This is a genomic window from Rhodococcus sp. PAE-6 (assembly GCF_025290685.1).
Lineage (GTDB): Bacteria > Actinomycetota > Actinomycetes > Mycobacteriales > Mycobacteriaceae > Rhodococcus > Rhodococcus pyridinivorans.
This window is the reverse complement of record NZ_JAOCLZ010000013.1, coordinates 1-55,315: the sequence shown is the minus strand read 5'-3', so window position 1 is coordinate 55,315 and position 55,315 is coordinate 1. Positions and strand designations below refer to the sequence as shown.

Annotated in this window: 59 protein-coding genes (1 of these 59 cut by a window edge); 24 read left to right on the top strand and 35 right to left on the bottom strand. The window is 67.5% G+C overall.

The genetic code is table 11. From position 1 onward, the window contains the following. A protein-coding gene (locus tag NVV99_RS21580; RefSeq protein WP_024102468.1) for a WD40 repeat domain-containing protein crosses the window boundary here: on the top strand, positions 1-33 show its final stretch. 702 nt of this gene lie to the left of the window's left edge; the window shows 33 of its 735 coding nt (coding positions 703-735); its start codon lies beyond the left edge, outside the window; it ends in the stop codon at positions 31-33. Positions 34-693: 660 nt separating this feature from the next. Here the strand turns inward: NVV99_RS21580 and NVV99_RS21575 are convergent. The 3 genes from NVV99_RS21575 to NVV99_RS21565 are packed head-to-tail and all read right to left on the bottom strand — an operon-like array spanning position 694 to position 3,028. Further along, a complete protein-coding gene (locus tag NVV99_RS21575; RefSeq protein WP_006550806.1) occupies positions 694-1,074 on the bottom strand; it encodes a DUF2752 domain-containing protein in 381 nt (126 codons plus the stop codon). 26 nt (positions 1,075-1,100) lie between these two features. Then, entirely contained in the window at positions 1,101-1,688 is a 588-nt protein-coding gene (locus NVV99_RS21570; protein ID WP_024102465.1) for a GNAT family N-acetyltransferase, read from the bottom strand. Then, the gene (locus NVV99_RS21565) at positions 1,685-3,028 is read right to left on the bottom strand and encodes a glycosyltransferase 87 family protein (RefSeq protein ID WP_024102464.1); all 1,344 of its coding nucleotides are present in this window, start codon (positions 3,026-3,028) and stop codon (positions 1,685-1,687) included. The genes NVV99_RS21570 and NVV99_RS21565 overlap by 4 nt, the downstream gene beginning before the upstream one ends. 154 nt (positions 3,029-3,182) lie before the next feature. Here NVV99_RS21565 and rpsF point away from each other — a divergent pair, with 154 nt between their 5' ends. The 5 genes from rpsF to dnaB all read left to right on the top strand — a co-directional run bounded on the left by rpsF (position 3,183) and on the right by dnaB (position 8,505). After that, positions 3,183-3,470, top strand: a complete 288-nt coding sequence (gene rpsF / locus NVV99_RS21560) for a 30S ribosomal protein S6 (protein ID WP_006550802.1) — start codon at positions 3,183-3,185, stop codon at positions 3,468-3,470. Between the two features lie 64 nt (positions 3,471-3,534). Beyond that, positions 3,535-4,053, top strand: coding sequence for a single-stranded DNA-binding protein (locus NVV99_RS21555; RefSeq protein ID WP_006550801.1), 519 nt, complete (start codon positions 3,535-3,537; stop codon positions 4,051-4,053). A 41-nt stretch (positions 4,054-4,094) separates the two neighbouring features. Continuing rightward, positions 4,095-4,337, top strand: a complete 243-nt coding sequence (rpsR, locus tag NVV99_RS21550; RefSeq protein ID WP_006550800.1) for a 30S ribosomal protein S18 — start codon at positions 4,095-4,097, stop codon at positions 4,335-4,337. A gap of 17 nt (positions 4,338-4,354) precedes the next feature. After that, positions 4,355-4,810: a 50S ribosomal protein L9 gene (gene rplI / locus NVV99_RS21545; protein ID WP_006550799.1), complete on the top strand. Its 456-nt coding sequence runs from the start codon at positions 4,355-4,357 to the stop codon at positions 4,808-4,810. Between the two features lie 470 nt (positions 4,811-5,280). Then, positions 5,281-8,505: a replicative DNA helicase gene (gene dnaB, locus NVV99_RS21540; protein WP_080678510.1), complete on the top strand. Its 3,225-nt coding sequence runs from the start codon at positions 5,281-5,283 to the stop codon at positions 8,503-8,505. Between the two features lie 75 nt (positions 8,506-8,580). On the opposite strand, the gene NVV99_RS21535 is transcribed toward dnaB, so the two are convergent. Then, positions 8,581-9,081, bottom strand: a complete 501-nt coding sequence (locus tag NVV99_RS21535; RefSeq protein WP_006550796.1) for an ArsI/CadI family heavy metal resistance metalloenzyme — start codon at positions 9,079-9,081, stop codon at positions 8,581-8,583. Positions 9,082-9,174: 93 nt separating this feature from the next. Here NVV99_RS21535 and NVV99_RS21530 point away from each other — a divergent pair, with 93 nt between their 5' ends. Both NVV99_RS21530 and NVV99_RS21525 read left to right on the top strand, forming a co-directional pair. Continuing rightward, complete coding sequence (locus NVV99_RS21530) at positions 9,175-9,534, top strand: Rv2640c family ArsR-like transcriptional regulator (protein ID WP_006550795.1); 360 nt, start codon at positions 9,175-9,177, stop codon at positions 9,532-9,534. Positions 9,535-9,582: 48 nt separating this feature from the next. Then, positions 9,583-10,188 carry a phosphoribosylanthranilate isomerase gene (locus tag NVV99_RS21525; protein WP_024102462.1) on the top strand — a complete coding sequence of 202 codons (606 nt, stop codon included), beginning with the start codon at positions 9,583-9,585 and terminating at the stop codon, positions 10,186-10,188. 34 nt (positions 10,189-10,222) lie between these two features. On the opposite strand, the gene NVV99_RS21520 is transcribed toward NVV99_RS21525, so the two are convergent. The 4 genes from NVV99_RS21520 to NVV99_RS21505 all read right to left on the bottom strand — a co-directional run bounded on the left by NVV99_RS21520 (position 10,223) and on the right by NVV99_RS21505 (position 13,218). Next, complete coding sequence (locus tag NVV99_RS21520; RefSeq protein WP_024102461.1) at positions 10,223-11,173, bottom strand: DUF808 domain-containing protein; 951 nt, start codon at positions 11,171-11,173, stop codon at positions 10,223-10,225. 205 nt (positions 11,174-11,378) lie between these two features. After that, entirely contained in the window at positions 11,379-11,786 is a 408-nt protein-coding gene (locus NVV99_RS21515) for an arsenate reductase ArsC (RefSeq protein WP_024102460.1), read from the bottom strand. Beyond that, positions 11,783-12,862 (bottom strand): ACR3 family arsenite efflux transporter, encoded by a 1,080-nt coding sequence (gene arsB / locus NVV99_RS21510; RefSeq protein WP_024102459.1) that lies wholly within the window; start codon positions 12,860-12,862, stop codon positions 11,783-11,785. The genes NVV99_RS21515 and arsB overlap by 4 nt, the downstream gene beginning before the upstream one ends. Beyond that, positions 12,859-13,218, bottom strand: coding sequence for a helix-turn-helix transcriptional regulator (locus NVV99_RS21505; protein WP_024102458.1), 360 nt, complete (start codon positions 13,216-13,218; stop codon positions 12,859-12,861). Before NVV99_RS21505 ends, arsB begins: the two co-directional genes overlap by 4 nt. An 81-nt stretch (positions 13,219-13,299) precedes the next feature. Between NVV99_RS21505 and NVV99_RS21500 the strand changes: the two genes are divergently transcribed. Both NVV99_RS21500 and NVV99_RS21495 read left to right on the top strand, forming a co-directional pair. Next, positions 13,300-14,058, top strand: a complete 759-nt coding sequence (locus NVV99_RS21500) for an IclR family transcriptional regulator (protein WP_024102457.1) — start codon at positions 13,300-13,302, stop codon at positions 14,056-14,058. 103 nt (positions 14,059-14,161) lie between these two features. Further along, positions 14,162-15,358, top strand: a complete 1,197-nt coding sequence (locus NVV99_RS21495) for a 4-hydroxybenzoate 3-monooxygenase (RefSeq protein WP_024102456.1) — start codon at positions 14,162-14,164, stop codon at positions 15,356-15,358. A gap of 3 nt (positions 15,359-15,361) precedes the next feature. On the opposite strand, the gene NVV99_RS21490 is transcribed toward NVV99_RS21495, so the two are convergent. The 3 genes from NVV99_RS21490 to NVV99_RS21480 all read right to left on the bottom strand — a co-directional run bounded on the left by NVV99_RS21490 (position 15,362) and on the right by NVV99_RS21480 (position 17,923). Next, a complete protein-coding gene (locus NVV99_RS21490; protein WP_024102455.1) occupies positions 15,362-16,579 on the bottom strand; it encodes an alpha/beta fold hydrolase in 1,218 nt (405 codons plus the stop codon). 82 nt (positions 16,580-16,661) lie between these two features. After that, positions 16,662-16,850, bottom strand: a complete 189-nt coding sequence (locus NVV99_RS21485; protein ID WP_024102454.1) for a hypothetical protein — start codon at positions 16,848-16,850, stop codon at positions 16,662-16,664. A gap of 83 nt (positions 16,851-16,933) precedes the next feature. After that, entirely contained in the window at positions 16,934-17,923 is a 990-nt protein-coding gene (locus tag NVV99_RS21480) for a bile acid:sodium symporter family protein (RefSeq protein WP_024102453.1), read from the bottom strand. Between the two features lie 81 nt (positions 17,924-18,004). Here NVV99_RS21480 and NVV99_RS21475 point away from each other — a divergent pair, with 81 nt between their 5' ends. Next, positions 18,005-18,865 (top strand): LysR family transcriptional regulator, encoded by an 861-nt coding sequence (locus tag NVV99_RS21475; RefSeq protein WP_019290565.1) that lies wholly within the window; start codon positions 18,005-18,007, stop codon positions 18,863-18,865. A gap of 70 nt (positions 18,866-18,935) precedes the next feature. Beyond that, the gene (locus tag NVV99_RS21470; RefSeq protein ID WP_006550785.1) at positions 18,936-19,430 is read left to right on the top strand and encodes a hemerythrin domain-containing protein; all 495 of its coding nucleotides are present in this window, start codon (positions 18,936-18,938) and stop codon (positions 19,428-19,430) included. Here NVV99_RS21470 and NVV99_RS21465 read toward each other — a convergent pair. Beyond that, positions 19,423-20,106 (bottom strand): hypothetical protein, encoded by a 684-nt coding sequence (locus tag NVV99_RS21465; protein WP_024102451.1) that lies wholly within the window; start codon positions 20,104-20,106, stop codon positions 19,423-19,425. The two genes, NVV99_RS21470 and NVV99_RS21465, sit on opposite strands and share 8 nt — an antisense overlap. Positions 20,107-20,191: 85 nt before the next feature. Here NVV99_RS21465 and NVV99_RS21460 point away from each other — a divergent pair, with 85 nt between their 5' ends. Both NVV99_RS21460 and NVV99_RS21455 read left to right on the top strand, forming a co-directional pair. Further along, the gene (locus NVV99_RS21460) at positions 20,192-21,466 is read left to right on the top strand and encodes a glutaminase (protein WP_024102450.1); all 1,275 of its coding nucleotides are present in this window, start codon (positions 20,192-20,194) and stop codon (positions 21,464-21,466) included. Positions 21,467-21,674: 208 nt separating this feature from the next. Then, positions 21,675-22,547 (top strand): alpha/beta fold hydrolase, encoded by an 873-nt coding sequence (locus tag NVV99_RS21455; protein ID WP_041803497.1) that lies wholly within the window; start codon positions 21,675-21,677, stop codon positions 22,545-22,547. Between the two features lie 301 nt (positions 22,548-22,848). Here the strand turns inward: NVV99_RS21455 and NVV99_RS21450 are convergent, their stop codons facing one another. From NVV99_RS21450 to NVV99_RS21415, 8 genes are all read right to left on the bottom strand, one after another. Continuing rightward, positions 22,849-23,322 (bottom strand): hypothetical protein, encoded by a 474-nt coding sequence (locus tag NVV99_RS21450; protein WP_019290568.1) that lies wholly within the window; start codon positions 23,320-23,322, stop codon positions 22,849-22,851. Positions 23,323-23,418: 96 nt separating this feature from the next. Then, on the bottom strand, positions 23,419-24,093 hold the full coding sequence (locus NVV99_RS21445; protein WP_006550780.1) for an ABC transporter permease: 675 nt from the start codon (positions 24,091-24,093) through the stop codon (positions 23,419-23,421). Then, positions 24,090-24,734, bottom strand: a complete 645-nt coding sequence (locus NVV99_RS21440; RefSeq protein WP_006550779.1) for an ABC transporter permease — start codon at positions 24,732-24,734, stop codon at positions 24,090-24,092. Before NVV99_RS21440 ends, NVV99_RS21445 begins: the two co-directional genes overlap by 4 nt. Further along, a complete protein-coding gene (locus NVV99_RS21435) occupies positions 24,731-25,840 on the bottom strand; it encodes an ABC transporter ATP-binding protein (protein WP_024102447.1) in 1,110 nt (369 codons plus the stop codon). Before NVV99_RS21435 ends, NVV99_RS21440 begins: the two co-directional genes overlap by 4 nt. 16 nt (positions 25,841-25,856) lie before the next feature. Next, positions 25,857-26,768 (bottom strand): ABC transporter substrate-binding protein, encoded by a 912-nt coding sequence (locus NVV99_RS21430; protein ID WP_024102446.1) that lies wholly within the window; start codon positions 26,766-26,768, stop codon positions 25,857-25,859. A gap of 83 nt (positions 26,769-26,851) precedes the next feature. Beyond that, the gene (locus NVV99_RS21425; protein WP_041803496.1) at positions 26,852-27,352 is read right to left on the bottom strand and encodes a cysteine dioxygenase family protein; all 501 of its coding nucleotides are present in this window, start codon (positions 27,350-27,352) and stop codon (positions 26,852-26,854) included. A 206-nt stretch (positions 27,353-27,558) separates the two neighbouring features. Continuing rightward, positions 27,559-28,452, bottom strand: a complete 894-nt coding sequence (locus tag NVV99_RS21420; protein ID WP_024102444.1) for an amidohydrolase family protein — start codon at positions 28,450-28,452, stop codon at positions 27,559-27,561. A gap of 48 nt (positions 28,453-28,500) precedes the next feature. Then, positions 28,501-30,576 carry an ATP-binding protein gene (locus tag NVV99_RS21415; RefSeq protein WP_051424869.1) on the bottom strand — a complete coding sequence of 692 codons (2,076 nt, stop codon included), beginning with the start codon at positions 30,574-30,576 and terminating at the stop codon, positions 28,501-28,503. Between the two features lie 287 nt (positions 30,577-30,863). Here NVV99_RS21415 and NVV99_RS21410 point away from each other — a divergent pair, with 287 nt between their 5' ends. Beyond that, a complete protein-coding gene (locus tag NVV99_RS21410) occupies positions 30,864-31,787 on the top strand; it encodes a LysR family transcriptional regulator (protein ID WP_006550773.1) in 924 nt (307 codons plus the stop codon). A gap of 71 nt (positions 31,788-31,858) precedes the next feature. On the opposite strand, the gene NVV99_RS21405 is transcribed toward NVV99_RS21410, so the two are convergent. Genes NVV99_RS21405 through NVV99_RS21390 form a run of 4 tightly spaced genes read right to left on the bottom strand, consistent with a single transcriptional unit; the run spans position 31,859 to position 36,513 of the window. Continuing rightward, positions 31,859-32,716: an SRPBCC family protein gene (locus tag NVV99_RS21405; protein ID WP_019290573.1), complete on the bottom strand. Its 858-nt coding sequence runs from the start codon at positions 32,714-32,716 to the stop codon at positions 31,859-31,861. Positions 32,717-32,771: 55 nt separating this feature from the next. Further along, positions 32,772-33,626, bottom strand: a complete 855-nt coding sequence (locus NVV99_RS21400; protein ID WP_019290574.1) for a xanthine dehydrogenase family protein subunit M — start codon at positions 33,624-33,626, stop codon at positions 32,772-32,774. After that, on the bottom strand, positions 33,623-36,022 hold the full coding sequence (locus tag NVV99_RS21395) for a xanthine dehydrogenase family protein molybdopterin-binding subunit (protein ID WP_024102442.1): 2,400 nt from the start codon (positions 36,020-36,022) through the stop codon (positions 33,623-33,625). The genes NVV99_RS21400 and NVV99_RS21395 overlap by 4 nt, the downstream gene beginning before the upstream one ends. Before the next feature lie 2 nt (positions 36,023-36,024). Continuing rightward, positions 36,025-36,513 carry a (2Fe-2S)-binding protein gene (locus tag NVV99_RS21390; RefSeq protein WP_006550769.1) on the bottom strand — a complete coding sequence of 163 codons (489 nt, stop codon included), beginning with the start codon at positions 36,511-36,513 and terminating at the stop codon, positions 36,025-36,027. A gap of 175 nt (positions 36,514-36,688) precedes the next feature. Between NVV99_RS21390 and NVV99_RS21385 the strand changes: the two genes are divergently transcribed. After that, complete coding sequence (locus NVV99_RS21385; RefSeq protein ID WP_242411665.1) at positions 36,689-37,090, top strand: SDR family oxidoreductase; 402 nt, start codon at positions 36,689-36,691, stop codon at positions 37,088-37,090. Here the strand turns inward: NVV99_RS21385 and NVV99_RS21380 are convergent. The 5 genes from NVV99_RS21380 to NVV99_RS21360 form a co-directional block, all read right to left on the bottom strand. Beyond that, positions 36,993-38,135: an XdhC/CoxI family protein gene (locus NVV99_RS21380; protein WP_024102440.1), complete on the bottom strand. Its 1,143-nt coding sequence runs from the start codon at positions 38,133-38,135 to the stop codon at positions 36,993-36,995. The two genes, NVV99_RS21385 and NVV99_RS21380, sit on opposite strands and share 98 nt — an antisense overlap. After that, positions 38,128-39,240 (bottom strand): VWA domain-containing protein, encoded by a 1,113-nt coding sequence (locus NVV99_RS21375; RefSeq protein ID WP_006550766.1) that lies wholly within the window; start codon positions 39,238-39,240, stop codon positions 38,128-38,130. Before NVV99_RS21375 ends, NVV99_RS21380 begins: the two co-directional genes overlap by 8 nt. Next, positions 39,237-40,130 carry a MoxR family ATPase gene (locus tag NVV99_RS21370; protein WP_006550765.1) on the bottom strand — a complete coding sequence of 298 codons (894 nt, stop codon included), beginning with the start codon at positions 40,128-40,130 and terminating at the stop codon, positions 39,237-39,239. Before NVV99_RS21370 ends, NVV99_RS21375 begins: the two co-directional genes overlap by 4 nt. Positions 40,131-40,186: 56 nt before the next feature. After that, positions 40,187-40,399 (bottom strand): hypothetical protein, encoded by a 213-nt coding sequence (locus NVV99_RS21365; RefSeq protein ID WP_019290577.1) that lies wholly within the window; start codon positions 40,397-40,399, stop codon positions 40,187-40,189. 362 nt (positions 40,400-40,761) lie between these two features. Continuing rightward, positions 40,762-41,091 carry a helix-turn-helix transcriptional regulator gene (locus tag NVV99_RS21360; RefSeq protein WP_006550764.1) on the bottom strand — a complete coding sequence of 110 codons (330 nt, stop codon included), beginning with the start codon at positions 41,089-41,091 and terminating at the stop codon, positions 40,762-40,764. 157 nt (positions 41,092-41,248) lie between these two features. On the opposite strand from NVV99_RS21360, the gene NVV99_RS21355 reads away from it, so the two are divergent. Then, a complete protein-coding gene (locus NVV99_RS21355) occupies positions 41,249-41,674 on the top strand; it encodes an Hsp20/alpha crystallin family protein (RefSeq protein WP_019290579.1) in 426 nt (141 codons plus the stop codon). Positions 41,675-41,730: 56 nt separating this feature from the next. On the opposite strand, the gene NVV99_RS21350 is transcribed toward NVV99_RS21355, so the two are convergent. After that, positions 41,731-42,912: a zinc-dependent alcohol dehydrogenase gene (locus NVV99_RS21350; RefSeq protein WP_006550762.1), complete on the bottom strand. Its 1,182-nt coding sequence runs from the start codon at positions 42,910-42,912 to the stop codon at positions 41,731-41,733. A 227-nt stretch (positions 42,913-43,139) separates the two neighbouring features. On the opposite strand from NVV99_RS21350, the gene NVV99_RS21345 reads away from it, so the two are divergent. Continuing rightward, positions 43,140-43,385 carry a DUF6480 family protein gene (locus NVV99_RS21345; RefSeq protein ID WP_024102438.1) on the top strand — a complete coding sequence of 82 codons (246 nt, stop codon included), beginning with the start codon at positions 43,140-43,142 and terminating at the stop codon, positions 43,383-43,385. 34 nt (positions 43,386-43,419) lie between these two features. Here NVV99_RS21345 and NVV99_RS21340 read toward each other — a convergent pair whose 3' ends face one another. After that, the gene (locus NVV99_RS21340; protein WP_174479677.1) at positions 43,420-43,884 is read right to left on the bottom strand and encodes a response regulator; all 465 of its coding nucleotides are present in this window, start codon (positions 43,882-43,884) and stop codon (positions 43,420-43,422) included. Beyond that, positions 43,881-45,521, bottom strand: coding sequence for a CHASE3 domain-containing protein (locus NVV99_RS21335; protein WP_024102436.1), 1,641 nt, complete (start codon positions 45,519-45,521; stop codon positions 43,881-43,883). The genes NVV99_RS21340 and NVV99_RS21335 overlap by 4 nt, the downstream gene beginning before the upstream one ends. A gap of 264 nt (positions 45,522-45,785) precedes the next feature. Between NVV99_RS21335 and NVV99_RS21330 the strand changes: the two genes are divergently transcribed. Beyond that, entirely contained in the window at positions 45,786-46,658 is an 873-nt protein-coding gene (locus NVV99_RS21330; protein ID WP_197539101.1) for an LLM class F420-dependent oxidoreductase, read from the top strand. Positions 46,659-46,697: 39 nt separating this feature from the next. Here the strand turns inward: NVV99_RS21330 and NVV99_RS21325 are convergent, their stop codons facing one another. Continuing rightward, positions 46,698-47,468 (bottom strand): thioesterase family protein, encoded by a 771-nt coding sequence (locus NVV99_RS21325; RefSeq protein ID WP_006550757.1) that lies wholly within the window; start codon positions 47,466-47,468, stop codon positions 46,698-46,700. After that, positions 47,465-48,124, bottom strand: a complete 660-nt coding sequence (locus NVV99_RS21320) for a TetR/AcrR family transcriptional regulator (RefSeq protein WP_006550756.1) — start codon at positions 48,122-48,124, stop codon at positions 47,465-47,467. Before NVV99_RS21320 ends, NVV99_RS21325 begins: the two co-directional genes overlap by 4 nt. 89 nt (positions 48,125-48,213) lie before the next feature. On the opposite strand from NVV99_RS21320, the gene NVV99_RS21315 reads away from it, so the two are divergent. From NVV99_RS21315 to NVV99_RS21295, 5 genes are read left to right on the top strand one after another with little or no spacing between them, the layout of a single operon-like run. Further along, positions 48,214-49,833, top strand: coding sequence for a carboxyl transferase domain-containing protein (locus NVV99_RS21315; RefSeq protein WP_019290586.1), 1,620 nt, complete (start codon positions 48,214-48,216; stop codon positions 49,831-49,833). A gap of 8 nt (positions 49,834-49,841) precedes the next feature. After that, positions 49,842-51,875: an acetyl/propionyl/methylcrotonyl-CoA carboxylase subunit alpha gene (locus NVV99_RS21310; protein WP_024102434.1), complete on the top strand. Its 2,034-nt coding sequence runs from the start codon at positions 49,842-49,844 to the stop codon at positions 51,873-51,875. Beyond that, on the top strand, positions 51,875-53,038 hold the full coding sequence (locus NVV99_RS21305; RefSeq protein WP_024102433.1) for an acyl-CoA dehydrogenase family protein: 1,164 nt from the start codon (positions 51,875-51,877) through the stop codon (positions 53,036-53,038). Before NVV99_RS21310 ends, NVV99_RS21305 begins: the two co-directional genes overlap by 1 nt. Continuing rightward, a complete protein-coding gene (locus tag NVV99_RS21300) occupies positions 53,035-53,529 on the top strand; it encodes a MaoC family dehydratase (RefSeq protein WP_024102432.1) in 495 nt (164 codons plus the stop codon). Before NVV99_RS21305 ends, NVV99_RS21300 begins: the two co-directional genes overlap by 4 nt. Next, positions 53,526-54,347, top strand: a complete 822-nt coding sequence (locus tag NVV99_RS21295) for a CoA ester lyase (protein WP_024102431.1) — start codon at positions 53,526-53,528, stop codon at positions 54,345-54,347. The genes NVV99_RS21300 and NVV99_RS21295 overlap by 4 nt, the downstream gene beginning before the upstream one ends. 7 nt (positions 54,348-54,354) lie before the next feature. Here NVV99_RS21295 and NVV99_RS21290 read toward each other — a convergent pair whose 3' ends face one another. Then, on the bottom strand, positions 54,355-55,128 hold the full coding sequence (locus tag NVV99_RS21290; RefSeq protein ID WP_019290591.1) for an IclR family transcriptional regulator: 774 nt from the start codon (positions 55,126-55,128) through the stop codon (positions 54,355-54,357). Positions 55,129-55,315: the final 187 nt, after the last annotated feature.

The following is a 55,315-nucleotide window of genomic DNA, read 5'->3' as shown; positions in this document are numbered from 1 at the left end:
CCCTTCCGGCCGCCGTGCGGCGACACGGCGTGAATCGGAATGGCCGGAAGATGTTCCGACCGAGACAGATTCATCCGATTGCAGGATACGCACAGGCCTCGCGGTGTGGGAACGTCCTGGTGGGGGATTCAACGCATCGATCATCGGAGGAAGCATGTCTCGTATTCGCAGGTCGGGTCTGCGCGCGGTTCTGACGGCGGTCACGGTGGCGGCGGTCGCATTCGGTGCGCCCGTTGCCGCTTCGGCCGCTCCCACCGGCAGCGCCGGCAGCAACGACCTGCCCGGCAGCGTGTCCGAACTGCCCGGCAGCGTGGTGGATCTGGGTGGACGGGCGATCGATCTGGGCAGTGCGATTCTGGGCAACGGATCATCGCTGCCGACGACCCAGCAGTGCAACCAGTCGCGGCAGTCGGGAGGGGAAGGTGTCACCGGCACCTACCACGAGTTGGGTCGAGTGGTCCCACGTCGTTCCTGCTCGAATGGGAGACCTACGACGTTCCTGACCGGATCCAGGTGTTTTACGGGGGTTCCCAGATCTACGACACCGGCCGTATCGGTGACAGCATCAACGAAGGCACCGGATCGGCAGTGGTGAATGTGCCGGCAGGTAGCGCATCCTCGATTCTCGTCCGAGTGACCGGGGATCCCGGGACGGACTGGGACTACCTGGTCAACTGCCCGATCCCCTGACGGTCAGATCCGTAGGGCGGTGAACGGCGCGACCGGGATGTTGCGCACGACGAACCACATCGCCGTCAGGATCAGCACGAGGTGCGGGGGCCACCGGTATCGCGTCCACCGCGGCATCGGTGTGCCCCGCGCCCTGCTCCACGTCCACAGACCGAAGGACACGGTGAGCACGGCCAGCGCGACGAGACCGAGGGCGTTGTAGTGCAATGCTGCCGGCACGTCGAGATGGACGAGCGAATACAACATCCGCGACGAACCGCAGCCGGGACACAGGATTCCGAACAGTGAGTAGGTGGGGCACGGCGGAATGACCCCGCCCGGCGTGGTCGGGTCGGCCCACGCCACCGCGGCGCACACCGCGACCGCACCCACGGCGATCGCCATGGGGGCTGCGAGCGCGCGCCTCGTCCTCATCGCACCGTGCGCTCCTCGAGCCGGGCGCGTACCCCGGGCCACTCGTCGTCGGTGAGGGAGAACAGCGCGGTGGTCCGCCAGCTGCCGTCGCGGCGCCTGCGGTGCTTGCGGAGCAGGCCCTCCTCGGTGGCGCCGAGCCGGCGCAGGGCGTCGCGCGAACGGGTGTTGCGTTCGTCGGCGTGCCAGGTCACGCGCACGGCCCCGAGGTCGTCGAAGGCGCGCTGCAGCAGAAGCAGTTTCGACTCGCTGTTCACGTGGGTCCGCTGCACCCGGGTCGACAGCCAGGTGTAGCCGATCACCAGTGTGCGGTGGGCCGGTTCGAGGAGGTAGTAGGACGTCGACCCCAGCACCTCGCCGGTCGCCCTGTCGACGATTGCGTAGGGCAGCCGGGACGGATCGGCCACGGCCTCGCGCACGAACGTGCGCGCGTCGTCGAGGTCGCGGATCACAAGGTGTGCCCAGACGAAGATCGTGTCGGGATCGTCGGCGGCCTTCAGCAGACCTTCGACGTGCGCGTCGGCGAGGGGCTCGAGTCGGATACGAGGGCCCTCGAGGACGGGATGTTCCATCCAGTTGTCGTTCATTGCGCTCTCCCGGTCGTCGTCGGACGGCGAGCGTAGCCCGTCCGTTCCGTCTGCTGCCACGGAGTTCTGGGCGGGACGCGCAGGAAGACGAAGAACAGCACGACCAGCAGGACCGCGCGTCCCCACACTCCGATGTGGACGAGCGTGAGCGGCAGGGCCATGTCCGTTTCGCCGGCGGTCGCGGCGAACCACCGGAAGATGCCGATGCCGATGGCGAGATCGGCGAGCAGATAGGCGGCGACGAGACCCCATGGCACGCGCAGCAGAATCAACATCGGCAGCAGCCACAGCGTGTACTGCGGTGAGTGCACTTTGTGGAAGAGCATGAACCCGCACAGCATCGCGGCCCCGGTACCGAGCCACGGATAGACGCCGTCGCGGAGGTATCGGCGCCATCCGAGCCACAGGGCGAGCGCGAACGACAGCGCGATCAGCGTCGGCGACAACTGGGCCACCAGCTCGTTGTACTGGGGGGTGTTCTCGTATTCCTGGTAGCCGCCCATCAGCGGCCGCAGACCCCAGTACCAGATGGAGTTGCTGGTCCCGTCCGCTTCCCGGTTCTGCTGGAAGGCGAACGACGCCCGCCAGCCCTCGTAGCCGAGGATCGCGAAGGGCAGGTTGATCGCGGCGACCGTCGCTGCCGCCGTGCCCGCGACGGCGAGGGCGCCGGGGACGTCCCGCTTCCGATCGGGTGAGCTCCCGCCGGTGAGAACATAGGCCATGAGCGGCAGAACGAAGATGCCCGGATAGAGCTTGAGACAGAAGCCCACGCCCAGCAGCACTGCCGCGACCACTCCGCGAGTCCGCAGCGACCAGCGTTCGATCGTCAGCACCGCGACGGCGGTGACAGTGACCGCCACGACCGGCAGGTCCCAGTTGAGGAAGGCGTAGAGCACGAGCGGCGGCGTGAGCGACCACAACAGCGCGGCCCATCCGGCCATCCGGGCGAGCAACCACGCGGTGACCAGCCCGAAGGGGGCGAGCAACAACGCCGACTGCAGGAGGAACTCCGCATCGGTGTGGGCACCGATGGCCCCGATCCACATGAGCACCCCGCTGAGCACGGGGTACTCGACGGTGCCCCCGGTCAACGCTCCCGACGAGGTGATGCCCCCGTCGACGAAGGGGAAGACGTGGAGGTTGATGCCGCGGCCGATCCACAACTGCTGGATGTCGGAATAGCAGACGTCGGCGTCCTTGATGTCCTCGAACCGCAGCGTGCGGCCCTCCGCGTCGAAGGTGGGGCCGGCGCACCGGGCCTTGTTCAGGTAGCCGAACCACATCATCACCGCGCACGTCAGGACGGCGACGAGCGAGACGGTCCCGGAGCTCGTGCGCATGTTCTCACCCTAGGACAAATCCCCCGCCCCCGACGGTCGGCGATTTCGCTGGTCGCCGGGCCGTCGTGTACCCTTCATGGGTTGCTGACGCAACGACCCTCCTGTCACGGAACGTCCGTGACCGTTCACAGTCCATAGGAGGTGATGAGGTCTTATGCGTCATTACGAATTGATGATCATCCTGGACCCCAGCCTGGACGAGCGCACTGTCGCTCCCTCGCTGGAGACGTTCCTCAACGTCATTCGCCAGGAAGGCGGCAAGGTCGACAAGGTCGACGTGTGGGGTAAGCGCCGTCTCGCCTACGAGATCGCCAAGAACAGCGAAGGCATCTACGCGGTGATCGACATCAGCGCGACGCCTGCTGCCGTTGCAGAGCTGGATCGCCAGCTCGGCCTGAACGAGTCGGTGCTCCGCACCAAGGTTCTGCGCCACGGCAAGTGAGCCTGTCGGCGCCGGGCCGTAGGCTCTGGCGCATCAGGACTCCCCACACTGCAGGAGGAACCACATGGCAGGCGACACCGTCATCACCGTGGTCGGCAATCTGACCGCCGACCCCGAACTGCGTTTCACCCCCGCGGGTGCTGCGGTTGCGAACTTCACCGTTGCATCCACGCCCCGCGTGTTCGACCGTCAGTCCAACGAATGGAAGGACGGCGAGGCTCTGTTCCTGCGCTGCAACATCTGGCGTGAGGCAGCGGAGAACGTGGCCGAGAGCTTGACTCGCGGCTCGCGTGTGATCGTGCAGGGCCGGCTCAAGCAGCGCAGCTACGAGACGCGTGAAGGCGAGAAGCGCACTGTCGTGGAGCTCGAGGTCGACGAGATCGGCCCCTCGCTCCGTTACGCCACGGCCAAGGTCACCAAGGCCGGTCGCGGTGGCGGTGGCGGAGGCTTCGGTGGTTCCTCCGGTGGATCGGGCGGTGGCCGTCCCGCTCAGAACACGAACGTCGGCGGAGACGACCCGTGGGGCGACGCCCCGCAGTCGGGTTCCTTCGGTGGTTCCGGGGACGACGAGCCTCCGTTCTGATCCGACCTCGATCGGAACATCCAAAATTACGGAGAACGACCATGCCTAAGTCGCCCGCGCGCGAGAAGGTTTTGAAGAAGAAGGTCTGCACCTTCTGCAAGGAAAAGAACGTGCAGATCGATTACAAGGACACGACGCTGCTGCGCAAGTACGTCAGCGATCGCGGCAAGATCCGCGCTCGCCGCGTCACCGGCAACTGCGTGCAGCACCAGCGCGACGTCGCTGTTGCTGTCAAGAACTCTCGTGAGGTGGCTCTGCTCCCTTACGTCTCGACGACTCGCTGAGGAAAGGGAGGGACACGATGAAGCTCATCCTTACTGCTGACGTGGACAACCTCGGTGCGCCTGGCGACACCGTTGAGGTCAAGGACGGCTACGGCCGCAACTACCTGCTGCCCCGCGGCCTGGCGATCGTCGCCACCCGTGGTGCCCAGAAGCAGGTCGAGGGCATCCGCCGTGCCCAGGAGGCTCGCGCCGTGCGCGGCCTCGAGCACGCTCAGGAGCTCAAGGCCGCCATCGAGGGCCTCGAGGACGTTTCGCTGAGCGTCAAGACCTCGAGCGACTCGGGCAAGCTGTTCGGCTCGGTCACCGCTGCCGATGTCGCCGGTGCTCTCAAGGCTGCCGGTGGCCCGGTTGTCGACAAGCGCATCATCGAGCTGCCCAAGGCCCACATCAAGGCGACCGGCAAGCACCAGATCGTCGTGAAGCTGCACCCGGATGTCACCGCGAAGTTCACGCTGAACGTCGTGGCTGCCTGATTCCGGCCCCTCGAGGAGCCCCGCGCCTGGTCGGCGTGGGGCTCCTCGTCGTCTGTGCACAGCCTGTGGATAAACCGGGGGGTAAACCACACCGTTGTGACTCCTCGGAATGTCGTTCGGGGAACGAATGGGTGAACACGCCCGGCCCTTCCGACACGCCGAAATTCTTCTTCTCCACACGTGTGAACAGACATTTTTCTGCTCCTACCTGCAGTTATGAGAGATGTGAGATGTGTTGTCCCCAGGTTGTGCACATCCGGTACACAAGGCTGTCCTCCTCTTTCCACAATTCATCCCCAACTGTGTGCACAACCCGAGTTGTGGAGGGTCATCCGGATCCCTAACGTCGGGCGCACGACTCCACACACAGGATGTCGGTAGGGGCGAGTAGAACCGGACACGAAACCCCGGGTACCGACACCGGGAGTGCGTGCAGGTATCCGCCGGAGCACAGCGCGCCGGACGGGGACATGTGGAGGAAGGCAGGCACTGCAGTGGCCGTCGTTGACGATCGTGGAAATCCCGAATATTCGGGACCTCCCGAGGAACCGAGTGGAGACTTCGGTCGACAGCCCCCTCAGGATCTCGTGGCCGAGCAGTCCGTGCTCGGTGGCATGCTGCTGAGCAAGGACGCCATCGCCGACGTCCTCGAAGTGCTGAGACCCGGCGACTTCTACCGTCCGGCCCACCAGGCCGTGTACGACGCGATCCTCGATCTCTACAGCCGTGGCGAACCCGCCGACCCGGTCACCGTGTCGGCCGAGCTCGACCGGCGCGGCGAACTCAAGCGTCTCGGCGGAGCCGCCTATCTCGTCACGCTCACCCAGACCGTCCCCACCGCGGCCAATGCCGGCTACTACGCCGAGATCGTCGCCGAGAAGGCCGTCCTGCGTCGTCTCGTCGAGGCGGGCACGCGGATCGTCCAGTACGGCTACGCCGGCGCCGACGGCCAGGACGTCGCCGAGATCGTCGACCGCGCGCAGGCGGAGGTCTTCGAGGTCGCCGAACGACGCACCACCGAAGACTTCGTGCCGCTCGAAGAACTCCTGCAGCCCACGATGGACGAGATCGACTCCATCGCCAGCCGTGGCGGTATCTCCCTCGGCGTGCCCACCGGCTTCGCCGAACTCGACGAGCTCACCAACGGGCTGCACGCCGGCCAGATGATCATCGTCGCCGCGCGTCCCGGTGTGGGTAAGGCCCTCGCGCTCGACACTCCCCTGCCCACCCCCACCGGCTGGACCACGATGGGCGAGGTCGGTGTGGGCGACGAACTCCTCGGCGCCGACGGCCGCCCCACCCGCGTCCTCGCCGCCACCGAGGTCATGCACGGCCGGCCGTGCTTCGACGTCGTGTTCTCCGACGGCACCGTGATCGTCGCCGACGAGCAGCACCAGTGGCGCACCGGCGACGGCGCGATCCGCACCACGGGCGAACTCGCCGCCACCGCCGACGCCGGGCACACCGTCGCGAACACCGAGGCACTGTCGTTCCCGGCAACCGAGCTGCCCGTCTCCCCCTTCACGCTCGGTGCGTGGCTCGGCGGCCCGTCGTCCGATCCCGAACTGCACATGCGTATCGACGGCGAAGGTGGTTTCACGAGCGCCCTCGTCGCGCTCGGCGCCCACATCCCCGCCGAATACCAGCGGGCATCCGAACCGCAGCGTCGCGAACTCCTCGCGGGTCTGCTCGACGCCGGTGGAGAGATCGACGACGACGGCACCATCCGGTTCGTCGGCTCGTCCGAGCGTCTGGTGCAGGGCGTCGCCGAACTCCTGTCGGGCCTCGGTTACGCGCCGGTGCTCGACGGCACCGATATCTCCTTCGCCACCGCCGACGACGTCTTCGTCCTGCCCAGCAAGGCCGTGCGGCACAAGGAATGCCGCGCCACCGTGCCGCGCGAGCGCCGCATCGTCGCCGTCCGCCCGGTTTCCTCGGTCCCGGTGCGGTGCGTCGAGGTCGACGGCGACCACATGTACCTCGCGGGTCGCGCGATGGTGCCCACACACAACTCCACGCTGAGCATGGACTTCATGCGGTCGTGCTCTATCAAGCACGGCATGGCGTCGGTCATCTTCTCGCTCGAGATGGGCAAGACCGAGATCGTCATGCGCCTGCTGTCCGCGGAGGCGAAGATCAAACTCGGCGACATGCGATCCGGACGCATGACCGACGACGACTGGACGCGTCTCGCCCGCCGCATGAGCGAGATCAGCGAAGCGCCGTTGTTCATCGACGACTCACCGAACCTCACGATGATGGAGATCCGCGCAAAAGCGCGGCGGCTCAAGCAGAAACACGACATCCGTCTCATCGTCATCGACTACCTGCAGCTCATGTCGTCCGGCAAGAAGGTCGAGTCGCGTCAGCAGGAGGTCTCCGAGTTCTCGCGTAGCCTCAAGCTTCTCGCGAAGGAACTCGAGGTTCCGGTCGTCGCGGTGTGTCAGCTCAACCGTGGTCCCGAGCAGCGCACCGACAAGCGGCCGCAGGTCTCCGACCTCCGTGAGTCGGGCTGCCTGCCGGCGTCCACACGCATCATGCGCGCCGACACCGGTGCCGAAGTCACGCTCGGCGAGTTGCTCGAGTCGGGCGAACAGCCCCTCGTGTGGTCGCTCGATGAACGCATGCGGATGGTCGTCCGGCCGATGGTGAAGGTCTTCCCCAGCGGCCGTAAGGAAGTCTTCCGGTTGGAGCTGGCCTCGGGACGTCGTGTCGAAGCCACCGCGAACCATCCCTTCCTCACCATCGACGGCTGGATGCCGTTGGGCGAGTTGGTCGCCGGTGAGCGTGTCGCAGTGCCGCGTGCGGTGCCCGCACCCCTCGACGTGATACCCGCATCCGACGACGAGGTGGCCGCTCTCGCGGACACTGCCGTGGCCGGCCGACTGATCCCCACCCGCGCGTTCTCACTCCCCAAGGAGCAGGTCGCCGAGCTCGTCTGCCACATCTGGGAAGACAGCGGTGAGGTCGCATGGGACGCAGGCGCTGCCCGCGCCGTCGTCCGCTACCGGTCGGTGGAGCGTCGTCTGGCCGACGACCTCGCGCGCCTGCTCCTGCGCATCGGTGTGTTCGCGCGGATCACCGATACCGGCGAGGGCTGGGACCTCACGGTCACCGGGGCGGAGAACCAGGCGGTCTTCCTCCACGACGTGGGCAAGCACGGAACCGCGGCGCAGTGGGTCCTGGCGCAGCTCGGACCGAAGCTCGTCAAGCACAGCCCCGACACCGTCACCCCCGAGATCGAAGCCGAGCTCGGCGAATTGCTCGCCGTCGAACAGCTCGCTCCGATCGGACCGGTCGCGTCCGCCACCCCGCGCACCACCGAGGGTGCACGCTCGCGCCTCGCCCGGGTCGCCGATGTCCTCGACACGGCCGACATCGACATGGTCGCCACCAACAATGTGTTCTGGGACGAGATCGTCTCCGTCACGAGTCTCGGCGAGCAGGACGTCTACGACGGAACGGTGCCCGGCACACACAATTTCGTCGCCGACGGCATCGCGGTGCACAACAGCCTCGAGCAGGACGCCGACATGGTCATCCTGTTGCACCGCCCCGACGCCTTCGAGCGCGACGACCCGCGTGGTGGCGAGGCCGACCTCATCGTCGGCAAGCACCGTAACGGCCCGACCGCGACCATCACCGTTGCCCACCAGCTGCACCTGTCGCGGTTCGTGGACATGGCGCGAGGCTGATACGAGTCGTCGCCCCGCCCGGCGGCGAGGCGACAGATCTCGTTCCGGTTCCGTGATATTCGTAGCGAAAGGCGGTCAGCAGCAGGAGGTTACGCCGGTTTTCGGCGTGGAGTTGTCGTCCTGCTGCTCGTCCGGGGCACCGGTCGTGCAGCATGTTCCGCCGCTGGCTTCCTGCGTGCCGTCGAGATGCTGCGGGCTCGACCCGAAGGTGGCCGAATCCGCCAGGACGGTGTACACCTCCCACTTCTCCCCTGCCGGACCCGTCACCCACGCCTTGTCTTGCGTGGCGTAGCAACAGGTCGTGCCCATCTCCTCGTCGGCGAACAGGCCCGCCTCGGTCAATCGGGCGATCTCGGTGTGCACCTTCTCGGACGAGTCGACCTCGACCCCGAGATGGTTGATCGTGCCGCCCTTGCCCGGGTTCTCGAACAGCACCAGCTTCAACGGCGGATCGGCGATCGCGAAGTTGGCGTAGCCCGGTTCGAGCTTGGCCGGTTCGGTGCCGAACAGTGTCGAGTAGAAGGCGACCGCTTCGGGCAGGTCGTCGACGTCGAGGGCGAACTGGATGCGTGACATGACTGCCTCCACCTGTGTGACATATATCGAATTACCGCCCACAGGATGCTCCTGTATTTCGACATATGTCAAGAAGGTGGTTAGGCTCGAATCATGCCGAAAGCGCTGCCCGTGATCGATGTCCGCGCCCCGATCTGCTGCGCGCCGGTATCGGCTGCGCCGATGCGCGACGACGCCGCCCTCGAGGTCGCGTTGCGGTTGAAGGCCCTGGCCGATCCGGTGCGCATCAAACTCGTGTCGATCCTGCTCACCGCCGACGAAGGTGCGGTGTGCACGTGCGATCTTGCCGCCGGTGTGGATCTGGCTGAATCCACGGTGAGTCATCACCTCGGACAACTGCGCAAGGCGGGCATGGTCGAATCCGAGCGACGCGGGATGAACGTCTATCACCGTGCCCGCGCCGAGTCCCTCGAGGCGCTCAGGGTCGTCCTGGATCCGAACTGCTGCCGCTGACGGTCGCACACATATCCTCGAGATGGAGAAGCGGCGAGGAAGGTAGTGATGACGTTCATCAAGATGTGCGGACTGCAGGACGAGGCGACCGTCGATCTCGCCGTCGAACTGGGCGTCGACGCGGTCGGTTTCGTCCTCGTGAAGAGCCCTCGTCGCATCTCCCCGGATCGGGCCGCGACGCTCCGCACCCGCGTGCCGGCGGGAACACTCGCCGTCGGCGTCTATGTGAATGCGTCCCTCGACGAGATCGTCACGACGGCCCGAGCCGCGAATCTCGATCACGTCCAGGTGCACGACCTGCGGTCGGCCGACGACGTGCGCGTGCTGCACGACGCGGGATTCACGGTGATCCGCGCGATCAACACCGGAGGAGCCGAGGCGCTGTCCGAGGACTTCGGCGCCGACCTGTTGCTCGTCGACGGTGCCGTCGCCGGTGCCGGGAAGACGTGGGACTGGCAGGACCGCAGTGCCCTGCCGTCCGGCCGGTGGGTCCTCGCGGGCGGGCTGAACCCCGACAATGTCGAGAGGGCGCTTGCCACGTCCGGGGCGTGGGGTGTCGACGTCTCCAGCGGCATCGAGGCCGAACGCGGCGTCAAGGATCCGGGTCTCATGCGGGCGTTCGCGCAGGCGGTCCGGAGAAACGCCCCTGAGTGACCCATCCGGGGGGGGGGGGGGGGATCCGGCGGCGTCAGTGCGCGGCGTCGGCCTTCTTCCGCCGCGGGATCAGGTGCATGATCAGCACGACGATCGCACCCACGATCAGGCCCACCAGAGCGGATGTCACGGTCCCCGCGGTCCACGACAGCACGCCGCCGAATCCGCCGTGCACGAGCTCGCCGAACCAGTGCTCGAGGTCGTGCAGACGATCGGCAGGCCAATGGAATCCGGCCTCGCCGACATTGACGAGCAGGATGTGCCCACCGACCCACAGCATGGCGGCGATCCCGACCACGGTGAGAACGGTCATCAGCTTCGGCATCGCCTTCACGAGACCGCGACCGACGCGCTGAGCGAAAGTGGACTTCCGTTTCGCGAGCGCCAGGCCGACGTCGTCCATCTTCACGATCAGGGCGACCACGCCGTACACCAGGACGGTGATGAGGACGGCGACGACGATGAGGACGAGCAGGCGAGTCAGGAAGGGTTCGTCCTCGACCGAGGCCAGCGAGATCACCATGATCTCGGCGGACAGGATCAGGTCGGTGCGGATCGCGCCGCCGATCATGGCCTTCTCGAACTCGGGGCCCTTCTCCGCTGCGGTGGCCTCTTCTTCGTGGTGGCCGCCGGTGAGCGCTTCGTAGACCTTCTCGGCGCCCTCGTAGCAGAGGAACAGACCGCCGGCGATGAGCAGATACGGCAGGGCCTGCGGGAGGAACTGACTCAGGATCATCGCGACCGGCAGGATGATCAGAAGCTTGTTGCGGATCGACCCGATCGCGATCTTGCGGATGATCGGCAGTTCGCGATCGGGGGTGAACCCGTGCACGTAGCGGGGGGTGACGGCCGTGTCGTCGACGACCACGCCCGCTGCCTTGACGCTCGCCCTGCCGGCTGCGGCGCCGATGTCGTCTATGGATGCCGCGGCTGCCTTCGCAAGTACCGCGACGTCGTCCAGAAGGGCGACGAGACCACCAGCCACGGGAACCTCCCACAGTTCGGCTGCACCGAGCCGATCGACCGACACGCGATTACGAGTCGTCTCAGAACGCTACCGGACCTGCGATGACGTGCAACGCGGTGTCCGGAGCAGGTCGGGGACGACGTGCGTCCACACCGAGTGCCCTACATGGGCGCCCAGCGTGACAGACCTGTGGGTACCCGGTGGATGCGGTTACCGAACTCGATCATGTCGGCGATGTCAGTTCGGCGATCAATGCCTCGACCTTCGCCCGGATCTCGTCACGGATCGGACGCACGGCGTCGAGCCCTCGTCCGGCCGGGTCGTCGAGCACCCAGTCCCGGTAGGACGTACCGGGGAATACCGGGCAGGTGTCGCCGCACCCCATCGTGATCACGACGTCGGAGGTCTGCACGGCGTCGGCGGTGAGGATCTTCGGGTTCTCGCCGGAGATGTCGATTCCGACCTCGGCCATCGCCGCGACCGCAGCAGGGTTCACCTCCTCGGCGGGTGCGGACCCGGCGGAACGGACTGTGATGCGATCCCCTGCGAGGCGACTCAGGAACCCGGCGGCCATCTGGGACCGGCCGGCATTGTGCACGCACACGAACAACACGGACGGAACGGCGGTCACGACGCACCTCCGGCACGGGCGACGAAACGTGTGCGCAGGGCCAGAGCGACGTACACGAGTGCGACGAGGACGGGCACTTCGATGAGGGGGCCGACGACTCCCGCCAGTGCCTGCCCGGACGCGACCCCGAACGTGCCGATCGCGACGGCGATGGCGAGTTCGAAGTTGTTGCCCGCGGCGGTGAAGGCGAGTGTGGTGGTGCGTTCGTAGCCGAGTCCTACTGCAGCGCCGAAGAGATACCCGCTCCCCCACATGATCGCGAAGTACGCCAGCAGGGGCAGCGCGATGCGTACGACGTCGAGTGGTCGCGAGGTGATCTGTTCACCCTGCAGCGCGAACAGGACCACGATGGTGAACAGCAGTCCGTACAGCGCCCACGGTCCGATGCGCGGCAGGAAGGTCTGCTCGTACCAGCTGCGGCCCTTCGCCTTCTCGCCGAATCGACGAGTGAGGAAACCGGCGACGAGCGGGATCCCGAGGAAGATCAGCACGGACTTCGCGATCTCCCACGGGGAGACGTCGAGACCGGTCTGCTCGAGGCCGAGCCATCCGGGCAGCACCGACAGGTAGAACCAGCCGAGAGCGGCGAACATGATCACCTGGAAGACCGAGTTGATCGCGACCAGCACGGCTGCGGCTTCCCGGTCGCCGCACGCGAGGTCGTTCCAGATGATCACCATCGCGATGCAGCGCGCGAGGCCGACGATGATCAGACCGGTGCGGTATTCGGGCAGATCCGGCAACATCAGCCACGCGAGCGCGAACATCAGTGCGGGACCGACGATCCAGTTGAGGATCAGCGACGAGATCAACAGGGTGCGGTCGCCGGTGACCGTGTCGAGACGGTCGTAGCGCACCTTCGCCAGCACCGGGTACATCATGATCAGCAAGCCGAGGGCGATCGGCAGCGAGATCCCGTCGATCTCGATGAAACCCAGGGCTTCTCCGAGTCCGGGAATCATGCGGCCGAGCAGCAGGCCGACGACGATGGCGGTGCCGATCCACACGGGAAGGAAGCGGTCGAGTGTCGACATCCTGCCCATCACGGGAGTGTCCACCGCAGTTCGCTCACTCATGCGGGTACCTCGGTCGGCTCGATCCCGAGTACATCGGAGAGTTGCCTTAGTGCAGCCGGAACCACCCAGTAGTACACCCAGGTGCCGCGACGCTCGCACTCGAGCAGGGCTGCCTCGCGCAGAACTCTGAGGTGGTGCGAGATCGTCGGTTGGGACAGATCGAACGATCCCGAGATGTCGCATACGCACGCCTCACCGCCGGCATGGCTCGCGACGAGCGACAGCAACCGCAGACGCACCGGATCGCCGAGGGCCTTGAACATCCGGGCGAGGTCGACGGCGCGATCGCCCGTCAGGGGTTGGCGCACGAGCGGAGAGCAGCAGGCGTCGTCACCCGCGAGATCTTGATTCGACACACGTCTATATTGACAGATGTCGAATCTACGGACGGATCCGGATGGTGAAGCTGCCCGGATCGGACACGGAACAATGGCGGCATGGCCAACTCGCCGTCCGGTGACTCGATGCTCGACCGCGTCGTCCGCATCCTCGAGTCGTTCGACGACACCCAACCCCGCCTGACGGTCGGGAGTCTCGCCCGCAGGTCCGGCATCCCGCAGGCCACGACCTACCGGCTCGTCGGCGAGCTGGTGCAACACGGTCTGCTCACCCGGGACGACGACGGCCGGGTACGGCTCGGTCTGCGCCTGTGGGAACTCGTCGCGCGCAGTGCACCCGCGCGCGATCTGCGGGAGTCGGCGCTGCCCTTTCTGCAGGACGTGCAGTCGGTGGTGCACCAGCACACCCAGCTCGCGGTCCTGCAGGACGACGAGGTCCTCGTCCTCGAACGGCTGTCGGCGTCCGATTCGGTGGTCAACCAGGCCTCGGTCGCCCGTCGGCTCCCCGTCCACGACACGTCGCTGGGCATGTCGATGCTCGCGTTCTCACCTGCGGAGGTGCAGGAAACCTATAGGCGACGACATCCCGAGGTGGAGAAGCGTTTCGCTGCGACGACGAGAGATTTCCGTCGCGCGCTCGCGGAGGTCCGCCGGCGGGGTTATGCGCGCTTCGACGGTGTGCTCGACGAGGGCACCACAGGCATCGCGGTGCCCGTCCTCGCGCGGTCGGGTCATGCCCTGGCGGCGCTCGGCGTGGTGGTGCCCACCGGTGCGTCCCGGCGACAGGCCGTCGTGCCCGTCCTCATGGCCGCTGCCCGCGGCATCGCGCGCGGAGTCGGCGAGCGTCCCCCGGACTGACCCGATCGTTTTCTCATTGAACGAGAAGTCAGCGTATGCGGTGGGAGAGGCGCACGACACTCGACGGGACGCGAATCGGATACGCGCAGCAAAGGACGAACACATGAATGCAACCCGCACGGTCGTCACCACCGAAGTCGGCATCGTCGGCGGCGGCCCGGCAGGTCTCATGCTCTCCCACCTCCTCGCGAAGGCGGGGATCGACAACATCGTCGTCGAAAAACGTGATCACGAGACCATCCGGACCACCCACCGTGCGGGGATCCTCGAGCACGGCTCGGTGTCGCTGCTCACCGAGAGCGGAGTCGACACCCGTGTCCTGAACGAAGGGCACCGCCACGACGGCATCGATCTGCGCTTCGGAGGCGAGAGCCACCGCATCGATTTCCGGGACCTCGTGGGTGAGTCGGTGTGGTTGTATCCGCAGAACGAGGTCTTCGTCGATCTGGCCGCCTCGCGCGAACGCGACGGTGGCGATGTGCGCTACAGCGTCTGCGACACAGAGGTTCTCGACATCACCACCGACACACCGAAAATCCGGTTCGCCGAATCCGACGGCAGGCCGGTCGAGATCCGGTGCCGCATCCTCGTCGGAGCCGACGGATCACAGAGCATCTGCCGCAAGGCGATTCCGGGCGACGTCCGCACCGACCACTTCATCGAGTACCCCTTCGCATGGTTCGGGATCCTCACCGAAGCTCCACCGAGTGCACCCGAATTGATCTATGCGCGTTCCGATCACGGATTCGCCCTCATCAGTCAACGCAACGAGTCGGTGCAGCGGATGTACTTCCAGTGCGATCCGGCCGAGGACGCGTCGACGTGGAGCGAGGATCGGATCTGGGACGAGCTTCAGAGGCGTGTCGACGGCCCCGACGGTTTCGAACTGAAGCGCGGCCCCATCTTCGAACAGATGGTCCTGCCGTTCCGCTCGTACGTGTGCGAACCGATGCGGCACGGAAACCTCTTCCTGGCAGGCGATGCCGGCCATACCGTTCCGCCGACCGGAGCCAAGGGACTCAACCTCGCCCTGGCCGACGTCCGGGTGCTCTTCCGCGCGCTCGACTCGTTCTTCTCCACCGGCTCGTCCGACCTGCTCGACGCCTACAGCGACACGGCGCTGCAGCGCGTGTGGAAGGCGCAGAACTTCTCGTACTGGATGACCTCGATGCTTCACACCCGTGAGGACGCAACGCCGTTCGAGAACAAACGGGCACTGGGCGAACTCGCCGCGGTCGTCGGCTCCCGGTACGGACAGCAGTATCTCGCGGAGGCGTACACGGGCCGGCCCGACCGCTGATCGTCAGAGCGTGCGGGCCAGGAGTTCGTCGAGCCGATCGAGAACCCGCCTGTTGAGGAGGGTGCGGTTGCCCATCTCGCAATGCCCACCCGCACCCTCGGCGTCGGTAAACGGGATGAGGGTCACCTTGTCGCCCAATCGATCGCCGAACGTTCCTGCACCGCGCGCGAGGGCATCGCTCTCGGCGGCGGTCACCACGACCGGGCACGAGATACGCTCCCCGACCTCGTCGAGCGTGTACGCGTTCATCTCCGCGAACAGTTCCCGGATGTCCGAGACTCCGTTGACCCAGAATCCCCGGGCGACGATCTTCCAGCGTAGTGACGGATCCGACTGCACCGCAGCCATGATCGTGTCGGCGTCCTGTGCGCTCATCGAGAGAGGATCGTCGAGGACCTCGGGGGAGAGGCCGAATGCTGCCCCGAGGGCCCGGGTGCCGGCCGCGACGCTCCACTGACCGGGATCGGCGACCACCGCGGCCAGACGATGCTCACCGGATGCTGCGCGCGGCGCGAGATACCCACCGAGACTCCATCCGCTCAGGACGATGCGTTCGGGGTCGACGATGGGGGAGGCCGTCGCATGATCGATCACCGCGCGCACGACCACTTCCCAGTCCGGACGCATCGGCATCTTCTGCTTGTAGAGCATCTCGCCCTGGCCCGGTCCGTCGAACAGGAGACAGTGGTAGCCGCGTCGCAGCGCTGCCACGGCCGATGCGAAGTACATGTCGGTGATCGTGGCGTCGTATCCGTTGGTGAAGACGATGAGCGGCCGCACGCTGTTCTCGTGGCCGGGTGCGGGAATCAGGTAGCCCGGAAGCGTGGTGTCCTCGAATGGAATCCTGGCAGCCTTGACGGGTGTGTCCCCGATCGCCAGCCCGGCATCGAAGGCCGCGACCTGCTTGTCGAAGGCGGCGATCAGACGTGGGTCGACGGGAGATCCGTACAGCGGGTGGTAGGCGGTCGCGTAGTAGGCGCTCGCCCGCAGGAACAGTTCGCGTGCCGAGTCGTCGTGCCCGGCGGTCGCGCAGGACTCCGCTTCGGCGACGAGACGGTCCCCGGTCTCGACCCATGCCCGACAGAAGTCCCCGTCGTCACCGTCGCCCACCTGCCGGGCCACTGCGGCGATCTCGCCGAAGTCGGCGCCGCCGTAGGGGATGTAGGCCAGCGGCCAGGTTCCGAACTCGTCGTGCAGATGATCGTGGAACAGCAGACCCATGTCGGTGCTCCTTCGAGCCGAGGTTCGCGAATCGGGGTTCTCCCTGCACGGTGACGGCACGATGACGTCACCGCTACCGGAATCAGCGGATTTCACCCTCGGTTTCGTCGAACAGGAGACCGAGCACCGTGTGCACGGCCGGATTGGGATCGTTCCGCCGCCATGCGGCGCGGAGATCGACGTCGGGTGTCGGCTCGTCGACCGGGACGAAGGCGACGTGTGGGTCGTCGACGTTCGCGGCGACGGACGCCGATGTGAGGTGGCGCTGCAATCGCAGAGGACCAGGCCCCGGAGCGGTGGCAGGGCCGCTGTGGTTGCTCTGTCAGACGGCTACTCTGTCAGACGGCTACTCTGTCAGACGGTTACGAGGGTCTCCGGTGCCTTCTTCGCCAACCGCCCGGCGAGAGCCGCACACACCAGGAGCTGCATCTGGTGGAACAGCATGAGCGGCAGCACGATCAGGCCGATGGGCTGGCCGGGGAACAGCACGATCGCCATGGGCAGACCGGTGGCGAGGGACTTCGTGGAGCCGCAGAAGAGGATCGCGACACGGTCCTGATATTCGAAACCGAGTCCGCGCGACGAGTACCAGGTGAGCGCGAGCACGATCGCGAGCAGCACCGCGCACACACCGATGAGGGCGAGCAGGCGGCCGACCGAGATCATCGACCAGATACCCTCGTTCATGCCGCGGCTGAACGCCACGTACACGACCAGCATGATCGATCCGCGGTCGACGAGTTTGAGCGGCTTGCCGTGGGCCTTCACCCAGCCGCCGATCCAGCGCCGCAGGAGCTGACCTGCGACGAACGGCACGAGCAACATCAGCACGATGTCGAGCACGGCCGACCCGCTGAAGGTGACGCCCTGGGTGGACATCGTCAGCGCGACCAGCAGTGGAGTCGCGAAGATTCCGATGAGACTCGAGGCGCTGGCCGAGACGATCGAGCCGGGGATGTTGCCGCGCGCCACCGAGACGAGCGCGATGGCGGACTGCACCGTGGACGGCAGCAGGCACAGGTACAGGACGCCGAGATAGAGCGGGTCGCTCAGGATCGACGGCACGAGCACCTTGGCGGCCAGACCGAGCAGCGGGAAGACGACGAAGGTCGTGGCGAGGATCGTCAGGTGCAGACGCCAGTGCTCGAGACCCTCGATGGTCTCCTCCGTGGACAAGCGCGCGCCGTACAGGAAGAACAGCAGCCCGATGGCGATCTTGGCGGCCCAGTTCACGCCGTCGAGTACGACCCCGTCGGCGGGCAGCAGAGCAGCGACGGCGACGGTGGCGAGGATGGCGAGCAGGAACGGGTCGAGCCGTCCGAGCACGGGGATCTTGGAGAGCACGAATCGACGGTACGGCAGCCGGATGTCATTACAGAAGACGGTCGCCACGTTTTCTGTAATCGCGATTCGTGATGAAATGGGATGGTGTTCGATCCGGTGCACCTACGGAGCTTCCTGGCCGTCGAGCGGGAGCGCAGCTTCACCGCGGCCGCCCAGCGGCTCGGCCTGCGGCAGTCGACGGTCAGTCAGCACGTCGCGCGACTCGAGAAGGAGATCGGGCGCCGCCTGTTCGTACGCGACACGCACAACGTCGAGCTCACGGCGGACGGCGCCGACATGGTCGCCTTCGCCCGCGAGATCCTCGATCGCCACGATGCCGCCCGCAGGCACTTCTCGGAGTCGCCGCTCAGCGGCCGGCTGCGTTTCGGGGTCTCCGAGGACCTGGTGCTCTACGAGCTGCCGTCGATCCTCGCCGAGTTCCGGCGTAGTCATCCCCGCATCGATCTCGAACTCACGGTGGATCTGAGCGAGGATCTGCAGCGCCGTCTCGACGACAACGAGCTCGATCTGGTCTTCGGCAAGCGTCGACCGGGCAGCCGCCACGGTGAAATGATCTTCAGCGAGCGTCTCGTCTTCCTGTCCGCCCCCGATTACGTCCTCGATCCGGACGAGCCGACACCGCTGGTGTCCTATCCGTCGCCGGCCCTGACCCGCGACATCGCGCTCGAGGTCCTCCAGCGCAGTGGGCGCGGTGTCCGCGTTGCGTGCACGACCGACAGTCTCAACGGTCTGCGCGCTGCAGCGCTCGCGGGACTGGGCGTGGTGCTGCACGCCGAGCGGCTTCCACCACCCGGTCTCGTCCCGGTGCGCGATCCCCAACGATTGCTTCCCGGTGCGGGTGAGATCGAGTTCGTGCTCATGGCGCGTCGTTCCGTACTCAACGGCCCGGAGGCGGCACTGCGGGCGGCCATCCTCGCGAATGCGGATCGTGTGCGCGTGTGACGGTGTCGCGGACGGGTATTCCTGTGCCACGCCCGCTGGGGGCGGCAATGTTCACGCCGCAGGAGGAACCGTGTCCACGGACGCGATCGTGTTGCTGAAGGAAGACCACAAGGAGATCAAGAAACTCTTCCGCGACTTCCGGAAGGCCGAGGGGGAGAAGGAGAAGGGCAAGATCGTCGACAAGATCATCGAAGCCCTCACCGTGCACACCTATCTCGAGAACGAGTGCATGTACCCCGAGGTGCGTTCCCTGCTCCCCGATCTCGAGGACGACATTCTCGAATCGTACGAGGAGCACCACGTCGCCGACGTGCTCGTCATCGAACTTGCCGGGATGAAGCCCGACGCAGAGCGTTTCGACGCGAAGACGACGGTCCTCATCGAGAACGTCGAGCATCACATCGACGAGGAGGAGGACGAGTGGTTCCCCAAGGTGCGCGAGGCGCTCGGCCGTAAACAGTTGCAGGACATCGGTGCCCGCATGCTCGAGATGAAGGAGGGCGCCCCGCGGTCACCGGCGCAGCCGTCCGCGCTGAAGAAGACGATCGACGCGGTGATCAGCTGACGGTGTGCTGCGGCCGGGCGAGGAAGGCGCCTCGTCCGGCCCGGCTCGCCCGGTAGGCGTCGCGCCGCGTCTCGACGAGCCATCCCGGCCACGGATCGACGGATCCGGGGCAGTGGACGGTCGGATCGAATGACGGCTGCTCCGAATCCTTCTCGGGCAGGTGGCGAGTCAGCGTCAGACGTCCCGCCGCTTCCAGAGGCCCGCGGGCGGAACCCACCAGGAGAGAGAACTCGAGCGGTATCTCGAGTGCCTGCACGGAGGTCGTCGAGGACGGTTGTCGTCCGCGCGGAACGGCGGTGATCCACCGCGGCGCGGGGTCGCTGTCGGTCCGATAGGCCATGAGCGTGCTGTAGCGGGCACTCGACCACGAACGGGCCGGCAGCAGCGCCACCCGGGCCGGCAGATGAGCCGATGCGAGCAGGACGTCCCACGGGCCGGTCTTCGTGGCGAAGCGCACCGCGAGACCGAGCACGTCCGGCATGCCGTCCGGTGTGCCGATGGCCCGCGACACCCGGGCGACGACAGGAGTAGGGCGGGGAATCTGCCGCGGCCACCAGGACGACTCGAGTTCGGCAACCCCTTCGAAGGTCGCACCGCGCGGGTGGAACACGCGCGCTCCGCGCAGCGCGGATCCCACTCGGAACGGCACGGACAGCGCCGACGACAGAGCAGTCATGGGGATGGCATACCCGCGATCCGCCGGTTCAATCGCCTTCGTCACTCCTCACCCCGGCAGCGTCCGATTCGGTCACGATGAATACATGCGTTCACCGTTGCCGGATTATCTGACCGAAGTGCTCCGAGGATGCGCCGACAGTTCGGGCGCCCTCGCCGACTACATCCCGGAACTGGCGAGGGCCGACCCGGACCGGTTCGCCCTCACCCTCGTGACCGCCGAAGGTGCGGTGTACTCCGTGGGCGACGACCACACCGAGTTCACGATCCAGTCGATCTCGAAGCCCTTCGTCTACGGTCTTGCGCTGCAACAGAGAGGCTTCGACGCCGTGCTCGACGTGATCGATGTCGAACCCTCCGGGGAGGCGTTCAACGAGGTCTCGCTCGAACGCAACACGGGCCGTCCGCTCAACCCGATGATCAATGCCGGTGCGCTCGCCGCACACGCCCTGGTGCTCGACGGACGGCAACCCGAGGCCTCGGTGGAGGACATCCGTTCTCTGCTGTCGTCCCTGGCCGGTCGCGAGCTGACGATCGACGAGAAGGTCGCATCGTCGGAGCTCGAGAACTCCTACCGCAATGTCGCCATCGCCAATCTCCTTCGGGGGTACGAGGTTTTCGAGGACGATCCGGACGAGATCGTCGAGGGGTACATCCGGCAGTGTTCGGTGACGGTGACGACCAAGGATCTCGCGATGATGGCCGCGACGCTCGCGGCGGGCGGTGTGCAACCCGTGACGTGCGAGGAGATCTTCTCGCGGGACGTGGTGCGTCAGGTGCTGTCGGTGATGGCGACCTGTGGGATGTACGACGCGGCGGGGGACTGGCTCTCCACCGTCGGTATCCCCGCCAAGAGCGGCGTGTCCGGAGGAATCATAGGAATCCTACCGGGACAGTTGGGTATTGCCGCATACTCGCCGCGCCTCGACGACCACGGCACCAGCGTCCAGGGGGTCGCCGCCTTCGGTCGTCTCTCCCGCGACATGAACTTGCATCTGATGGACGCGCCGATGGTCGCACACTCGGTGTTACGCAGAAGACATGTCATCGGCGAGGGTGACGAGTCTCTCACCCTCCTCGAGTTGCAGGGCGACCTCCAGTTCACCAGTTCCGAGGGTCTCGTGACGGCCGTGGTCGACGAGCCTGTGGAGACGAAACGCCTGGTCTTCGACCTGTCCCTCGTCCGTACCATCCTGCCGGTCGGCCGAAGGATGTTGCTGGAGATGATCGGTCGGCTCCACCGGGACGGCGTGGAGGTCGTCGTGATCGACCCCGAAGGGCATCTGCCCGAACCCGACACCGGCTACGGCTTCCGACCGCAGGTTCACACCTCGTGGGAGGACCTGGAGGCGCAGGGGTGAAAGGGCATTCGGCACGAAAGTGACGTGAGGGACGGTTGTGAAGTTTTCCGGAACCACGGGTGGCGTCCACACCGAGCACTGGGCTACGGTGTCGTGCGGTGTGCCCGAGGTTGGTCGGCGAAAGACGCTCGTACCCCACGAAAGAAGATCCATTCATGCCGTTCCGTGAATCCCTCGTCGTCCCCGGAATCGTCCGGGTAGGAGGATGATGGCGTTGCTGACACGTTCGCCCTACCGCTGCCCCGGAGACGGCAGCGTGATCCACCACGCGTGCGCAGGACTGCTGACCTACTGGGAGCGTCCCGTCGAGGAGCACGTCGCCCGCACCTCGCTGGGTGACACCTACGTGCTCACCACGGGTCCTGCGACCGCACCGCCGATCGTGGTGCTCGCGGGTGGCGATCTCCCGGCGGCGGGGCTGCGTCTGCTCGCCGAGCAGTTCGGCGAGCGCCACCGGGTGGTGCTCGTGGATGTCCCGGGCCTTCCCGGTGCGAGCGCGGGCAGCCGGCCCGACAGCCGGATCCACAGCGTCTACGGCCACTGGCTCGTCGAGGTGCTCGATGCACTCGGCGTCGAGCGGATCCCCGTGATCGGTCTCGGCTGGTCGGCCTCCGTGGCCGCTGCGGTGGAGGATCTTGACCGGATCGAGAAGCTGGTGATCGCGGCGCCGCTGGGTCTCGTCCCGCGCGTCCGGTGGAACCGCGCCCTCATCCCCGGCCTGCAGTGGCGCAACGAGCCCAACTTCGAGAACACCGAGCGGTACCTTCGAGCACTCGCGGGATACGACTACCGGCCCGACGAACAGACCCTGCGGTGGTCCTGCCGCGTCGGTGCGTATTGCACGTCGCTGACGAACATGCCCCGCATCGATCGGGCCGTGCTGCGCCGCTGGCGCGGGCGTCCGGTCGAGGTCGTCGTGGGAAGCAAGGACCCCCTCGTACAGGTGGACGCGCTGAACAAGCTGGCCGACGACATGGGTGCTCATTTCGTGGCGCTTCCCGAGGTGGGTCATCTCCTCGCGGTCGAGGCGCCGGCCGCTCTGGCGGCGACGGCCGCAGCCGCAGCGGTAACGGAGAACTGAGAACCGGGACTCGGAAGAATCCGGTCCCGGAGAGTGTGGGTCGAAAGTGGCGGTGCCGGGCTGCCCCCGACGGGCGTAGCTGTCAGTCCGGCATCGCCACTTCCGGTCACCCTCCCAGTGGAACCCGAAGGCTCGAGTACCCACACCAGGGCTGCGATAATCCCCGAATTATTACGTTTTGGTCACGGGGACGCCTACGACCGTACCACCTGAATGCTGTGTCGTTGCAGATGTGTGTATCGGCGCGTCACACATCCGCGATTGCGGGGACGCGATCACATCACGCCACGGCTCCGTCGGATCACGCCACAGCGGGGCTCCAGTCGACCACCACCGACCGTGCTCCGATGTATTCCAGCAGGTCGCGGACCGGTCCGCCGAAGCGGAGCTGACGGGCGACCTCCAGTTCGTCGAGGTCGTCGTTCTCCGTGCCGACGAGGATCCCATCGATCATGCTGCGGGCCGCGGACACGACGAGCGTCTCTTCCTCGGCCACCCGGACCGGTACATCGTTCTCGCCCGCCACCGCGCCGACCGCCACGGCCACGTAGTCCCTGTCCTCGTCCGCGTCGTGATACGCGACCAGACGGCCATGCAGCACGGACTCGGGCAGGATGCGGTCGAGCGTTACGCCCGAGGGAACGCGCTCGTCCTCGGGACGGATGCTCGGGCCGGATGCGGCCGGTGTGGCCGGGGATGCCGTGGGCTGCGCGGCTGCGTACAGGGGTACGCGCCGAGACGTCCAGCCGAAGTAGGTTTCGCGTTGCGCATACATCGCACATGCGCCTCCTCGATAGGACTTCGTCTCTACCTCCAGTGTGCTCCGGGCCACCGACACGTTTGTCGGTTCCGAAGGGAGGGGTCGTAGGAGCTAGTCGCGCGAGGCCCGGACGCCGGGTGAGACGAGCAGTCGGCCGAGGACCGCGAAGAGCGCGAGGATCACCAGCGAGCAGATCCCGGCGAGGGCGGCACCGCCCACGACCAGGGCGTAGTCGCTGCGCGCGAGACCGTCCACGATAGGCCTTCCCACCCCGCCGAAGCTCACTGCCGCGGCGATCGTGGCGGTCGCGACGATCTGCACGGCGGCGGTGCGCAGGCCGACGAGGATCAGCGGCAAGGCCACCGGCAGCTGGGCCCGCAGCAGGATCTGGGACGAGGTCATCCCCATCCCGCGGGCGGCGTCGGTCAGCGCCGGGTCGATCCCGCGGATCCCTTCGTAGGAGTTCAACAGGATGGGTGGGATCGCGAGTGCCACCAGCGGCACCATCACCGGAACGAGCCCGATCCCGTACAGCACGACCAGCAACACGAGCAGGCCGTAGGTGGGGAGGGCGCGTGCGGCGTTCGCTGTGAGCGACACGAGCACACCGCCGCGGCCCGTGTGCCCGGTCCACAGGCCGAGCGGCAACGCGAGGAGCACGGAGATCACGAACGCGAGCAGGGTATAGCCGAAGTGCTGGGCCAGTCGCGTCGGGATCCCGGACGCGCCCGACCAGTTCGCGGAGTCGCCGAAGTATTCGGCCAGATAGTTCAGCAGCGTCGTCATCGGCGCACCTTCGAGGTGCGGTGCATCCACGGCGTGGCGAGACGCTGGACGAGCACGAGCACCGCGTCGACGACCAGTGCCATCACGACGGTCGCGATGATGCCGATGATCGCCAGATCGAGTCGGTCGAGCTGCACCGAGGCGGTGAACAACGCGCCGAAGGCACCCATGCCGATCAGCGCTCCGACGCTCACCATGCTGATGTTCGCGACCGTCGCGACCCGCAGCCCCGCGATGACCGCGGGGATCGCCAGCGGCAGGTCGACGGTGAGCAACCGGCGCGGCGTCGAGAATCCCATCGCCACCGCCGACTGGCGGACACTGTCGGGCACAGCACGCAATCCGTCGACGACGTTCGGGACGAGGCCCGCCAGCGCGTAGACGGCCAGCGGAAGGATCACGGTGGTCCGGCTGATCCCGGTGAACGCGATGAGCAGGACGAAGAAGGCAAGCGACGGAATCGAATACAGGACACTGCAAACCGCGAGCACCGGGGCGTACACCCGCGGCCACCGCACGCACGCGAGGCCCAGCGGCAGAGCGAGGACGAGGCCGAGCAGCGACGCGCCGAGGGCCATGACGAGATGATCGCCGAGCAGTTCCCAGAACGTCCCGAGATAACCGGGAATCCGCAGGCTCACCGCAACTTCCGCATCGCGAGCGGAGACGGGGTGCCGGCCTCCCTGTGGTTGTGCGCCGCGCGGACCGCCGCGGTCACCTCTTCGCCACTGATCACCCCGAGCGCACGTCCGTCGTCGTCCACCGCCACGGCATGGCCCGACGGTGAGAGCACAGCCGCGTCGAGCACGACGCGCAGCGGATCCCGCCCGGGAACGAACGGCTTTCCGGCCGGCAGGAATTCCGCATCGGCACTGCCGTCGCGCCACCCCGTCGGGCGTCCGTCGTCGTCGACGACGAGAAGCCAGCCGTCGCCGACGGCGAGTTCGGCGGCATCGCGGGTGACGATCGGATCGGTGCGCAACGGCAGGTCGGCGGACGAGAAGAACGACATGAGTCGCACACCGCGGTCGACGCCGAGGAATCCGGCGACGAAATCGTCGGCGGGGGAGGTGAGAAGCTCCTCCGGAGTCGCGTACTGGGCGAGCACCCCGCCCGGCCGCAGGACGGCCACGCGGTCGCCGAGCTTGATCGCCTCGTCGATGTCGTGGGTGACGAGCACGATCGTCTTGGCCAGCACCGATTGCAGGCGCAGGAGTTCGTCCTGCAGATCCTTGCGGACCACGGGATCGACCGCGGAGAACGGCTCGTCCATCAACAGGATCGGAGGATCGGCCGCCAGCGCGCGTGCCACACCGACACGCTGCTGCTGCCCGCCGGACAGCTGAGCAGGATAGCGTTGCGCCAGTTCTTTTCCGAGGCCGACTCGGGTGAGCACGTCCATCGCGGTCGCGCGGGCCTCCTTACGGCTCGCGCCGAGCAACCGGGGCACGGTGGCGACGTTGTCGATCACTGTGCGATGGGGGAACAGCCCGGCGTGCTGGATGACGTATCCGATGCCGCGGCGCAGGATCCGGGGATCCTCGTCCCGGACGTCGCGGCCCCCGACGAGCACACGCCCGCTCGAGGGCTCGACCATCCGGTTGATCATGCGCAACGAGGTGGTCTTCCCACACCCCGACGGCCCGACGAACACCGTCAGGGTGCCCGTCGGGACTTCCAGCGAGAGTCCGTCGACGGCGACGGTCCCGTCGGGATAACGCTTCCCGACGTTGTCGAATGTGATCACGCGGCACCGACTTCCGTCAGTTCAGATCGTTCTGCTGCAGCCACTCCTCGGCGACGACGTCGATGTCGCGACCGTCGGTGACCACCTGTCCGACCAGGACGACGAGGGTGTCGGTGGTGAGCTTGTCGGACACGGCGTCGATCTTCGCGACGTGGTCGTCGTCGAGATCGGCGCGATGCACCAGCGGGGTGACGTTCTGGGCTCCGAAGACCGATTCCGGGTCCTCCAGCGCAACAAACGGTTCGGTGCTCAGCGACGGATCGGTGGTGAAGATGTTCGCGGCCTGCACGGTGCCGTCCGAGAGCGCGCGGATGGTGATGGGGCCACCGGTGTCGGTGGGGACGAATTCGCGGAACTCGACCCCGTACACCTCACGCAGACCCACGACACCTTGCTGACGCGTCTCGAACTCCGGCGGTCCGCCGAGGACGAGTTCGCCGGCGACCGGCGCGAGATCGGCGATGCTCACAAGGTTGTAGCGCTGCGCGGTCTCCTCGGTGACGACGAGGGCGTCCTTGTTCTCACCGGGGGCGGAGGCCAGGATCTCGAGCCCGTCCGGAAGGGCTTCGGACAGGGCCGCATTGACGTCCTCCGTCGTCGAGGCGGTGCTGTCGGGGTCGACCCGCGCGAGCAGTGCGCCGTTGTACTCCGGGACGAGCGTGATGGCACCCGAGGCGACCTGGTCGTAGTAGATCTCGCGGCTGCCGATGTTGAACTGGCGGGTGACCTCCGCCCCCGTGCTCTCGAGCGCCTGCGAGTAGATCTCCGCGAGCAGGACGTTCTCCGGGAAGTTCGCCGAACCGACGACGATCGCGCCTCCGTCCGCTGTGTCTCCGGCGAGGGGATCCTCGTCTCCGCCGCCGGAACAGGCGGCCAGGGCGAATACGGACACGGCGAGAAGCGCGGTGGTGCGTGCGAAGCGTTTCACGGGTTGCTCCCTCGGATGCGGCACGGTCGGTTTTCGACTCTATCCCGGCGGATACCCACTGTGCCGGATTTGTCACGAGTGGATCACCAGTCGTCGCCGGCACGCTCCGAGGTCGTGAGGGCGAGGATGCCGCTCTCGAGACGGTATCGGCTCATCGAGTCCAGCGCGGGGGTATAGGCGTGCACGGTCACCGCCGGGACGGGACCGTCGTTGACGACCTCGTGCACGTGCCGACCGTCGAATCGACGCGTGACACCCGTCGACAGATGGGTGCGGGAGAGCGTCACACGTTGCCCGGGAAGATCTTCCGACCACGGCTGGTCGACGGTGTCCTCCCGGACCTGTCCCTGCGCGACGGCGAACGCGCCGGCACTCCCACCGTGATCGTGGATCCCGGTGCGCTGCCCGGGAAGCCAGCCCAGCAACCACACCTCGTAGTCGTCGGCGACGGCGAGCCGGGTGTACCAGCGTTCGGTCTCGTCGAAGCGGACGAGCGGCCGCCAGCGGGAGACGTCCGCGGCGATGTCACGGACGATCTCGGCGAGATCGACGCGCACGGAGGGGGACAGAAGAGCAGCAGCCATCGTGGTTCCTCGAAACGGGAGCCGGACGGGATCGTAGGGTCGTCCGGGCAGGGGAAGTGGGTCGGGCCGGGATCAACGACAGGCGCGACAACCACAGAAACCACCGGCGATGCGGACGTAGTCCACATGAAGCCTGCGATGCCGCAGGGTCGCCGGAAGACGCATGTCGCTCACTTCAGCGGCCGGATGCGGCACTGTCAAGATTTTCACTCGTGTGACGTTCGGAACAACCGGGCCGGATTGCGTCGCCGTACGGGCTCGTCGCGCGCGTCGCCGAACAGCAACGGTGCTGCGTACGGGCGGTCCGAACCGAGCACGACGCGGTCGGGGCCGAGTCCGGACGCCACGGCCTCGACGATCTCGGGACCGTACGACGAGGTGTCGACGAACACTCCGGCCGACGGGACCGTCGCCGGTCCGCCGCGCGCGGCCATCCGGTCGGCGTGCAGCGGCGCGAGCCCGGCGAGCATCGCGAACCCCACGCGCAGTCCGGGGAGGCGAGGGGCCCCGTACTCGTGCCAGGCGAACCACGCGGTGTGCATCTGCGCCACGTACGACACCATCGCCGGCCACCACGGCGGAGCCGACGGATCGGCCGCGGCGGGCCCGGGATGCACGAACAGGGGAGCACCGACGCGGTCGAGTTCGTCGAGGAGCGGGGCGCACCGCGCGTAGCCGTCGGCATCCGCCAACGCGGTGGCGGGAAGCTGGAGACCGACGCATCCCGCCCCGAGCACCTCGCGCAGCGCCGCGGGATCGGGATCGTCGACCGACGCTGCCGCCCACGCCCCGAACGGGTGCGGCAGCGCGAGCACTCCCTCGTGGTAGGCGTCGAGCAGGCCGGCCCCGTCGGCTGCGGGAAGCGTTTCGATCCCCAGCGGGCTCGACAACGACACCAGCGCCAAGTCGATGCCGTCCTGCGCCGCGAGCTCGGCCCGCCGGGCGATCGAGTGATCCTCCGGTCGCACCTCGTACGGGGGTTCACCGCCGAGGTACAGCGTCCATCCGACGAGCCGCGGCGCACGGGTGCGTGCCCGTAACGCAGCGACGAGTGGTGCCGGCCAGACGTGCTGGTGGACGTCGACGCGGGGAACGGTCATGCCGTCAGGATGGCAGACCGCCCGCCCGCTGTCCGTTGTCCGCGTCGCCTACTGTCCCGCGTCGCGGGGAACCCATCGTTCGTGCAGCTGTCCGCGCCGGATACCCGGACTCGTCCCGGGCGTCGCGAGAGCGGGGGTGGGTGCCGAGTGACGGCTTCCGACCGCCGGCTGCGATCCGGATGCCGGGTCGGCGTGGAACTGCTCGCCGTACTCCGACGGGGGATCGGGCAGGCGGCGCGGCCGATCGATCCGGTACGGATCGTCGTGGTTCCTGCCGGTTCCCTTGAGCAGGCTGGTCGGCAGGTAGATGCTCGCAGTGATGCCGGCATTGGTGGACGAGTCGAAGGTCGGACGCAGACGCACCGTGATGTCGTGACGATCGGCGAGGCGCGCGACCACGAACAGACCCATTCGCCGTGCGGCGCCGGATCCGACTTCGCCGTTCGAACCCAGCCGCATGTTGATGTCGGCGAGTTCATCTGCGGGAATACTGATTCCACGGTCGGCGATCTCGAGGAGGAGGCCACCGTCGACGGCGCGGGAGAACGCGAACGCCACGGTGCTCTCGGGCGGTGAGGCGCGCAGTGCGTTGTCGAGGAGCTCGGCGATCATGTGGACGACGTCGGTGACGGCGCTGCCGACCAGATTGCCGTCCGGCGCATTTCCGATGTTCACGCGCTGGTAGTTCTCGACCTGCGAGAGGGATGCGCGCAGGACGTCGACGAGCGGTGTGTCGGGGACGCGGCCGAGGCGCTGGCGGGTACCGGCGAGGACGAGCAGCGAGTCGCCCGTGCGCCGCATGCGGGCGGCGAGGTGGTCGAGCGCGAACAGGTTCTGCAGACGCGTCGGGTCGCGCTCTTCGTGTTCGAGCGAATCGATCAGCGCCAGTTGCTGTTCCACGAGCGTCTTGTTGCGGCGGGCGAGCGTTTCGAGCATCTCGTTGACCTGCCGGCGCAGCTGGGCCTGCTCGCCGGCCAGACGTAGGGCACCTTCGTTCATGCTGTCGACGGCGCGCGCCACCTCGCCGATCTCCTCGCGGGTGTAGACGCGGATCGGATCCAGTGTGACGGATTCGATCTCGGCGCCGTCCTTGATCGCAGCGAGTGCGGCGGGCAGATCCTGTTCGGCGGTGCGCAGGGTGTCGTCGCGCAGTCGGCGCAACGGCCGGACGAGCGACATCGCGATCACGATCGCCAGGGCGAGGGCGAGGGCGAGGATGATCGCGACACCGATGGCGTTCTTGAGGGCTTCGGTGCGTGCTTCGGCCGCGAGGTCGTCGAGGGCGGCCACGGCTCGGGTCGCGGAACCGGCGACCTCCTCCTGGTAGATCATGAGGCTCTCGAAGAGCGACCCGCGCAGAGCGGCGACGTTGCCCGCTTCGTTGTCGAGGTTGGCCGTGAGGCTGCGGCGATTCTCGAGCTGGGTCATCAGACCGTCGACCCGGGAGGAGTCGGCGGTCTCGTTCTCGACGAAGGTGTCACGGAGGACGGCCATTCGCGCGGACTCGACACCGAGGGCGTTGTTCCACATGAGCAGGGCACCGTCGGTTCCGGCGCTCAGCGCGGAGTATGCGAGGACCTGGTCGAGCAGGGACCACTGGGTGTCCCACAGGTCGAGAAGTGTCGCGCTCTCGCGCTGGACGGTGGGGTCGTCCGTGGTGGTGGTGATGGCGCGGTAGGCAGCCTGGGCGCGGCTGACGAATCCTTCGGCGCGCTCGCTGGCCACGGTCGGCGCCAGGGTTCCCGACGCCGCGCTGTCGAGCAGGCTCTCGCCCTCGGCGAGCATGCGGTTGATCATCGCCGCGATCTGCGGATCGAGATCCTTCGCGTCGATGTGGTCGCGCAGCGTCGCGGCGGATTCGCGGGCGACCTGGGCGCCGTTGTCGACGGGCAGTGACAGGATCGTCGCTGCCGCGGCGCCGGTGACACTGGTGGCGTAGTCGGCGAGGGTCGGCAGGATGGAGACGTTCTCGGCGGCGGCGCTGTAGGCGTCGTTCTCCTGGTAGAGGTCGTAGACGCGGAGCGAGCCGTACAGGGTCGCTGCGACGATGGGGACGGCGACGACCGCGGTCATCCTGCGCCACAGACGCCAGTTGTCCGGCGTGTACTGCCGGAATTTCCTCATGACACTCACAACGTTTCGCCCCCCGAACCTCTCTACCTGCCTGAGTCGGCGGCCGGCCGAAACTGGACTTCGGCAAGTAAAGAACTTCGCCTTGGAAATTCGGGCCAGGGCGAATCACGGTTCGCTGCCGTCAGGACGTGGGTCAGAGTAGGTAGTACTTCGCTGCGCTCACAAGATCGCCGTCCAAGTCCGATAGCTGGTATTCGATCTTGTGTATACATCACGGTCGTGCGCTACGATGCCGCCGGAATTTCCCGTTCCGCCGGGTTTCGATGTCAGGGGGGCGCATGGATCTGCGACGGGTCGATCTCAACCTGCTCGTCGTCCTCGAAGTCCTGCTCTCCGAACGCAATGTCACGCGCGCGGCGCGGCGACTGAACATGTCGCAACCGGCGACGAGTACGGCTCTCGCCCGGTTGCGCAAGCAATTCGACGATCCGCTTCTCGTGAAGAGCGGCCGCACACTGCGTCCCACCGTGCGCGCCCAGGCGATCGTCGAACCGCTCCGCGAGGTGCTGCGGACCCTCGAGCGCTCGGTACTGGCTGCGCCCGGCTTCGATCCCGCGACGGATTCACGCACCTTCACCATCATGACCGGCGACTACGCCGCGATCACCCTCCTGCGTCTGCTGGTCCGGGGGAGCACCCCGGCCGGCATCCGTTTCGATCTGCTGCCGTTCAACGGTGCCGGTCTCGATGCCTTCCGCCGGTTCGAGATCGATCTCGCGGTGCTACCGGAACACGTGCTCGAATCCCCGGAGTTCGAGAGCTGCCGGAGGCAGGTCGTGCTGACCGACAGACTCGTCGGGGCGGTCTGGTCCGGGCACCCGTACACCGGCACCAAGCTCACCCGCGAAGTGCTCGGCCGCTACCCGTTGCTGTCCTACGCGCAGTATTCCGACGACACCAACCTCGGCCGCGCTCTGCTGCGTGCGGGGGCGGTGGCCCAGGTCGGCGCGACCAGCGGCAACCTCGCGGTGCTTCCGTACGCCCTGGAGAACACCCGCATGGTCACGTTCCTGCCCGAGCGCTTGGCCCGGCACCTCGCCGAGATGGCGTTCCTGCGCATCCTGGAACCGACCTTCCAGTTGCCGCCCCTGCGCGAATTCGCGGTCTGGCACGCCGAGCGCGATGCGGATCCCGCGCACGCCTGGCTCCGTGCGCAGCTCGACCCGATCGGGCGTCGCCGCGTCGCAGCACAGGCAGGCTGACGACGACGAACGCTGCGGACCGGCCCGTTCGACGGGGTCCGATCCGCAGCGTTCGAGTGGATCCGACGAGGTCAGCGTCCCGATCGACGCTGGAGGATCACCGCGATGACCACGACGAGAATCGCGACCACTCCGACCGGCGCGACCCGCGTCGCGACCGATCCCTTCGCGTACTGCATGAGGTCGAGCGGTTCGGCCTCGGGCTGCGGGGGCGCGGCCGGGGAGGGAGTCGTCGATGGCGTGGGAGGCGTCGAGGTCATCGCCGGTGCCGGTGAGGCGCTCACCGGGCTGGGTGGAACCGACTCGTTCGGCCGCGTCTGCGCGGAGTCGTCATCCCCGGCACCGGACCCGACGAATGCTCCACCGGCAGGCTCGTCGCCCGAACCCGAGGCGGTGAGCGGTGGGCTCGCCGGCACGGACTCGTTGGGCTGCGACTCGGCTGCCTCAGTGGCCGCCGCGGAGGAGGACACAGAAGAGGCCGTCGCTTCGGGTCCGAGCTTCTTCGACAGGCAGTCCGCGAACTGCTCGAGGATCTTCCCACCGACATCCGAGATCATCCCCCGCCCGAACTGGGCGGGCTTGCCGGTGATCTTCATGTCGGTGCTCACGATGCCGTCGGTGCGGTCGCCGTCGCCGGTGAGGGTGACGGTGATGGTCGCGGCCACCGTGCCGTTGCCTCGGGTGTCCTTCGCATTGGCCTCGATGACCGCCCGGCGGGCGGTCTCGTCCTTTTCGACGTACACGCCGGTGCCCTTGAACGTGAGCGCCACCGGTCCGAGCTTCACCTTGACGGTCCCGGTGAACGTGTCGCCGTCGACCCCGGTGAGCGTCGCACCCGGCATGCACGGCGCGACCTTCTCCGGATTCAGCAGGGCGGTCCACACCTCGTCGACCGGGGCGGGAACGGACAGTGTGTGTTCGAGTTGCATGGGGTCCTCAAGTTCGTAGGTGGTCCGGGATCTCGGTGTTCGGCGTGGAAAACGCCTAGACCCCGGAGGCAGTGGTGACCGCTCGTCGGGTGAGTACCCGGGCGAGGTGGCTCCGATACTCGGCGTCGGCATTCCCGTCGGTCATGGGAGCCGTGCCGTCGGTGGCGAGCTCGGCGGCCTCCCGGATCGTCTCGGCCGTCGCGGGCTTACCGATCAGCGATTCCTCGACGCCGCGTGCCCGGACCGGGACGGCTGCCATGTTAGTAAGCGCGATCCTCGCCCGTTCGATGGTGTCGCCGGACGCCTGTAGGGTCGCAGCGACCCCGACGATGGACCACTGCTGGGCCGCGCGATGGAACTTCTCGTAGCGCGCAGACCAGCCCGTGTGCTTGGGAATCCGGACCTCGACGAGGATCTCTCCGGGCTCGACCGCGGTCGTGAAGAAGTCCTGGAAGAAGTCGTCCGTCGCGATGGTGCGACGCCCGGACGGACCGGCCACGGTGAAGGTCGCCTCGAGCGCCACGGCAGGCGCCGCGAGATCCCCGGCCGGGTCGGCGTGCACGAGCGACCCGCCGAACGTGCCGCGGTGCCGGATCTGGGGATCGGCGACGGTCGCCGTCGCCTCGGCCAGCAACCGTGCGTGCTCCGCGACGAGCGGGTCGTGCAGCACATCGTGGTGGGTGGTGGTCGCGCCGATCACCAGGGCGTCGCCGTCGTCGCGGATGCCCCGCAGTTCGGGGATCCTGCCGAGGTCGACGAGCACGGTCGGTGCCGCCATCCGCAGGCGCAGGACGGGCATGAGGCTCTGCCCACCGGCGATGACCTTCGCGTCCTCACCGGCCTCGGTCAACGCGGCGACCGCTTCGTCGACGCTCGACGGGGCGACGTAGTCGAACGGGGCCGGTATCATTTCGTGCCTCCTCGGGCGTCGCGGAGCGCGTGCCAGATCCGCATCGGTGTACAGGGCATCTCGACGTCGGTGACGCCGAACGGCCGGACCGCGTCGAGTACGGCGTTGACGACGGCCGGGGTGGAGGCGATGGTTCCTGCCTCGCCGACACCCTTGACACCCAGCGGATTACCGGGTGCCGGAGTGTCGGTGCGATCGGTGACGAAGGGCGGCAGATCCACCGCGGTGGGTAGCAGATACTCGGCGAACGACGAACTCAGCAACGTGCCCGACTCGTCGTGCACCGCTTCCTCGTAGAGGGCCTGGGCGATACCCTGGGCGAGTCCGCCGTGCACCTGACCCTCGACGATGAGCGGATTCACGACGTGCCCGACGTCGTCGACGCACACGTACTTGCGGATCCGCGCGTGCCCCGTCTCGGTGTCGACCTCGATGGCGCACAGGTGGGTGCCGTGCGGGAACGAGAAGTTGTCGGGATCGTAGGTCGCCTCGGAGTCGAGGTTCGGTTCGACACCGTCGGGCAGGTCGTGCGCGGCGAACACCGCGAGCGCGACGTCGGTGAGCCCGACGGACTTCGAGGTGCCCTTGACGCGGAACTGTCCTGCCTCGAAATCCAGATCGTCCTCGGAACATTCGAGCAGGTGTGCGGCGATCGGCCGGGCCTTGGCGACCACCTTCTCGGCGGCCTTCACGACCGCGATGCCGCCGACGGCGAGCGAGCGGGAGCCGTAGGTGTCGAGACCGCGCGGTGAACTCTGCGTATCGCCGTGCAGGATCTCGATGTCCTCGAACGGGATTCCGAGCCGGTCGGCGACGATCTGGCTCCACGCCGTCTCGTGGCCCTGACCGTGGGCGGACGAACCGGTGACGACCTCCACCTTGCCGGTGGGGAGCATGCGGATCGCGGCGTGCTCCCAGCCGCCGGCGCCGTAGGAGAGTGAACCGAGCACCCGCGACGGGGCCAGGCCGCACATCTCCGTGAACGTGGAGACACCGAGACCGAGCTGCACCGGGTCGTTGCGCTCGCGTCGTTCGGTCTGCTCGCGCCGTAATGCGTCGTAGTCGAACAACTCTCGGGCCTTGGCGGTCGCGGCCTCGTAGTTGCCCGAGTCGTAGGTCAGGCCCGCGACGGTGTCGAACGGGAACTCCTCGTGCTTGATCCAGTTCTTCTCGCGGAGCTCGAGGGGATCCATGGACAGTTCGACGGCGAGCTCGTCCATGATGCGTTCGATCGCGAAGGTGGCCTCGGGGCGTCCGGCGCCGCGGTAGGCGTCGGTGGGCACCTTGTTGGTGAACACGTTGGTGCAGGCGAACCGGTACGAGTCGAACTTGTAGATGCCGTTGAACATGAACGCGCCGAGGATCGGCACACCCGGGGTGACGAGACGCAGGTAGGCGCCCATATCGGCGAGCAGTTCCACCTTCAGGCCCGTGACGGTGCCGTCGCGGCGCGCGGCGAGGGTCAGCTTCTGGACCTGGTCGCGGCCGTGGTGCGCGGCGAGCATCGACTCGCTGCGCGTCTCGGTGTACTTGACGGGCTTGTGTAGGCGACGCGCGATGAGGAGCGTGAGCACCTCCTCCGGCGTGACCTGCAGCTTGCCGCCGAAACCACCGCCCACATCGGGGGCGATGACGCGCAGTTTGTGCTCGGGGAGACCGAGGGTCATCGCGAGCATCAGCTTCAGCACGTGCGGGACCTGGGTCGCCGACCACATGGTGATCTGCGAGGCGGTGGGGTCGACGACGACCGATCGCGGTTCCATGAAGGCCGGGATGAGCCGCTGCTGCCGGAAGGTCCGTTCGACGACCACCTCCGCGTCGCGGATCGCGTCCTCGACGTTGCCGCCGCTGCCGGCCTCGGCGGAGTCGAACACCCATGTCGCGCTGACGTTGGTGCCGAGATCGGGGTGGACGAGGTCGCCGTCCTGCGCCGCGCTCTCGAGATCGAGCACGACCGGCAGGTCCTCGTAGTCGACGTCGATCGCGTCGAGGGCATCGTGGGCCTCGTATGCGCTGCGGGCCACCACGACTGCGACGGCCTCACCCGCGAACCGCACGGTGTCGACGGCCAGGGCCGGGGCGTTCGGGGTCTTCATGTCCTCGGTGATCGGCCACGCGCACGGCAGGCTGCCCTGCTCCTCGGCGAGGTCGGCGCCCGTGTAGACGGCGACGACCCCCGGCTTGCCCCGGGCCTCGGAGACGTCGAGTCCGGTGATGCGGGCGTGCGCGATCGGGCTGCGCAGGATCGCGGCGTGCAGCATCCCAGGGAGCACGATATTGTCGGTCCAGCGCGTGCGGCCGGTGATGAGGTGCTCGTCCTCCTTGCGGCGGCGTGCCCGGCCGAGTTCGGATTCGCCGGTGCCCTCGTCGGTGGTGGGATCCACGGTGCTCGTCATCGTCATACCTCCTGCGTGGCGGCCGGGTTCTCGCGCAGTCGCTGAGCGGCGTCACGCGCAGCGGCCACGATGTTCTGGTATCCGGTGCAGCGGCACAGATTTCCTTCGAGACCGTGCCGTACGTCCTCGTCGCTCGGATCGGAGTTCTCGGAGAGCAGGTCGATGGTCGCCATGATCATCCCGGGCGTACAGAAGCCGCACTGCAGGGCGTGCTTCTCGCGGAACGCCTCCTGGACCGGATGCAGGCTGCCGTTCGTGGTGAGCCCTTCGACGGTGGTGACCGAGTGTCCGTCGGCCTGTACCGCGAGCATCGAGCACGACTTGACGCTGCGGTCGTCGAGCAACACGGTGCAGGCGCCGCAGTTGCTCGTGTCGCAGCCGACCACCGTGCCCACCTTCCCGAGTCGATCTCTGAGGTAGTGGACGAGAAGCAGTCGCGGTTCCACGTCGTCCGTGTACTGCGTTCCGTCTACGGTGACAGTGATGCGCATCGATCCTCCAAGTGCCTCGCGTAGCGCAGTGATACAGATCACTGACACTCTGCTGCATATCGCGCGTCGAAAGGACCCGAATCGCCGAAATCGCCTTTGGGCTCGCGTCGATCGGAGGCGGGATCGTCACGAGACACGCCGGCTGGTCGAGGCGGAGGGCGCCAAGGAACATCTGGTGCACTACACGACCAACAAGCACGCCCTCGTCGGGATGGCGCGGGCCTTCGCCGCCGAACTCGGACAGCACGACATCCGGGTCGACAGCATCCACCCGGGCACGGTGAACACCCCGATGGGATCCGGTTCGATGCGCGACCGCATCGCCCAGACCGCCGAGAGCAACCCCCGGCTCGGCGGCATGACCATGCCCTTCCTGAACAAGTACATGGCCGAGGCGGACGAGATCGCGAACATGGTCGCCTCGCGTCCGACGAGTCCGTCTTCGTCACCGCCCAGAGCTTCGCGATCGACGGTGGTGCTCAGTACTTCTGAGCGCCGATGTGCTCCTCGTGGCCGTGGATCGGTCCGCGTGTCTCCGCGAGGCGGCCGCCGCCCCCGCCCCAGCGCAGCGCGATGATCTCCGCGGCGATCGACACCGCGGTCTCCTCCGGGGTGCGGGCCCCGAGATCCAGACCGATCGGCGACGACAGGCGCGCCAGTTCCTCCTCGGTCAGTCCCGTCTCCCGCAGACGCTCCATCCGGTCGTCGTGTGTGCGGCGCGACCCCATCGCCCCGACGTAGGCCACGTCGAGCCGTAGGGCGACTTCGAGGAGTGGCACGTCGAACTTCGGGTCGTGGGTGAGTACCGTGATGACGGTGCGGGCGTCCACACGTCCGGCCTCGGCCTCGGCCGCGAGATAGCGGTGCGGCCAGTCGACGATCACCTCGTGGGCGCCGGGGAAGCGGGCCTCGGTGGCGAACACCCCCCGCGCGTCGCACACCGTCACCGTGTAGCCCAGGAACGAGCCGAGCCGGGCCATCGCCGACGCGAAGTCGATCGCCCCGAACACGATCAGCCGCGGCGGGGGCTGGAAGACGTTGACGAACACCGACATCCCCTCGCCGCGACGCTCACCGTCGGTGCCGTAGTGAAGGGTGCCCGAGCGTCCCACCTCGAGCAGGCCGCGCGCGTCGTCGACGACGGCGTCGTACATGCGGGACGAGGCGAGCTGTCCGTCGGCGCGGTCGCGCCACACGACCATCCGTCGTCCCCGTAACGCCGGGTCGGGATGGGCGGTGACGGTCGCGAGCGCGACGGGTTCGCCCGCGCGGACGGAGTCGAGCAGGTCGGTGAAGGCGGGGAAGGACGCGGCGTCGATCCGTTCGACGAAGACGTCGATGATGCCGCCACAGGTCAGGCCGACGGAGAACGCGTCGTCGTCGGAGACCCCGTAGCGTTGCAGCACCGGCTGCCCGCTGTCGATGACCGACCGGCCGAGTTCGTAGACGTCGCCTTCGACGCACCCGCCCGAGACGCTGCCGGTGACGGTGCCGTCCTGCGCGACCAGCATCGATGCACCCGGCCCCCGGGGCGCCGAACGGAAAGTCGAGACCACGGTGCCTACCGCGACGGCCTCCCCGTCCCGGTACCGCCGGTCGAGCTCGTCCAGAATTTCACGCACGCCGAACCTCCTCGAGAAGTTCTTCCAGTGTCGCAAGGCTGTGTCCCGCGAGCAGACGATCGATGTGCGGCAGGGCCGCGGAGATACCCGACTGGATCGGTTCGTATCCGGCGCCGCCGGCGTGCGGGTTCACCCACAGCACGCGGTGCGCGAGGCGATGCAGCTGCGCCATGCGTTCCCCGAGCTGCGAGGTGTCGCCGCGCTCCCAGCCGTCGGAGAAGATCACCACCACCGCGCCGCGCGCGAAACCTCTGCGCCCCCAGCGGTCCAGGAACGCGCCGAGCGTGTCGCCGAGACGTGTCCCGCCCGCCCAGTCCGGTACCGCACGCGAGGCCCCGGCGAGCGCGATCTGCGGGTCGCGGGCACGCAGCGCACGCGACAGGCGGGTCAGCCGCGTGCCGAGGGAGAACACCTCGGTGGACGACGGCGCGGCACGCGTGACGACGTGCGCGAACCGCAGGAGCGCGTCGGCGTAGGGACTCATCGAACCGGACACGTCGATCAGCAACACCACCCGGCGCGGTCTCGTCGCTCGTGCCCGGTGCCGCGGCCGGACGGGTTCGCCTCCGCCCGCCAGCATGTCGCGCAGGGTGTGCCGCGGGTCCACCGGCCCGCGGCGGGAGGGCTTCGACCGCAATCCCCGACGCGTCGGGGGTCGGGGCTGCAACCGCGCGAGCAGTTCGGCGAGGTGAGCGCGTTCGGCGGTCGTCAATTCGGCCACGTCGCGGTGCCGGAGGACGTCGGTGTCGTCCGCCGCGACCTGCAGGCGTGGCGCGTCGTCACCGGAATCGCCCTCGGCACCCTCGCTGCGGGACAGCGCGGCGATCCGTGCGGTGCGGGTGCGTTGCCCGTGGGTACGCGAGCCGGTGGGGACGGTGTCGCCGAACCAGTGGACGAAGACCACGTCGTAGCGGGCCGTGTCGTCCGGTGTGCGGCACAGCGTGGCGCGGCCTGCCCAATAGACCTGCACGGGATCCCCGACGTCGACGTGTGCGAGGGCGTCGAGATAGGTGGCGGTGGCGTCGAGGGCGACGGGCAGACCGGCGGCGGCGAGGGCGCGGCAGAAGCCGGCCAACCCGGCGACCGGTCCGGGGGCGGTCGTCATCCGGCCCTCGAGAGGTCGAGTCCGGCGCGGGTGACCCGGTCGATGTCCTCGCGGTACTTCAGTACGGCACCGAGTGTCGCCGCAGCGGTCGCTGCGTCGAGGACGTCGCGGTCGAGGGCGACCAGTGCGCGCGCCCAGTCGAGGGATTCGGCGATCCCCGGTGGCTTCAGGAGGTCCTGTTCGCGGAACGAGCGCACCGCGCGGGCGATCTGCTCGGCGAGCGGGTGCCCCAGACCGGGCAGCCGCCGCTGCAGGATCGCGACCTCGCGTTCGAGATCGGGATGCTCCACCCAGTGGTACAGACAGCGGCGCTTGAGTGCGTCGTGCACCTCGCGGGTCCGATTGGAGGTGAGCACCACCAGCGGTGGGACCTCCGCGCGGATCTCGCCCAATTCGGGGATCGTCACCGCGTTCTCGTCGAGCAACTGGAGTAGGAAGGCCTCGAACTCGTCGTCGGCGCGGTCGATTTCGTCGACGAGCAGCACGCACGGTGAGTCGGTGAGCGCCTGCAGCAACGGGCGGACGAGGAGATAGCGCTCCGTGTAGAGGGAACGCTCGGCGGTGTCCGCATCGAGCACACCGTCGCTCGCCGCTTCGAGCGAGCGCAGATGGAGCAACTGCCGGGGAAAATCCCAGTCGTAGAGGGCCTGCGAGGCGTCGATGCCCTCGTGGCACTGCAACCGGACCATCGGCAGATCCAGGGCCTGAGCGAGAGCCGCTGCGAGCGAAGTCTTCCCGGTTCCGGGTTCGCCTTCGCAGAAGAGCGGCCGGCCCATACGCATCGCAAGGAAGACGACGGTCGCCAGTCCGTCGTCGGCGAGATATCCCGTGGTCTCGAGAGCAGCCGAGAGTTTCTCGGGTGAATCGATACGTGTTGCGTCGCCGGTCATGAAGCGAGCCTAGATGCTCACCCGCCTCCCGACCGGCGACTGCGACAACTATCGGATCAACCGTCGGCGTGCGCGAGCGGCGCGAACTCGCCGGTGAACAGTGTTGCGCATCCGGGGCACAACGTCGTCGGATGGATGGCCCAGCCGTTCATCTGGGCATAGAGCTCTGCCTGCAGCTTGCTCTGTGCGGCAGTGCGGTAGCAGTGATCGCAATGGTCGCAACGGAAGACCCACCGGCCACCGGAGATCGGGTCGCGGTGCGGCGTCATGTCCACCTCGATATCAACAACTCGGTATCCGCGAATCGATGTCGTGGAATGGTCGGATCGTGCCGGTTCCTCTCAGGGAACCGACTTGCCCATGACGCGGGCCCACCATCCGTCCAGCGGGCTCGGATCGGGCCAGCGGATCGTGTCGTCTGCGATGTGATTGGGCCGGGATGCCATGTCCTGCTGTCCCTGTCCGGTATTCGGTGAATCGTGCTGTGCATTGCGCACTGAGGTCACCCCTTATTGCTATCGGTGCGTCATTGGCGGACGCACTCCTACGCACCTCTGAGGCGTTCTTGAATCTTAGCCCGGTTCTACTGAACCGGCCCGGTCTTTCTGCTGTTTGCACAGGTAGAGGAGGTCTAGGAAGTATGCGGCGGGGGAGGGGGTCTGCTGTCCAGGGTGGAGCGCAGACGGTCGTTGTCCTCCTTGAGGGCCGCGTTGTTCGCCTCGAGTTCGAGGATCCGGGCGATTCCGGCGATATTGATTCCGGAGCCCACCAGTTCGACGATCCGTTGGACGATCTCGAGATCGTTGTCGCTGTAGCGGCGCGTCCCACCCGCTGTGCGTGCGGGGTTCAGCAGCCCTCGACGTTCGTACAGGCGCAAGGTCTGCGGGTCGAGTCCCGACAGTTCGGCGGCCACCGAGATGCCGTAGACCCCGCGCCGGGCGCGTAACGGATCTGGCGTCATCGTTTCCTCCGGAGTCGGTCTTCTCGGGTCGCGCTGCGGTCACCCGCGACTTGACCGAACCTTACCACAGGTCCATAATAAATCTGTGTCTACGGACACAGGTAATCGACAAAGTGTGGCCGCCACGAATGGCCGGACAGTCGGAGGTGACAGACCGATGTTGATGCGCACCGACCCCTTCCGCGATATCGATCGCTTCACGCAGCAGGTGCTCGGCACCATGGCACGGCCCGCGGTGATGCCGCTCGATGCATGGCGAGAAGGCGACCGTTTCGTCGCCGAGTTCGATCTCCCGGGCGTCGACGCCGACTCGATCGACCTCGATGTCGAACGCAACGTGCTCACCGTGCGCGCGGAACGTCCGGAAGTCGACCGGGACAAGGAATTCGTCTCGACCGAGAGGCCGCGAGGCATCTTCACTCGTAGGCTGTTCCTCGGTGACACCCTCGACACCGATCGGATCGAAGCGCAGTACCGCGGTGGTGTTCTACGCGTGACGATTCCGGTCGCAGAGAAGGCGAAGCCCCGCAAGATCTCGGTGATCGACGCGGAGACGAACGGCCAGGCCGCGATCGAGAAGTGAACCGCTACGGCGAACCGGGCCCGGGATGATTCCCGGGCCCGGTTCGGCTGCGTCCACTACGGTTTCAGGCAGATCTTGATGGCGCCGTCCTGCTTCTTCTGGAAGATCTCGTACGCGTGCGGTGCGTCGTCGAGCGGGAGGCGGTGGGTCGCGAAGTCGTCGACCCCCAGCGGATCCTCGTCGGTCAGCAGCGGCAGGATCTCCGGGACCCAGTTCAACACGTTGGCCTGACCCATGTGGAGACGGATCTGCTTGTCGAACAGGGTGAGCATCGGCATCGGATCCGCCGCCCCGCCGTACACACCGCTCAACGAGATCGCGCCACCACGCCGCACGACGTCGATCGCGGTGTACAGCGCGTGGAGACGGTCCACTCCGGCCTTCTCCATGAATGGCTCGGCGATCGCCGACGGCAGGAAGCCGGCGGCACTCTGGGCGAGCTTCGCGACGGGCGAGCCGTGCGCCTCCATACCCACGGCGTCGATCACCGAATCGGTGCCGCGCCCGTTCGTCATGTCACGGATCATGTCGCCGGGATTGTTGTCGACCTCGCGCAGATCGACGACCTCGATGCCGCGGGAGGCCGCGCGGGCCAGTCGCTCGGGGACCATGTCCACGCCGATCACGCGGGCACCCTTGTGCACCGCGATGCGGGCGGCCATCTCTCCGATGGGGCCGAGGCCGAGCACCGTGACACTTCCGCCGTCGGGGATCTCCGCGTACTCGACGGCCTGCCACGCGGTGGGCAGCACGTCGGAAAGGTAGACGAAACGGTCGTCGGCCGGCCCTTCCGGGACCTTGATGTGGGTGGCGTCGGCATGGGGGACGCGCAGATATTCGGCCTGCCCGCCGGGCACGCTGCCGTAGAGCTTCGAGTAGCCGAACAGTGCGGCGCCGGTGCCCTCCTCACGGACCTGCGTGGTCTCGCACTGCGAATGCAGGCCGTGGGAACACATGAAGCACTGGCCGCAACACACCTGGAAGGGGATCACCACCCGGTCGCCGGGCTTCAGGTTCGTGACGCCGGAGCCGACCTCCTCGACGATGCCCATCGGTTCGTGACCGAGGATGTCGCCGGGAGTCATGAAGGCTCCCAACACCTCGTACAGGTGCAGGTCGGAGCCGCAGATGTTGGTGGTGGTGACGCGGATGACGGCGTCACCGGCCTCCTGGATCGTCGGATCGGGCACCGTATCGACGCTCACGTTGCGGCGCCCTTGCCATGTCACTGCCTTCATGTCGCTCCTCGGTTCCTCGGGTGCAGGAATGTCGGGCCGTGCCCGGCACGTGTCCCTCGATGCCTACCCCCGCTCGGCGCGGGCAAACGCTGCCCGCGAGCGGGTCCCTGCCGCGCCGCACATGTTTGCGCGTGCCGGAGGAGAGGTATGTCGCCACAGAACCGAATCACCGCGACACATGTCTGTGGCCGCTCTTGCGGGAGCGCAGCCGCACAGAAGGAGGTCAGGTGACCACTTCGGACCCCGAACATCATGGAAACCAGGATCCCGACCCTGCACGCACCCCGGATCTGGAACCCGGCGGTGGCGTAGCACCCGGATCGACGCCCCCCGATTCGGGGACGACATCCGGGCTGTCCGCCCCGGAACCCGACACGAGGAAGCGATTCCCCATCAGCGGGTGGCTCACGCTGCTCGCCGTCGCGGTGATCGTGATCATCTTCGTGGTCGCGATCTTCGGCATCCTGTCCTGACGGTTCGGCCGGAGCCGCGCCGCGGAGCTTCTCGTCAGCGTCCGCGACGCGGTAGCCGCACGACCTGCACGAAGAACTCGTCGATCTGCTTCACGGCACCGATGAACTGGTCGAGATCGACCGGCTTGGTGACGTACGCATTGGCGTGCAGCTTGTAGCTGCGGAGAATGTCCTCCTCCGCCGACGAGGTCGTGAGCACCACGATCGGGATGTCGGACAGTTCCGGATCGGACTTGATCTTCGTCAGCACCTGACGGCCGTCGTATTTCGGCAGGTTCAGGTCGAGCAGGATCAGATCCGGGCGCGGCGCACCCTCGTACTCGCCCCGGCGGTACAGGAAGTCGAGTGCTTCCGCCCCGTCGCGGACGACGTGGAGGGCGTTGCCGATCTTGTTGTCCTCGAATGCTTCACGGGTCATCAGCTCGTCGCCGGGATCGTCCTCGACCAACAGGACGTCCACCGGTCGGGCAGCGGGATAGGTCACGATCGTGCTCCTCATGACGTTGTCCCCTGCTTCTGCTCGACGGGGCGTGATGCGGTTCCGAGGGTGAAGCAGATTCGAGTGCCCTCGGTATGAGTATCGCCGTACTCGGTGTCGATCCAGATTCTTCCAGCGTGATACTCGACGATTTTCTTGCACAGCGCCAGTCCGATACCGGTGCCCTGGTAATCGTCGCGATGATGCAGCCGCTGGAAGATGACGAACACCTTCTCGGCGTACTCGCTGTCGATCCCGATGCCGTTGTCGGTGACGCAGAAGTGCCACTGCGGACCGTCCGACTCGTCCTCGACTTTTTCGCACTCGATCCTGATCACCGGGGTGCGATCGGGATGCCGGAACTTGATGGCGTTGCCGACCAGGTTCTGCCACAACATCGTCAGCAGAGTGGGGTCGCCGGTGAGTTCGGGCAGCTCGTCGGGGCGTTCGATCCGCGCCTGCGTCTCCTCGATGGACGCGGAGAGATTGAACAACGCCTTCTCGAGCGGCCGGCCGAGGTCGACCCGGACGTAGGCGTCGTGGACACGTCCGACCCGGGAGAAGGCGAGCAGATCGCTGATCAGCACCTGCATACGTTTCGCACCGTCCACGGCGTATTCGACGTACTGCCGTCCGCGATCGTCGAGGACGTCGCCGTACCGCTTCTCGAGCAGCTGGCAGAAGGACGCGACCTTCCGCAGCGGTTCCTGCAGGTCGTGCGATGCGACGTAGGCGAACTGCTCGAGTTCGGTGTTCGAGCGGCGGAGTTCCTCGGCCTGGGAATCGAGATCCTCGGTCTGTTTCGCGAGCAGGGTCTGCTGCTTCCGGGAGTCCGCCAACGCGTCTGCGATACGACCGCGCATCGTCTCGACGTCGAGGGCGAGTGCCCGGATGTCCTTCGGTCCCTGGGGGTGGATGTGCTGGTAGAAGTTCTCCTCCAGCGCGACCCGGCGACTGGCGTTGCGGAGTTTGTTGAGCGGCACGGCGACGAGATTGTGGACGAGGGCCACCATCGCGAGGCCGGTGAGGATGAACGTGATCACCATGGCGATCAGGACCGAGTTGCGGATCGTCCGGGACTGCACGAGATCGTCGAGGTTCTCTTCGAGCACACGGGAGAGCGCGCTGTTCTCCTGGACGAACATCGACCGGATCTCACCGAAGGTCAGCCGGTCCTCCTCTGCCAGGTTCGCATCGACGGGGCGCGGCTGCCCGGGCACGACTGTGGCGATGATCGGCTCTGCATATTGCGTCTGCCACTGCCGGGCGGTGGCGTCGATGGAGTCGATGTCGGCGAGGAGCTCGGGATGGTCGGCGAGGAGTTCACGGAGGCGATCGAGGGCGACCTGCTGATCGGCTCGGCCGGCGCGATACGGCCCGAGGAAGATCGGGTCGGTCGTGAGCGCATACCCGCGGACCGCGGTCTGCTGATCGAGCAATGAGCTCTGCAGCCGGTAGGACTCCGTCATCGCGGGCTGGATCCGCCCGGTCACCTCGTCGGTGATCTGCACGGTGCGCTGGATGAAGATTCCGCCCACGATCGAGCCGAGGACGGCGAAGACCGCGAGGACCGCGAACGCGACCTGAAACCAGCTCTGCACGACCAGCCGCGACGAGAACCGCTCGATGCGCGGTTCGGGAACCGAAGGATCCCTCATCGCCGCACCGTCGCTCCGACCTCGGCGGAACGCACGATACCGATCACATCCACCCCAGCTTCCCGGCCCGTGCCCGATTCGCGCCTACGGGCGACGAATCCCGACGGCGGTGCGGTCCCGAACCTGTCGGTCTGCGAACACACGTATGGACGGGCTGTCTGTTGAACCCGAATGCGAACTGTAGCCGACCGGTGGAGCCGTTCCGATCCGGCCACGGGCCGAACCGGCTGCACCGAGTGCCGGAACGCGACTAGGGTCGGTCGCATGACACGACGAGTGAGTGTGTGGGGTGGCGCGTTCTGGCTCAGTCGGAAGGTTCGCGAGCAGGCGCTCGATGCAGCCCGCGAACTGGAGGAACTCGGGTACTCCCGGTTGTGGACGTCCGGCGGATTCAAGGACGGCTTCCCCTCCGTCTACGGTGAACTGCTCGCGGCGACGACGACGCTCGAGCTGGCGAGCGGCATCATCAGCATCTGGCACGCCGACCCGAAGACCACGGCGGCTGCGGTCGCCGATCTGGAGTCGCGGTATCCCGGTCGTTTCCTGCTGGGCGTCGGAACGAGTCACGCTCCCGTCGTCGACGCGCGGGAGAACACCAGCTACACCAAGCCCTACAGCCGGATGGTCGAGTACCTCGACGGCCTCGATGTGGCGTCGACGCCGGTGCCCACCGATCGCAGGGTCCTCGCGGCGCTCGGCCCGCGCATGCTGAAGCTGTCCGCCGAGCGCGCGGCAGGAGCCCATCCGTACTTCGTTCCGCCCGCGCACACGGCGGTTGTGCGTGAGGCCCTCGGCTCGGAGCCGTTGCTCGCGCCCGAGGTGGCCGTCGTCCTCGAAACCGACGAGACCGTTGCGCGTTTCATCGCCCGCGAGTACATGCGCGGTTATCTCGCGCTGCCGAACTACTCGAACAACCTGCGTCGTCTCGGGTATACCGACGAGGACCTCGCCGACGGTGGCAGCGACGGCCTGATGGACGTGCTCATCCCGTGGGGCGATCTCGACAGCGTCGTCGCCGGCATCGAGAAGCACTACGCCGCCGGTGCCGACGAGGTCGCCATCCAGGTGCTCACCGCGGATCCGTTCACATTCCCGAGCGAGGGCTACCGGCAGCTCGCGTCCGCGCTGCTGAGCTGAGGTCACCGAACCCCGAGGTCACCGGATCGGTGTGGCCGCTCAGATCGGCCGCACCGTGAGGATCTGGGACATCGTGCCGATCGGTCCGGTCGCATCGTGCAGCACCGTGCTCGTCAGGCCGACGCCGTCGGCGCCGAACGAGACCGACGTATCGAAGCCGACCCATTCACCGCGGGGTTCGGCGAACAGGTGCGCGGTCAGGTCGACGTTGGGGAAGGCGACCGTTCTCGGATCGGCACGCACCGCCATGCCGTTGGCGATGTCGAACAGGCCGGCCGTGGCGGCGAGATCGCTGACCTTCTCGCCCTCCACGAGCGGGAGACCGGTGCGCACCCAGAACGAGGCCCGTCCGGGTGCGGTCGAGACGCGGCGCACCTCCACCGAGTCGATGAATCCTCCCGGCCACAGCGTCGTCGGGTCCCAGGGTTCGCAGTCCTCGGGCGTCGGAATCGGCTGCAGCGTGGTGCCGGCGATCTCCGCGGTGGGACGGGTCTGCATCAGCCACGCGCGCGCACGCACGATCGCGCGCCCGTCGTAGGCGAGGGTCGCTTCCACGAGTTCGATGGTGCGTCCGGGCCGCAGGACCTCGACCGTCGTGACGACGGGACCGACGGGCACGGTGCCGAGGATGTCGTACGACAGGCGTCCGATCGTGAGGTCGTCGTCGCGCCGCGCGTCGCGGTCGCATTCGACGACGTGGGCGATCAGCCCGAGAGCGGGAGCGATGTGCTGCTCCGCCTCGTTCCACGCCCCACCGACATGTTCGGTGGCGCGGAAGGAGGTCGGGCCGAGTCGTTCGAAGTAGCTCATGCGGTCTCCGTTCGTGACGGCTCTGCCGCGAGAGCCGAGGGGGTCGCGGCGAGAGCTGCCAGTGCCATGCGTCGCAGCACCGCGCGGGTGCCTTCGGGGGAACGCGGGTCGGCGCTGTGCGGTGTCGAGTTGATGAGTCCGAAGGTCGCGTGCGCCATCGTGCGCGCATCGGATTCGGGCAGTGCGGGGTCGATGCGGCGCAGGGCGTCGACCCAGATCTCGACGTAGCGACGCTGGGTCACCCTCACCTCCCGCTGCCCCTCGTCGGGGAGGGACGTGAACTCGCGGTCCTGCACGCGGATGAGATCGGGCTCGCCCAGCGCGAAGTCGAGATGGAAGTCGACCAGGCCCTCGAGGGCGTCGCGCGGGTCGGGCGTCGTCTCGGCGACCTGCGTGCCACCTGCGAGGAGGCGGCGGCTGATCTCGACGAGGATCTCGACGAGCAGGGCGTCCTTGTTGGGGAAGTGCCGGTACACGGCGGGACCGCTGATCCCCACGGCCGCACCGAGATCCTCGAGGCGGACCCCGGGGAATCCGCGTTCGGCGATCAGGTGCGCCGCGGCACGCAGGAGGTCCCGTCGGCGTTCCGCCTTGGCGAGGCTACGCCGCGTCGGGCGTCCCGAGGCGGTCGAGACGTCGATCGCGGACTCGGTCATGAAAATCTCCGCTCGGTGTGGTCTGGACAACTCGGTTAATCATAACTAACCTAGATTTCAGTTAATGGCGATTAGTCGATCTACCGAGGATGGTGTCCGTGACAACCGCTGAGACGGCCTCGACAACCAGCCGCGACCAGCACGAACAGCTGGTCGGAGAGCTCCGAGACAAGCTCGCTGCCGCAGCCCTGGGTGGCAGCGAGAAAGCCCGGGAGCGGCATGTCGCCCGCGGCAAGCTGCTTCCCCGCGACCGCGTGGACGAACTGCTCGACACGGGCAGCCCGTTCCTCGAACTGTCGCCCCTCGCCGCCGACGGGATGTACGACGACGAGTGCCCCGGCGCCGGCATGATCGCCGGCATCGGCCGCGTCGCCGGCCGCGAGTGCGTGATCGTCGCGAACGACGCCACCGTCAAGGGGGGCACCTACTATCCGATCACGGTCAAGAAGCATCTGCGGGCGCAGGAAGTCGCGCTGCAGAACAACCTGCCGTGCCTGTACCTCGTCGACTCCGGTGGCGCCTTCCTGCCGCGGCAGGACGAGGTCTTCCCCGACCGCGAGCACTTCGGCCGCATCTTCTACAACCAGGCCACCATGAGCGCCAAGGGGATTCCGCAGATCGCCGCGGTCATGGGCTCGTGCACCGCCGGCGGCGCCTACGTCCCCGCCATGAGCGACGAGGCCGTCATCGTCCGCAACCAGGGCACCATCTTCCTCGGTGGCCCGCCGCTGGTGAAGGCCGCGACCGGCGAGGTCGTCACCGCCGAAGAGCTCGGCGGCGGCGACCTGCACTCGAAGGTCTCCGGCGTCACCGACCACCTGGCCGAGGACGACCGCGACGCGCTGCGCATCGTGCGAGACATCGTCTCCACCTTCGGTCCGCGCAACCCACGTCCGTGGGACGTCGAACCCACCGTCGAACCCGAGGCCGACCCCACCGAGCTGTACGACGTGGTGCCCACCGACTCGCGCATCCCCTACGACGTGCACGAGGTCATCGACCGTGTGGTCGACGGCGCCGGCGGTGACGGCCATGGATCCAGCAGCTTCCACGAGTTCAAGGCCGAATACGGCAAGACTCTCGTCACCGGCTTCGCACGCATCCACGGCCACCCGGTCGGCATCATCGCGAACAACGGCGTTCTCTTCGGCGAATCCGCCGTCAAGGGAGCGCATTTCATCGAACTGTGCGACAAGCGCTCGATCCCGCTGGTGTTCCTGCAGAACATCTCCGGCTTCATGGTCGGCCGCGACTACGAGGCCGGCGGCATCGCCAAGCACGGCGCGAAGATGGTCACCGCGGTCGCGTGCGCGCGGGTGCCGAAGCTGACCGTCGTCATCGGCGGCTCGTACGGCGCCGGCAACTACTCGATGTGCGGTCGCGCGTATTCGCCTCGCTTCCTGTGGATGTGGCCCAATGCCCGCATCTCCGTCATGGGCGGCGAGCAGGCCGCCTCGGTGCTGGCCACGGTGCGCTCCGACCAGCTCGACGCCTCGGGCAATCCCTGGACGGCCGAGCAGGAGGAGGAGTTCAAGGCTCCGATCCGCGCCCAGTACGAGGAACAGGGCAATCCCTACTACTCGACCGCGCGCCTGTGGGACGATGGCATCATCGATCCCGCAGACACCAGAAAAGTTCTCGGACTGGCACTGTCGGTGTGCGCCAACGCCCCGCTCGAGCCGGTCTCCTACGGCGTCTTCCGGATGTGAGTGCACCCATGACTGATACGACTCGGATCGACACGGTGTTGGTCGCCAACCGCGGTGAGATCGCGGTGCGCGTCATCCGCACCCTCAAGGCGATGGGCATCCGCTCGGTCGCCGTGTTCAGCGAGGCCGACCGCGACGCCCGGCACGTGCAGGAGGCCGACACCGCGGTGCTGCTCGGACCCGCCGCGGCGCGCGAGAGCTATCTGGTGATCGACAAGGTCATCGACGCGGCGCTCGCCACCGGTGCACAGGGCATCCATCCCGGCTACGGATTCCTTTCGGAGAATTCGGCTTTCGCCGCCGCGTGCGCCACTGCCGGTATCGCCTTCCTCGGCCCGTCCGCCCACGCCATCGAGACCATGGGCGACAAGATCACCGCCAAGGCCGCGGTGTCGGAGTTCGGCGTTCCCGTCGTGCCCGGCATCTCCCGGCCCGGACTGAGCGACGACGAACTGATCGCGGGCGCCGAGGAAGTCGGCTATCCCGTGCTCGTCAAGCCGTCCGCCGGCGGTGGCGGCAAGGGCATGCGCCTCGTCGAGGACCCGAAGGATCTGCCCGCCGCGCTCGAATCCGCCCGCCGCGAAGCAGCGTCGGCGTTCGGTGACGACACCCTCTTCCTCGAACGGTTCGTCCAGCGCCCCCGGCACATCGAGGTCCAGATCCTCGCCGACGCGCACGGCAACGTCGTCCACCTCGGCGAGCGCGAGTGCAGTCTCCAGCGGCGGCACCAGAAGGTCATCGAGGAAGCGCCCTCCCCGCTGCTCGACGAGGCCACCCGCGCCCGCATCGGTGAGGCCGCGTGCAACACCGCGCGCAGCGTCGACTACACCGGCGCCGGCACCGTCGAGTTCATCGTCTCCGCCGACAAGCCGGACGAGTTCTTCTTCATGGAGATGAACACCCGACTGCAGGTCGAGCATCCGGTCACCGAGATGGTCACCGGCCTCGACCTCGTCGAGTGGCAGGTGCGCATCGCCGCGGGCGAGCCGCTCGGGTTCACCCAGGACGACATCACCCTCACCGGCCACGCGATCGAGGCCCGCGTCTACGCCGAGGATCCGGCTCGCGGCTTCCTTCCGACCGGCGGTGAGATCGTCGATGTCGTCGAGCCTTTCGGGGCGAGCGCAGCGACGGGGAACGTCACCGGTCCCCGCGTGCGCGTCGACTCCGGCATCCGCGCCGGCACCGTGGTCGGCAGCGACTACGACCCGATGCTCGCCAAGGTCATCGCCCACGCCGACGACCGCGCCGGAGCGCTGCGCCGCCTCGACCGGGCGCTCGCACAGACCGCCGTGCTCGGCGTCGTCACCAACGTCGACTTCGTGCGGTTCCTGCTCGCCGACGACGACGTGATCGCCGGCGCGCTCGACACCGGCCTGCTCGACCGTCGGGTCGGCGACTACACCGCCCCCACGACCGCCGATTCCACGCTCGTCGCCGCGGCCATCCTGCGGTGGCTCGACCGCTGGGCGGGCGACACCACCGATCCGTGGGCGGTGCCCGACGGATGGCGCGTCGGTGCCCACCGGCCCGTCACGTCGCGGCTCACCTCCGGCGACCGCACCGCACATGTGCGCCTGACCGGAACTCCGGCGGCCGGTGTCGCTGAGGTCGAGGACGGCGAGACCTACCGGTTCAGCGCCGTGCTGCACGGCTCCGCTCTGGCGGTCGTGCTCGACGGCCGGCGTCGCAGCTACCGCGTCGGCGAATCCAACGGTGCGGTCTGGCTTTCCGACGGCCACGGCAGCGTCGCCGTCCGCGAGGTGCGCGAGGCATCGGTGCGCGGCGGCGACGCCCACGCCGGCGACGCCGACATCACGAGCCCGATGCCCGGCGCCGTCATCGCGGTGTCCGTCGCCCCCGGCGACACCGTCACGGCCGGGCAGACGCTCGTCGTCGTCGAGGCCATGAAGATGGAACATTCGCTCACCGCCCCCATCGACGGCACCGTCGAACTGTTCGCGGCAGCCGGTGAGCAGGTCAAGGTCGATCAACTTCTCGTGCGAATCACCCCGCACGCCGACACGGAAGAGACAAAGTGATGACGGAATACCTGGCCACGGGCCAACTTCCCGACGAGTACGAGCAGCTGCGCAAGACGGTCGCCGACTTCGCCCGCACGGTGGTCGCGCCGGTCGCCGCCAAGCACGACGCCGAGCACTCGTTCCCCTACGAGGTCGTGCAGGGCATGGCCGAGATGGGCCTGTTCGGCCTGCCGTTCCCCGAGGAGTACGGCGGCATGGGCGGCGACTACTTCGCGCTGTGCCTCGCGCTCGAGGAACTCGGCAAGGTCGACCAGTCCGTCGCCATCACCCTCGAGGCCGGTGTCTCGCTCGGCGCGATGCCGATCTACCGCTTCGGCAACGAGAAGCAGAAGCAGGAGTGGCTGCCGCAGCTCGCGAGCGGCCGCAACCTCGCGGCCTTCGGGCTCACCGAACCGGGTGCGGGCAGCGACGCCGGAGGCACCAAGACTACCGCCAAGCTCGAGAACGGCGAGTGGATCATCAACGGCAACAAGCAGTTCATCACCAACTCCGGCACCGACATCACCTCGCTCGTGACCGTCACCGCCGTCACCGATGTGCGGGAGAACGGCAAGAAGGAGATCTCCACGATCCTCGTGCCGACCTCCACGCCGGGCTTCACCGCCGAACCCGCCTACAACAAGGTCGGCTGGAACGCCTCCGACACGCATCCGCTCACCTTCGCCGACGTGCGGGTGCCCGAGGAGAACCTCCTCGGCGAGCGGGGCCGCGGCTACGCCAACTTCCTGCGCATCCTCGACGAGGGCCGCATCGCCATCGCCGCGCTGTCGACCGGCGCCGCGCAGGGCTGCGTCGACGAATCGGTGAAGTACGCCAAGGAGCGCGAGGCGTTCGGCAGCCCGATCGGCAACAACCAGGCCATCGCCTTCAAGATCGCCCGCATGGAGGCACGTGCGCACGCCGCGCGCACCGCCTACTACGACGCCGCCGCCGCGATGCTCGCCGGCAAGCCGTTCAAGAAGCAGGCCGCCGTCGCCAAGCTCGTCGCGTCCGAGGCCGCGATGGACAACGCGCGCGACGCGACGCAGATCCACGGTGGCTACGGCTTCATGAACGAGTACGCCGTGGCGCGCCACTACCGCGACAGCAAGATCCTCGAGATCGGTGAGGGCACCACCGAGGTGCAGCTCATGCTCATCGGACGGGAGCTGGGACTGTGAGCGAGACCGACACCACCGTGGAGAAGCGGATCGTCCAGCGTGGTTTGTGGTTCGAGGAGTTCGAACTCGGCGCGATCTACGAGCACCGCCCCGGCCGGACGATCACCGAGGCCGACAACACGCTGTTCACGACGCAGACGATGAACACGCAGGCGCTACACCTCGACGCCGCATACGCTGCCGAGACGAGTTTCGGTGAGCGTCTGGTCAATTCGATGTTCACGCTCTCGACGCTCGTGGGACTGTCGGTCGCCCAGCTCACGCAGGGCACGATCGTCGCGAATCTCGGGTTCTCCGAGATCTCCTTCCCCAAGCCGTTGTTCCACGGCGACACGCTCTACGCCGAGACGAAGATCGTCGACAAGCGCGAGTCGAAGAGCCGGCCGGGGGAGGGCATCGTCACCCTCGAACACACCGGTCGCAACCAGCGCGGCGATGTCGTCGCCGTCGCCGTGCGCAAGACCCTGGTCCAGAAGAGGCCCACGACATGACCTGGGAACTCCCCGGCCCCGCATGGCTTTTCTGTCCCGCCGATCGTCCGGAGCGCTACGCCAAGGCCGCCGAACGTTCCGACGTGGTGATCATCGACCTCGAGGATGCCGTCGCGCCGGCCGACAAGCCGGTGGCCCGTGAGGCGCTGATCGCCACTCCGCTCGACCCCGAACGCACCGTGGTGCGGGTCAACCCGGTGGGCACGGCCGACCACGAGGCCGATCTCGAGGCACTGCGCCGCACGTCGTACACGCGGGTCATGCTGCCCAAGTGCGAGAGCGGCGACGAGGTGCGCTCGCTCGCACCGCTCGAGGTGGTCGCGCTCATCGAGTCGCCCCTCGGGGTGCTCGCGGTGGAGGACATCGCCGTCGCCGAGAACACCCTCGGAATGATGTGGGGTGCCGAGGATCTCGTCGCCGGACTCGGTGGCAACGCGAGCCGTCACGCCGACGGGACGTACCGCGCGGTCGCGCAACACGCCCGGTCGGTGACCCTGCTCGCCGCGAAGGGTCACGCCCGCTGGGCGCTCGACTCGGTGTACCTGAACATCAAGGACACCGACGGCCTGTACGAGGAGGCGCTCGACGCCGTGGCGGTCGGATTCGACATCAAGGTGTCGATCCATCCGAGCCAGGTCGACGTCGTCCGCCGGGCGTACGCGCCCACCCCCGAGGAGGAGGCGTGGGCGCGGCGCGTTCTCGAGGCCGCCGAATCGGAACGCGGCGTCTTCGATTTCGAAGGGAAGATGGTCGACGCCCCGGTGCTGCGCCACGCCGAACGCGTGCTGCAGCGCGCGTCGGCCGCCGCCTCGGCATGACCGCGTGTCACCGGGGACGGTGACGCAACAACTGAGTGAGACGGTGGGCGCTGTCGAGCAGCGCCTCACCGAGTTCGGGCACACGATCGGGCCGGAACCGGCTCTCCACGCCGGTCAGACTCAACGCCCAGGTCGGGGCGCCGCGGTGATCGAACACCGCGGCGCCCATTCCCCAACTGCCCTCGACGATCAGTGCCGGATTGACGGCGTAGCCGGTCAGCCGTGTCGTCTCGATCCGTTTCTCCAGTGCGGGTCGCGCGTGGTCCGGTCCCCAATCCTGCGTGAGATCCACCCGCGACAGATGCGCCTCGATCTCCTGATCGGGCATGTGCGCGAGGATCGCAAGCCCCGCCGACGCCACCCCGAGCGGGAACCGGATCCCGATGTGGAGCACGTGCGAACGCAGCGGGAAGCTGCCCTCCTCCATCGCCAGACAGACCGTCTCGTCGCCCCGCCGCGCGGAGAGGAATGCGCTCTCGCCGGTCGCGCGCGCCAGATCGCGCAGCACGTCGCCCGCGAGATCGGTGATGTCGTAGCGCACGGAGGCGAGCGATCCCAGCAGGTAGAGCTCGGGTCCGAGGGCCCAGCGTCCCGACGCCGGATCCCGGTCGACGAGCCCCTCGTCGGCGAGCGAGCTGAGCAGCCGGTGCACCGTGGGCCGGGCGAGATCGGTGGTGCGGGCGACCTCCGAGGTCGTCACCCCTTCCGGTTCGTGCGACGAGACGGTGCGCAGCAGGGCGGCGATCCGCGCGACCAGTTGACCCCGTGCATCGGACGACATGCCTCGATTCTACGTCCACTCAGTGAACGCATATAGCGTCTCTGTTCGATGAACGATCAATTTCAGAGAGATTCAGGCAGGTACTTGTGTTCGCCACCTGCAGACTCTTTACTGACGGTTTCAGAATGATCTCCGCAGTCGCCTCAAACAGATGATGCTGCACGCGAGTTCGAGCAGCCCCTGATGC

Coding starts and splice junctions, on each gene's coding strand:
- NVV99_RS21575 (WP_006550806.1), bottom strand. CDS start 1,074: ATGGCGATCGCCGTGGGTGCGGTCGCGGTGTGCGCCGCGGTGGCGTGG.
- NVV99_RS21570 (WP_024102465.1), bottom strand. CDS start 1,688: ATGAACGACAACTGGATGGAACATCCCGTCCTCGAGGGCCCTCGTATC.
- NVV99_RS21565 (WP_024102464.1), bottom strand. CDS start 3,028: ATGCGCACGAGCTCCGGGACCGTCTCGCTCGTCGCCGTCCTGACGTGC.
- rpsF (WP_006550802.1), top strand. CDS start 3,183: ATGCGTCATTACGAATTGATGATCATCCTGGACCCCAGCCTGGACGAG.
- NVV99_RS21555 (WP_006550801.1), top strand. CDS start 3,535: ATGGCAGGCGACACCGTCATCACCGTGGTCGGCAATCTGACCGCCGAC.
- rpsR (WP_006550800.1), top strand. CDS start 4,095: ATGCCTAAGTCGCCCGCGCGCGAGAAGGTTTTGAAGAAGAAGGTCTGC.
- rplI (WP_006550799.1), top strand. CDS start 4,355: ATGAAGCTCATCCTTACTGCTGACGTGGACAACCTCGGTGCGCCTGGC.
- dnaB (WP_080678510.1), top strand. CDS start 5,281: ATGTGGAGGAAGGCAGGCACTGCAGTGGCCGTCGTTGACGATCGTGGA.
- NVV99_RS21535 (WP_006550796.1), bottom strand. CDS start 9,081: ATGTCACGCATCCAGTTCGCCCTCGACGTCGACGACCTGCCCGAAGCG.
- NVV99_RS21530 (WP_006550795.1), top strand. CDS start 9,175: ATGCCGAAAGCGCTGCCCGTGATCGATGTCCGCGCCCCGATCTGCTGC.
- NVV99_RS21525 (WP_024102462.1), top strand. CDS start 9,583: ATGACGTTCATCAAGATGTGCGGACTGCAGGACGAGGCGACCGTCGAT.
- arsB (WP_024102459.1), bottom strand. CDS start 12,862: ATGAGTGAGCGAACTGCGGTGGACACTCCCGTGATGGGCAGGATGTCG.
- NVV99_RS21500 (WP_024102457.1), top strand. CDS start 13,300: ATGGCCAACTCGCCGTCCGGTGACTCGATGCTCGACCGCGTCGTCCGC.
- NVV99_RS21495 (WP_024102456.1), top strand. CDS start 14,162: ATGAATGCAACCCGCACGGTCGTCACCACCGAAGTCGGCATCGTCGGC.
- NVV99_RS21490 (WP_024102455.1), bottom strand. CDS start 16,579: ATGGGTCTGCTGTTCCACGATCATCTGCACGACGAGTTCGGAACCTGG.
- NVV99_RS21475 (WP_019290565.1), top strand. CDS start 18,005: ATGGTGTTCGATCCGGTGCACCTACGGAGCTTCCTGGCCGTCGAGCGG.
- NVV99_RS21465 (WP_024102451.1), bottom strand. CDS start 20,106: ATGACTGCTCTGTCGTCGGCGCTGTCCGTGCCGTTCCGAGTGGGATCC.
- NVV99_RS21460 (WP_024102450.1), top strand. CDS start 20,192: ATGCGTTCACCGTTGCCGGATTATCTGACCGAAGTGCTCCGAGGATGC.
- NVV99_RS21455 (WP_041803497.1), top strand. CDS start 21,675: ATGGCGTTGCTGACACGTTCGCCCTACCGCTGCCCCGGAGACGGCAGC.
- NVV99_RS21450 (WP_019290568.1), bottom strand. CDS start 23,322: ATGTATGCGCAACGCGAAACCTACTTCGGCTGGACGTCTCGGCGCGTA.
- NVV99_RS21445 (WP_006550780.1), bottom strand. CDS start 24,093: ATGACGACGCTGCTGAACTATCTGGCCGAATACTTCGGCGACTCCGCG.
- NVV99_RS21425 (WP_041803496.1), bottom strand. CDS start 27,352: ATGGCTGCTGCTCTTCTGTCCCCCTCCGTGCGCGTCGATCTCGCCGAG.
- NVV99_RS21420 (WP_024102444.1), bottom strand. CDS start 28,452: ATGACCGTTCCCCGCGTCGACGTCCACCAGCACGTCTGGCCGGCACCA.
- NVV99_RS21415 (WP_051424869.1), bottom strand. CDS start 30,576: ATGAGGAAATTCCGGCAGTACACGCCGGACAACTGGCGTCTGTGGCGC.
- NVV99_RS21410 (WP_006550773.1), top strand. CDS start 30,864: ATGGATCTGCGACGGGTCGATCTCAACCTGCTCGTCGTCCTCGAAGTC.
- NVV99_RS21405 (WP_019290573.1), bottom strand. CDS start 32,716: ATGCAACTCGAACACACACTGTCCGTTCCCGCCCCGGTCGACGAGGTG.
- NVV99_RS21400 (WP_019290574.1), bottom strand. CDS start 33,626: ATGATACCGGCCCCGTTCGACTACGTCGCCCCGTCGAGCGTCGACGAA.
- NVV99_RS21395 (WP_024102442.1), bottom strand. CDS start 36,022: ATGACGAGCACCGTGGATCCCACCACCGACGAGGGCACCGGCGAATCC.
- NVV99_RS21390 (WP_006550769.1), bottom strand. CDS start 36,513: ATGCGCATCACTGTCACCGTAGACGGAACGCAGTACACGGACGACGTG.
- NVV99_RS21375 (WP_006550766.1), bottom strand. CDS start 39,240: ATGACGACCGCCCCCGGACCGGTCGCCGGGTTGGCCGGCTTCTGCCGC.
- NVV99_RS21370 (WP_006550765.1), bottom strand. CDS start 40,130: ATGACCGGCGACGCAACACGTATCGATTCACCCGAGAAACTCTCGGCT.
- NVV99_RS21365 (WP_019290577.1), bottom strand. CDS start 40,399: ATGACGCCGCACCGCGACCCGATCTCCGGTGGCCGGTGGGTCTTCCGT.
- NVV99_RS21360 (WP_006550764.1), bottom strand. CDS start 41,091: ATGACGCCAGATCCGTTACGCGCCCGGCGCGGGGTCTACGGCATCTCG.
- NVV99_RS21355 (WP_019290579.1), top strand. CDS start 41,249: ATGTTGATGCGCACCGACCCCTTCCGCGATATCGATCGCTTCACGCAG.
- NVV99_RS21350 (WP_006550762.1), bottom strand. CDS start 42,912: ATGAAGGCAGTGACATGGCAAGGGCGCCGCAACGTGAGCGTCGATACG.
- NVV99_RS21340 (WP_174479677.1), bottom strand. CDS start 43,884: ATGAGGAGCACGATCGTGACCTATCCCGCTGCCCGACCGGTGGACGTC.
- NVV99_RS21335 (WP_024102436.1), bottom strand. CDS start 45,521: ATGAGGGATCCTTCGGTTCCCGAACCGCGCATCGAGCGGTTCTCGTCG.
- NVV99_RS21330 (WP_197539101.1), top strand. CDS start 45,786: ATGACACGACGAGTGAGTGTGTGGGGTGGCGCGTTCTGGCTCAGTCGG.
- NVV99_RS21325 (WP_006550757.1), bottom strand. CDS start 47,468: ATGAGCTACTTCGAACGACTCGGCCCGACCTCCTTCCGCGCCACCGAA.
- NVV99_RS21320 (WP_006550756.1), bottom strand. CDS start 48,124: ATGACCGAGTCCGCGATCGACGTCTCGACCGCCTCGGGACGCCCGACG.
- NVV99_RS21315 (WP_019290586.1), top strand. CDS start 48,214: ATGGTGTCCGTGACAACCGCTGAGACGGCCTCGACAACCAGCCGCGAC.
- NVV99_RS21310 (WP_024102434.1), top strand. CDS start 49,842: ATGACTGATACGACTCGGATCGACACGGTGTTGGTCGCCAACCGCGGT.
- NVV99_RS21305 (WP_024102433.1), top strand. CDS start 51,875: ATGACGGAATACCTGGCCACGGGCCAACTTCCCGACGAGTACGAGCAG.
- NVV99_RS21295 (WP_024102431.1), top strand. CDS start 53,526: ATGACCTGGGAACTCCCCGGCCCCGCATGGCTTTTCTGTCCCGCCGAT.
- NVV99_RS21290 (WP_019290591.1), bottom strand. CDS start 55,128: ATGTCGTCCGATGCACGGGGTCAACTGGTCGCGCGGATCGCCGCCCTG.